We start from the raw sequence: 42,877 nt of genomic DNA on the forward strand, positions 1-42,877 counted from the left end.
CCGAAGCATTAGTGGCACTGGCCCGCAAGCTTGCCCGAGTAGTATTCGCCCTGCTGAAGAACCAGAGCGAATACTTACCGAAGGGCATTTAAGGGGTAGCCCTGCACCATAGAATCTCCCACAGTGGATCTGGGGTGTCGGCGATGTTTGGGTGTGCCAATGAACCCTGTGGGAGCTGAGCTTGCTCGCGATGATGGCTGTACAGCCAACATCACCGGTACTGACCTGCCGCTTTCGCGAGCAGGCTCGCTCCCACAGTGGATCTGGGGTGTCGGCAATGTTTGGGTGTGCCAATGAACCCTGTGGGAGCTGAGCTTGCTCGCGATGATGGCTGTACAGCCAACATCACCGGTGCTGACCCACCGCTTTCGCGAGCAAGCTCACTCCCACAGCGGATCTGGGGTGTCGGCAATATTTGGGTGAGCCAACGGACCCTGTGGGAGCTGAGTTTGCTTGCGATAATGGCTGTACAGCCAACATCGCCGGTACTGACCCACCGCTTTCGCGAGCAGGCTCGCTCCGACGTTGCAAAAGCGCTTTTTTTATTGCACCTTCGCCAAATCCCCTTTCAACGCAACACCCGCCATGATCGCGCCGGCGTGGCATTCGTAGGTGGTGGAGTCCTTGCGTTCGTTGCGCTTGTAGAAGCTGACGATGTTGGTGACGGCATTGGCGCCGGCGTTCTTGGCCGCTTGGTGCAGGCTGATCAGGGCCGATTGCAGGACCCATTCGCAGGCGACTTCATCGGATTTGTTGAAGGCGTTGGTTTTCTTGTTGGTCACCGCGCCAGGGCTGATCACGGTGACGTTGCCGGCCGGTTTGTTGCCGGCCAGGTAGAATTTCACGCTGCCGTCGATCTTGCCGGTGCGGATGGCTTCGGCCACGACTTTGTCGAAGGGCAGGAACAGCGCGGTATCACGGGCCTGGCTGAGGCTTGGCAGGGTGCTGAGCAACAGGGCGGCGGTCACGGTGATTTTCTTCAACGACATCATGGTCTCCTTGACGAGGGGCAACAGGGTTTTGAATCCGATTCAGTGCCAGCGGCGGAAAATCAGCGAGGTGTTGACCCCACCAAAGGCGAAGTTGTTGTTCATCACGTATTCGTGGCTCATCGACCTGAACTCGTTGCGCAGGTAATCGAGCTTGCCACATTGGGGATCAACCTCATCGAGGTTGAAGGTGTGTACGTAGAGGTCGCGGTTCATCATTTCGATGCTGAACCAGGACTCCAGCGCCCCACAGGCACCCAGAGTGTGGCCGAGGAAGCTCTTCTGCGAGCTGATGGGCATGCGCTCGCCAAACAGGCTGCTGGTGGCCAGGGTTTCGGCAATGTCGCCCTGTTCGGTGGCGGTGCCGTGGCCGTTGACGTAGCCGATGGCCGAGGGCTCGAGGCCGGCATCTTCCAGGGCCAGTTCCATGGCCCGGCGCATCGTGCTCAGTTCGGGACGGGTGGCGTGCTGGCCGTCGGCGTTGCTGCCAAAGCCGACGACCTCGGCATGAATCCGTGCGCCACGGGCCAGGGCGTGTTCCAGTTCTTCAAGCACGAGCATGCCGGCGCCTTCACCGATCACCAAACCGTCGCGGTCCTTGTCGTAGGGGCGCGGGCTGGTTTGCGGCGCATCGTTTTTCAGGCTGGTGGCGTAGAGCGCATCGAAGACCATCGCTTCGGTCGGGCACAGTTCTTCAGCGCCACCGGCGAGCATCAACGGCAGGCGTCCGAACTTGATCGCCTCGTAGGCATAGCCGATGCCATGGCTGCCGCTGGTGCAGGCGCTGGAGGTGGGAATCAGGCGTCCGGTCAGGCCGAAGAAGATGCTGATGTTGGCCGCCGTGGTGTGGGGCATCATCCGCACATAGGAGTTGGCGTTCAGCCCTTCGGCCACGCTGTTGAGCAGCATGTTGCCAAAGGCCTTGATCTCGTCGGTGCTGCCGGTGGACGAACCGCAGGACACGCCCATGCGCCCGTCCTTGATCGACGCGTCGCCCAGCAGGCCAGCGTCGGCCAGGGCCTGTTCCGCCGCGCCCACCGCCAGGCGCGAAACGCGGCCCATGCTGCGCAGTTGCTTGCGGGTCCAGTGGGCCGGGACCTGGAAGTCGTCGATGGGGCCGGCCAGGCGGGTGTTCAGTTCGGTGAAACGGTCCCACTCATCCATGCGTCGGATGCCGCTGCGGTTGGCGGCGAAGTTGGCGGCGATGGTCTCCCAGTCGCTGCCTATGGAGGTGATACCGGCCATGCCGGTGACGACAACGCGCTTCATCAGCACAAGCCTCCGTTGACGGCCAGGACCTGCCGGGTGATGTAGCCGGCTTCGGCGGACATCAGGAAATTCACCGCACCTGCCACTTCTTCCGCAGTGCCCATGCGCTGGGCGGGGATCATTTTCATCAGTTCTTCCACGGGGACGTTTTCATCGAGCATAGCGGTGTCGATCAGGCCGGGCGCGACGCAATTGACGGTGATCTTGCGCTTGCCCAGCTCGATTGCCAACGCCTTGGCCGCACCGATCAACCCGGCCTTCGAGGCGCTGTAGTTGACCTGGCCGCGATTGCCGATCAGCCCGGAAACCGAGGTGATGCAGACGATCCGCCCGGCGGCGCGCCGACGGATCATCGGCATCATCACCGGGTGCAGCACGTTGTAGAAACCGTCGAGGTTGGTGCGCATCACCACATCCCAGTCGTCCTCGCTCAGGGCCGGGAAGGCACCATCGCGGGTCAGGCCGGCATTGAGCACGACGCCGTAGTAGGCGCCGTGGGTTTCGACGTCGGCTTCGAGAATGGCCTTGCACGCGGCACGGTCGGCCACGTCGAATTGCAGCACCCGGGCGTTGCGGCCCAGGGCCTGGATTTGGGCCTGGACCGTCTCGGCCTCGGCGCGGCCGCTGCGGCAGTGCAGCACGATGTCGTGCCCGGCCTGGGCCAGGCGCAGGGCGATGGCGCGGCCGATGCCACGGCTGGAGCCGGTGACCAGTACGGATTCAGTCATGACGGGTTTCCTGTTGCGGACGGTTCATGAAGGTAATGGGCGGCCTGGGGCGGACGGAATACGTTGAGCCGGGCCGTGGCGTGGATGCCTGGGGCGTGGATGTGGCATTCGAACACGCCCATGCCGTTGTCGTCTTCCAGGGAGCGCACGCCGTGGATGGTCAGCTCGACGCCTGCGGGAAAACACTCGACGTTGCATTCGAACTTGCGGGTGCCGAGCAAAAAGCCCAGCGCCACGGCTTCACCCCGTTGGCGTGCATGGCAACCGGCAAACGCCGCGACACTCTGGGCCATCAGCTCGATGCCGACCCAGGCCGGCAGCGCACCGTCGTCGCGGTTGAACAAACCGCCAGGCTTGACGGTGGTGTGGGTATGGATCTGTTCGTCATCGAACGACAGGATCCGGTCGATGAGGATCATGTCGCCGGCATGGGGCAGCAGTTCGGCGAGCGGCCAGTCAATCATGGGGCGTCTCCGATAATCAGGCTGACGTTGTTGCCGCCGAACGCAAATGAATTGCTCATCAGGCGGCGCGGGGTGGCCGGGGTCAGGTGGGTGCCGGCGGTGACCCAGTCCAGCGCCGGCAGGGCCGGATCGGCCTGGCCGTCCCAGATATGCGGCGGCAGGGCCAGGGCGGTGTTCTCTGTGCTCAGGGCCAGCCAGCAGAACGCCGCTTCCAGTGCCCCGGCCGCGCCGAGGGTATGGCCGGTCATGGGCTTGGTGGACGAGCAGGGCACGCCCGCCGGAAACAGCCCGGCCACCGCCTGGCTTTCCATGGCGTCGTTGTGTTGCGTGGCGGTGCCGTGCAGGTTCAGGTAGTCGATCTGGCTGGCCTCGAGGCCGGCGCAACGCAGGGCTTTTTCCATGGCCTGGCGGGCGCCGCGACCGCTGGGTTCAGGTGCGGAAATATGGTGGGCATCGGAACTGGCGCCGTCGCCGAGCAAGGCAATCGGTGTCCCGTCGCCTGGCGTCTTGCTCATGAGGAACAGCACGGCTGCTTCGCCAATGTTGATGCCGCTGCGGTTCACCGAAAACGGATTGCAGCGTTCATTCGACATCGCTTCCAGCGCGGAAAAACCGTTGAGGGTCAGTTTGCACAGACTGTCCACGCCACCGCACAGCACGACATCGCACAGGCCCAGGTCGAGCAGGCGCCGGGCGCTCATCAAGGCGCGGGCACTGGAAGTGCAGGCCGTGGAAATCACGTAAGACGGGCCGCTCAGGCCGAGCCAGTCGGAAAGAAAGTTGGCCGGCGCGCTGAGCTCCTGTTGCTGGTAGTCGTAGCCGTCGGGGAAGTGTTGCTCGCGCAGGTAATGGGCAATGCCCTGGCTGGCCTCATCGATCCCCGAAGTGCTGGTGCCCAACACGATGCCGATGCGGGTGCGACCGTAGGCCTGGATGGCCTGGTCGATCTCGGCGCGAATCTGCAATCCGGCTTCCAGCAGCAGTTGATTATTGCGAGTGCGGTGCGCCAGCAGGGTTGGGGGAATGGGGGCGAGTTCACCCGGCACCGCGGCGACTGGCAACGCACGTTCGGCCACCCAGTCGTCCTCGATACACACGCCCGAGCAGTCGCCAGCAAACAGGTTGCGCGCAACGGTGTGCTTGTCGCGGCCCAGGGCGCAGATCACCCCGAGGGCATTCAAATAGGCGGTCATGGGGCGTTCTCGGGCAACGGTGTGATGCGGTAGCGGGGGCCTTGGGGCAGGCTCATTTCAAAATCCAGCGGCTGCGTGTAGCGCACCTGCCAGCGACTATCGAGGGTCCGTTGCGACGCCTGTTGCCGGGCGGCCGGGTAGTTGTCGGGCAGTTCGGCTTCGGGGGTCAGGGCGAACAATAGCGCGGCGAACAACTCCCGGGCCTCGGCATTGGGCGGCAGCAGACCGTCGGCTTGCCACTGGCCAGCGACCAGGCGCTGGCGGGCCACGGGAATGCCCAGTGGGTCCATCATCGACCAACGGATGCCGGCGTCTTCGCGCTGGATCACCAGCAGCCAGTCCTGGCGTTGGCCGGCCATTGTCCTCTCGATGTGCAGTTGCATCGGCAAGGCCAGGGTCGGCGTGCGAGCGGGCAGCGGCGCCTGGCTGGCGCAGGCGCTGAGCAGCAGACAGGCGATCAGCAGGCCACGGATCATCCGGCGGCCCCTTCGAGAGGTTTGCGGGCGACCACGTTGACCAGGGTTTCCTCACGCTCGCCAAAGGGTCTTGGGCGACGCAGGCCGAAGCGCTCCAGCAGGCCGAAATCCTTGGCACGGCTCCACCACAGGTACGGGTACGACACGTTGCGGGCTTCGAACTGGAAACCCTGTTCGCGGATCATCTCCAGGTACTGTGCGGCACTTTTCTGCACGTGCATGGGATGGCGGAACAGCCAGCGAATCACCCAGGTATCGATGTAGGCTTCGGTGGATTCGGCGAACATCAAATAGCCGCCGGGCTTGAGCACGCGGTAGAACTCGGCGAGGGCGTTTTCCTGTTCCACCAGGTGATGGAACGTCTGGTGGCAGAACAACAGGTCGACGCTGGCATCGGGTACCGCCAATGTCGCGCAGTCGCTGCCGATCAGTTCTACGCTCATGCCCTGGCGCGCGGCTTCCTCCCGGCTCAGGTCCAGACTGTGGGGGTCGGCATCCACGCCGATCAGGCGGTGTGGCGCGAACACCTGACGCAGGTACTGGAATGATTTGCCCTGGCCGCAACCGGCGTCCAGCAGCACCGGGTTGGCCGGCAACGGGGTGCTGAACAGGCTGCGCAGGTCGTTGATCGCCACGCGCAATACATGGTGCTGCCAGGTGTGGCTGCGCAGGAACCAGAAACCGAAGCGGGTTTCTTCGACGTAGTTGTCGCTCAGGTAGCTCATGGTTGCAGACTCGGCGCCGGGCTCGCGCAGATTTCCGAAAGCATGCGCAGGCGCCGCTTGGGTTCGCTGACAAACGGATTGCGTTGATCCCAGGCGTAGCCGGCCAGGATCGAGCTGATCATGCGACGGATATCGGCCGAACCTTCGGTGTAGAAAATCACGTCCTGGAAGGTGCCGGCGTACCAGCCCTCGACGTAGCAGCGGAAGGTGTCGACGCCGCGCTTGAGTGGCTCGGCAAACTCGCTTTGCCAATCCACGGGTTCACCTTGCAACTGACGATGCAGCACCTCGGCGGCCATGCTCGCCGAACGCATGGCAATGGTCACGCCGGAGGAGAACACCGGGTCGAGGAATTCTGCTGCGTTGCCCAGCAGGGCGAAGCCAGGGCCGTGCAGCGTCTTGACGTTGGCCGAGTAGCCGCCGATGGTCCGCGCCGGGGTGTCCCACACGGCGTTCTGCAGCACGCCGGCCAGGCTTGGGGTTTCATCGATGAAACCGCGCAGGCAGGCATCGAGGTCGTCGGTGCGGCCGGCGAAATGTTCCGCCGCTGCAACCACACCCACCGAGCAGCGCCCGTCGCTGAACGGAATGGTCCAGAACCACACGTCGCGTTTGCTCGGGTGGGTGGTGATGAGGATCTTGTCCCGATCAAAAGCCGGGGTGTCGATGCGATCTTCGATATGCGTGAACACGGCCTGGCGCACGGGGAAATTCGACGGGGCCTCAAGGTCCAGCAGGCGCGGCAAGACTCGGCCATAGCCGCTGGCATCGAGCACGAAGTCGGCCTCGACACAGTACTCGCTGCCATCTTCGCGCTGCACGCCCAGTTGTGGCTTGGCGTGGCTGAAGTCGGCGCGGCTGATCGCTTGGCCGTAGCGGATCTCCACGCCTTGCAGGGCGGCCTGGTCGGCCAGCAACTTGTCGAAGTCGGCGCGTTGCACCTGGAAGGTCGTGGGCTTGCCGTTGCTGAAGGTATCGCCGAAATCGAAGGCGCTGTAGCGCTCGCCCCAGGCAAACGCGGCGCCGTTCTTGCGCTGGAAGCCGGCGGCATTGACCGCGTCGAGCATGCCGGCCTCTTCGACGAAATCCAGGCAATGGGACAACAGGCTCTCACCGATGGAGAACCGGGGGAAATGCTGGCGCTCGATGACCAGCACATCGTGGCCCTTGCGCTTGAGCAGCGCGGCGGCGATGGCGCCGGAAGGGCCTGCGCCGATGATGACGACCTGGCGATATTCCGTTTCAGTAACAGGCATTGGAATTTCTCGAATATCCATAGTTATCGTGGGTCTTGTCCTTGAGCGGGTGTGGGGTGTTCCCGACGCCCGGCCCACGGCGCCAGCATGAAACTGAAGGCCAGCCCGAGGCTCACTGCCAGGCCGAAATGACTCACCGCCGGTGTGCTGGACAACGCCAGCAGGCCGAACGACAGCCAGGTGGTGATCGCCGCCAGCAACGTGCCCAGCAGGCTCACGGCCGCGCCGCCGATCTGCTCGCGCATCAGGATCGCGTAGTCGACGCCGATGGCCGTCACCAGCAACAGGCCGAACAGGCTGAACAAGGTCAGTGGCTGCCCCAGCCAGCCGAGGCTCGCCAGGCTGCACAGCGCAGCCAGCAGCGGCAATGCGACGATGCACAAGGCGCCGCCGACACCAAACGGCCAGATCAGCACCAGCACAATCAACACGCAGGAGGCCAGTTTCAACTCGGCGGCGCTGACCTGCGTGGCGGCAAAGACTCGGTTGAGGTCGCCCAGGCGATCCACCAGTAGGACGCCCGGCAGATCCACCGCTTGTACCCGCAGCAGCGCCGCATCGTTCAAACCTTGCAAACTGACCACCGCGGCAACGCCTTGTGCTGTTGGTCCGAGCCAGAGTGTGCGATACGGCTCGGCCAACGGTCCTGCCAGTGCGGCGTCAATGTCGGTTACCGGCAGGGCCTGTAGTTGCGCCAGCTCCGCTTGCAGCGCGGCGACCGGGACGCCCAGGTCCAGCAGCGGTTGCCAGAAGGCTGGCAAGCGGGCGAGGGCCTCACGCACCTTCTGCTGTTCGGCGGGCGGGCTGACCAGTTGGTTCAGCGACAGGTAGCCCTGGAGCTTTTCCAGGCCGATCAACTGATCCAGCCGCTCGTTGAGGGCGGTCTGGCGCTCCAGCAGTTGGGATTGATCGTCGGCGCGGATCAGGAAGAACTGACTGGTGGGCTGGAAGCCGGTGATGCGCGCGACGTCGTGGGCTTCGTCGGTGAGGTGCTGAGGCGTGCCGATCCACTGGCGGATGTCGTTTTTCGTGGTCAGGTGCCAGAGCCCGCCCGCGCAGAACGACAACAACAACATCAGCAGGACCGGCGTGCGCACCCGCTTCAGCAGGGCCTCGCGGGCCTTGAGCAGGTATTGGCAGACCTGGAGCGGCCATTGGGCTGGACGCAACTCTGCACCCTTGAGCAGCGCCGGCAGCAGGCAGACGGCGGCCAGGTAGGCGCCAACCAGCCCGGCGGTGGAAAATATCGCGATCTGGGTCAGGGCCGGGAAGGGGGTCCAGGCCAGGGCCAGGTAGCCGATGCAGGTGGTCACAAGGCTCAGGCTCAGCCCCGGCAGGGTCAGGCGCAAGGCCGGCCAGCTGCGCCATGGCTTGAGGCTCCAGCTCTTGGACAGGTAGTGCAGTGGGTAGTCCACCGCGACGCCGATCAGGCTGGAGCCCAAGACCAGGGTCATGACATGCATGTGGCCAAACAAGGCCACGCAGGCCACCGCGCCGAACAGCACGCCCACCAGCACCGGTACGAACGCCAACCACACGCGCAGGCGTCGGAAGGCCAGCAACAGCAGCAGCAAGATGCCGATGGTCGCGCCACCGCCGACCCAGGTGATTTCTCGCGACGCCTGTTGTTGGCCGCTGGCGGCGTACAGCAGGCCGCTGGCCGCCAGCAGTTGCCCTTGGGCCTGGCTTGCCTGGTCGCGGCTGCGTTGCAGCAGCTCGGCCACTTGCAGCGGCAGGTTCATGTCGAAGGCGTTGCCTTGGGCGCGGGCCCGCAGCATCACCCAGCTTTTACCGTCGGCATCGGCGACCAACGCACCGCTGCCGATGTCGAATTTTATCGCGCCGCGTTGTGGCTGGCTGTTCTGGATGCGCCCGGTCAGACCCAGCCAGTCGTCCTGGTTCGGCACCAGGCTGAAGCCGCTGAACGGGTCGAACAGGGCCTGCACCCGTTGTTGGATGAACGCCTGGGGCTGCTTGATCAATTGCTGCCGGTCCGCCGCCGAGAGCATTGCCAGCCGCCCGTTGAGCAACTGCGCGCGCAGCGCCGGCAAGTCGGCCTGCAACGTCCACTGGACCTTGTCGAACAGACCGCTGGCCTGCCATTGCTGGCCCAGGGTTTGCGCCAGGGCGATGGCTTGCTGGCGATCGGTGTGACCGACCAGCACCAGCATCTCGCGATTGAGTGGTTCCTGCATGCGTTGTTCGGCGATGAGTTCCAGCGCATCGGGCGACGTGCCTGGCACCAGTTCCATGAGATTGGCCGACAGCGGTGCGCCGTTGCGCCATTGCCAACCGGCGAGCGCGAGCACTGCCAGCAGCAGCATCACGAACAGCCAGGGCAGCCCCCGTTCACTCGGCAAAATCATGTTGCTCCGCTTCGCTCAAGGGGTGTGCGCTGGTCGTGTCCTGCATGCGCAGCACGGTACTGTCGCCTTGGGTTTCCAGCAATTCGATGCGCTGCACCAGTTCGCCGCCGTCGATGTTGATCTGGTTGAAAACCTGTTTGAGCAGCACCGAGCGCGGGGTCAGGGTGAGCTTCCATTGTTGCGGCTCGCCCGACAGGCTCAGTTCGAAATCCCGCTGCAGGCCTGTGCTGTCACCCTGCAATACGGCCAGGAACAAGCGGTTCTGCTCGGCGCCGGCGCTCTTGTTCGGCAACATCTGCCAGGTGCTGCCGTCTCGTCGGGCGATGCCCTGGGTGGTGATGCGGTAGTCCTGTTGCAGCGGGGTTTGCAGCAGCCACAGCAGGCCGTGGTTTTTCGCCAGCACGAAGCGCCCCTTGCTGGTGAGGGGCTGGGGCAGGGCGCGCAGGTGTTTTTCCTGGATGAACTGCCCGTGGATCACCTCCGGGCGGGCCAGTTGCTCGCTGAGTTGTTGCAAGTCGAACGCTTGGGCAGCGGGCGCCAGGCAGCACAGCAACAGCCAGATAACCAGGCGCTTCATGGCAGTTTCCTTTCCACGGCTTGAACAAAGACCCGGGGCGAGGCCAGCAGCATTTCGCGACTGGCGAGGTCCACGGCCACTTGCACCGAACTGGCACGGGTCAAGCGTTCGCCGGTGGCTGCGTCGCTGATCAGGTAATTGATCTTCAGCCGGTTTTCCCACTCCACCAGGCTGGCGCGCACGGTCAGGGCCTGGCCGAACACGGCGCTGCGCACGTAGCGCAGTTGCAGGTCGATGATCGGCCATGCGTGGCCGGATTCGAGCATGTCGTTGTAGTTGTGGCCGATCAGGTCGAGCAAGGCGCAGCGGGCCACTTCCAGGTATTTGACGTAGTGGCCGTGCCAGACCACGTTCATCGAATCGACATCGAAGAACGGCACCACGATGTGTGTGTCAACGTGCAAAACGCCTTGGTTACGCATGCAGCCTCCAGTGTTGCTCGGCGATGCGTTGCAGGCACAGGCGCAGTTCGCCTTCCAGGGCGCGGTCTTCGATCACCGGCGGGAAATCCTCAGCCAGTTGCTGGTGCATGGCGGCCAGGGCCGGCGGCAGCGCTCGTGCGTCTTCGGCACGGCTGCGTAGCCACACGCCCTGGTTGGCGGCCAGCAAGGTAGCCGCGGCAACTTGTTCGGCCAGCTCCAGCACGCGGATCGCATCCCGGGCGGCGATGGTGCCCATGCTCACCTTGTCCTGGTTGTGGCACTCGGTGGAGCGCGAGAACACGCTGGCCGGCATGGTGTTTTTCAGGGCTTCGGCGGTCCAGGCACTGGTGCCGATCTGCACGGCCTTGAAGCCATGGTTGAGCATCGCCCGTTCGGCGCTGGCGCCGGACAGGTTGCTTGGCAGGCCATGGTTGTAGCGCTCGTCCACCAGCAGTGCGAGCTGGCGGTCCAGCAAGTCGGCGACGTTGGCCACCAGGTTTTTCAAGCTGTCCATGGCGAAGGCGATGTGCCCGCCGTAGAAATGCCCGCCGTGCAGGACGCGCTCGGCTTCGGCGTCGATGATCGGGTTGTCGTTGGCGCTATTGAGTTCGGTCTCGATAAACGCGCGCAGCCAGCCCAGGCTGTCGGCCAATACCCCAAGCACATGGGGCGCGCAGCGCAGGGAATAGCGATCCTGCAGGCGATGCAGCGGCGCGGTTGGGGCGTCGATTGCCAGGTCTTTGCGCAGCCACGCGGCGACTTGCATCTGCCCCGGGTGTGGCTTGGCAGCGAACAGGCGTTCGTCGAAGTGTTCCGGGTTGCCTTGCAGGGCGACGACGTTCAGCGCGGTGATGCGGGTCGCCAGTTGCAGCAGGTAGTCGGCGCGGGCGAAGGCCAGGCAAGCCAGGCCGGTCATCACGGCGGTGCCGTTCATCAGCGCCAGGGCTTCCTTGGGTCGCAGCACCAGCGGTGTCCAGCCCAGTTCACGATGCACGTCAGCGGCCAACCGCCGTTCGCCGCGGAACATCACTTCCCGTTCGCCGGACAGCGTGGCGGCGACGTAGGACAGCGGCGTCAGGTCGCCACTGGCGCCCACCGAGCCTTCTTCCGGAATCAGCGGCAGGATGTCGTGTTCGAGAAAGGCCTGGAGGCGTTCCAGCAGTTCCACCCGCACCCCCGACACGCCGTGGCACAGCGACTGCAAACGCGCCGCCAGCACCGCACGGGTGGCCTGGGCGTCGAGCAGTTTGCCCAGGCCGCAACCGTGGAACGTGTACAGGTGGCGCGGCAGGGCCTCGACGTGGTGCAACGGCACGGCCACCACGCAAGAGTCGCCGTAACCGGTGGTCACGCCGTAGATCACCCCTTCCTTGTCCAGCAAGGAATCGAGGAATTGCGCTCCCTTGGCAATGCGCTGGCGGAACACCGGGTCATCTTGCAATTGCGTCGGTGTCTGACGGTTGGCCAGGGCCAGCACATCTTCGATGCGCAAGGGGCGTTCGCCGAAGGTTACCGGCTCAGGAGTGGGCATCGTCATCGGTCTTCCAGAAAGGGTAAAAGTTGAACCACTGTTGGGGGCCCTGGAGGCAGTACTGCGCCAGGCGTTCGGCGTAGCGGCCGGCCCAGTGGGCGATCACTTGCTCGCGGTCATTGCGTTTCCATGCCACGGCATCGGCGAAGGGTTCGAGGATGACGCGATAGCGTCCCTCGTGCTTGAGGCACATCAGCAGATTGACCGGGCATTTCAGCAGGCCGGCCAGTAGCCAAGGGCCCTGGGGAAAGGCGGCCGGGTGGCCCATGAAGTCCACGGTCACGCTGCGCCCGCCGTGCAGCGGTACGCGGTCGCCGGCGATGGCCAGCCACTCGCCGCGCTCCAGGCGTTCGCTCAACTGCAACATGATCACCGGGTCCAGCTCGCTGACCTGGATCAGCCGCAGGTGCGTGGCACCGGCTTCGCCCAGCAAGCGGTTGAACTGCTCGGCGTGCTTGGTGTGCACCAGCACGTTCATGGTCACTTTCTCGCCCAGCTCGGCCAGGGCCCGGCACATTTCCAGGTTGCCCAGGTGCGCGCCCACCAGCATTTGCCCGCGGGTGTCTCGCAAGTGATTGCGCAGCAGCGCCTTATCGACGATTTCGATCTGGTCGATGCTCAGCTTGCCGTTCCAGACGTCGAGCTTGTCTAGCAGGGAGTCGGCAAAGGCCATGAACTGCCCGAACACCCGCCAGCGGGTCGGGCGCAGTTCAGGACGTGTGCTCCAGTCGGCCAGGCGCTGCTGATATTGCCAGGCCGCCTGGCGGGCGCTGCGGCCGAAAATGAAGAAGTACAGGACGATGCCGTACAGCACCGGGGTCAGCAAGCGCCGGCCGAGCACCTTGGCGGCGACAGCGGTGAGCTTCATCAGCCAGAAACTGCCACGCTCCTGGCGGTCGGCCCAATGTTGCTTGTCTTCCTGAAGGCTCATGCCCGCCACCGTCGCCAGAGAATCAGGGGAAAGCGCACGAGCATGCCGAAGAACAATCGGGTGTGCATGCTGGAAATCAGCACGTTGTCGTGGAGCAGGCGAAAGTGCGAGACCCCGTCCTGGGGGTAATGGACCCGCGTGTGCAGCCAGTGCATCGGCTGATTGCGCCACGCCAGGCGCACGAGGATGTCCGAGTCGAAATCCATGCGCTTGCCGATATTGGCCGAGTCGATCAGCGCCAGGGTCGGTGCCAAGGGATAAACCCGAAAGCCGCACATGGAGTCGCGGATTTGCAAGGACAGGCTGTTGATCCAGACCATCACGTGGGTCAGGTAGCGCGCATACAGACGACCTTTCGGCACGCTGGCATCGTAGCGCGGATAACCACAGATCACCGCGTCGGGGTGGGCACGGGATTGCTCGATGAACGTCTTCACGTCGCCAAGATCGTGCTGCCCGTCGGCGTCCACCTGCAAGGCGTGGCTGAAACCCAGGCGCGAAGCCTCGCGCAGGCCGGTCATCACCGCACCGCCCTTGCCCTGGTTGACGGCCAGCCTGACCAGATGAACCCGCTCGCCCTCGGCCAGCCGCTCGAGCACGGCGGCACACGCCGGGCTGCTGGCGTCGTCCACCAGCACACAGGGCAGGCCGTTGGCGAGCAACGCCTGGACCACCGCCGAGATGGCGGTTTCGTGGTTGTAGACCGGGATGACGGCGCAGGGGTTATGCATGCGGCATGTCTCGATGGCCAAGGAGCATTTTGTGGCGAGAGCGCTTGCTCCCGCCGTAGGAGCTGCCGAAGGCTCGGTGCCGCGTTCGGACGATCTTTTGATCTTTCGCTTTGGACTCAATTGCTAGGGACAAGATCGCCACCTCGTTGCACTCGACAGCTCCTACGCCACCCTGCGGGAGCAAGCGCCCTTGCCACAATGATCTGTGCGGATGCTTAGGCATTGTTTTCCCCCAACACAATCCGCCCACTGGAGCAGGCCGCCGTGTCATTGCGGTAGGCGAAGTACAGCTTGCCGCGCTCGCGGTCGAAGCGCAGGTGCAGTTGGACTTCATCGCCGGGGCGCACCAGTTGCTGGAATTTCAGCACTTCCATGCCGACGAACCGGGGCGGCAGGTCCAGCAATTGTCGGCCCAGGCTCAAGGCCCAATCGACCTGCACCACGCCCGGCAGTACCGGCGCGGTGGGGAAGTGACCGCTGAAGTACACCAGGTCTGGCGGTACGACCAGTTGCAGGCTCCACTCGCCGTCGGTGTCGACCTGCTCCAGGACTTCAGGGGCCTTGGGGCGTGGCGCCATCAGCAGCGCCTCGACCTCGGTCTGGGGCAGCTTGCCCTGGGCGTTGAGCGGCAACTGCCGCAACCAGCGCCAACGCCGTGGCAGGGCGAGGGTTTCGCAATGCTCGCTCAGGTGCCGGCGCAGGCCTTCGGTAACGGCGCGTCGACCCTGGTTGCGTAAGGCACGCAGGCCAGCGTCGCTCAGCACCAGCAGCGCACCGAGGGAGGCGCGATTCTCCTGTACCACCCCCAGCCGCGCTTCGCTGACCCAGTCGTGGGTCACCAGCGCTTGTTCGAGCATCGGCAGGGAGATGCGTTTTTCTTCGAGCTTGACGATGCGGTCCAGTCGCCCGAGCAGTTCGAAGCGCCCATCTTCGGCGATTCGCGCCGCGTCGGCGGTGTGTTCCACATGCCCGGTCGGTAGGTAGGGCGAGGCGATCAACAAGGCGCCGTCGCTGTCCTGGCTCAGCTCGACGTCGGCAAAGGGTTGCCACAATCCGCCACCCTGGCGCCAGGCGATGCCGCCGGTTTCCGAACTGCCGAAAATTTCTGTCGGCCATTGCCCCAGGCGCTGCTGCAAGCTTTGCGCAGCCTCGGCCGGCAAGGCACCGCCAGAGGAGAACACCCGGCGCACGCAGCTCAAGGCCGGCCAATCGAGGTTGTCGCCCATGCGTTTGAGCAGCGCCGGGCTAGCGACCCAGGCGAACGCCGGTTGTTCGCGACTGGCGCGTTGCAGGTCTTCGGGGAACGCCAATTGCCGCCGCACGAATACACGTCCGGCGCACAGGGGCCAAAGCACCCGGAACAGCAACCCGTAGATGTGCTGGGTTGCAACACTGCCGATCATGCAGGCCGGGCCCAGGTCGGCGCCCCACAGGTGTTCCAGGGCCTGGACCTCGTTGCTCAACTGGCGCAGGGTTTTCTCGATGCGCTTGGGTTCACCGCTGGAGCCAGAAGTGCACAGGCTCAGCCAGCACTGATCGAGGTCCAGTTCGGCGGCGTCCATCGGCGCTTGTTGCAAGGCGTCGGGATGTGTATCGCCGGGCTGGTCGGTCAGCCACAGGTCCACGTCCGCCGCCCAACGCTGGCGTGTCTGCGCTTGGAGGTCGGTGGGAAGCAGGACTCGGGCTCCGGCGCGCCAGGCGCCGAGCAGGGCGACGGCCAGGTCGGCGGCATCTTCCAGGTGCACCGCCACATGTCGCACGCCCCGGGCATGCAGGCCGGCCGCCAGGCGCAACGCCGCGTCCCGCAGTTGCGAGTGATTCAGTGCCGGATCGACCGCAACGGCACGTTCCGGCTGAGCCTTGAGCAGCATCTGCTCAAGCGTTATCCAATTCATGGGTGGCCTCTTACCCGTTGTCGTATGAGCCATTCAATGGCAAACAGCAGCCCCATCAATCCGTAGGAAATCAGGCCGGTGTACAACATCCACCAGCTCAGCGGCGCCCAGAGGGTCAGGGCGGCGGCGAGCAAACCGTTACATAGGAAAAACACACTCCAGGCCACCGTGACCTGGCGGGTATACACCACCGCCTTGGCTGGCAACTGCGGTTCGCGCAGGCGGGCCAGGCGTTCGATCATCGGCGGGCCGTATTTCAGGCTCAGCACGAACAGCCCGAGCATGAATGCGCTGATCAGCACCGGGTACCAGCGCAGCAGGAGCGGGCTGTCGAACAGCGCGAGCAATACACAAAACACGATCGCCGTGGCCGCCATCCAGCGGCTGCCGGCCCCGTCGTTGCCAAGCAACGCCCGGGCCAGCCACAGGCTACCCAGCAGCAACCCGAACTGCCACGGGGCAAAGTGCTCCATGCCGAAATACACCGCAAAGGGGTAGAGCAGGCCCGCCAGCAGCAGGCCGAGGCCAATCAGCCGTGTCATGCGGCCGGTTGGACCAGTCGATAAACCGCCTCGACCACGTCATTGACGGTGCGCACCGACTTGAATTCTTCGGCGGCGATTTTCTTGCCGGTCTGACGCTTGATATGGTCGATCAGGTCGACCGCATCGATGCTGTCGATTTCCAGGTCCTGGTACAGGTTCGATTCCAGCGTCACACGCTCAGGGTCCAGCTCGAAAAGCTCGACCAGAGCATCGCGCAGGGTGTGGAAAATATCGTCACGAGTTTGCATGATCCGGTCTCAGGGGCGTTTTGCAGTGACGAAGGCCGCAAGGCTTGCCACATTGCTGAAATGGTTGCGGGTGTCCTTGGCGTCGGCGTCTATCTTGATGCCGTACTGCTTCTGGATCGCCAGGCCAAGCTCCAGGGCATCCACCGAATCCAGGCCCAGGCCTTCACCGAACAGGGTCTGGTGGTCGCCGATGTCGTCGATGCCAATATCCTCCAGGCCGAGGGCGTCGATGATCAGCTGTTTGATGTCACGGTGCAGATCGCTCATCTTCGGCGAGCTCCTTGATGTAATAGTGATGCAAAAAATCGTTAAGCCTGCGCGAAGCCTGAGGTGGCGGGCCGAGCGCGGCGAACGCCTGTGGGTCTATATCGGCCCCGACGCGAAAACTGAAGTGCACGCGGCACCGGGGAATGCGATACCAGGGTTCGGCCTTGGTCAGGGTCGTGGGGCAGACCTTGATCGTGACGGGTGTGAGGATTTTCGCACCCCGCAGGGCGATGGCCGCCGCCCCCCGATGAAAGGCCGGTACCTGACCTGGTTGGGTGCGCGTTCCTTCGGGGAAGACGATCAGCGTCTGGCCCTCTTGCAGGGCGTCGCTGGCGGCATCGAGCATGTCCATGCTGCCGTCGTTGCTGATGTATTGGGTCGAATGCAGTGGGCCACGGGTAAAGGGGTTCTCCCAGAGGCTTTGCTTGACCACGCAGTTGGCGTCGCGCACGAGCCCGATCAGGAACACCACGTCGATCAGCGACGGGTGATTGGCAATGATCATCTGCCCAGGGCGCCCGAGCCGTTCGGCGCCATCGATCTGGTAGGTGAGCACGCCGGTGCGGGCCATGAACCGGATAAAGAACCAGAACAACCGCCCGACCGTGCGGCGCGCCCTTTGGCGGTGAGCCAGGGCATCGCCGGGCCACCAGGCCAGCAACGGGAACACCAGCAAACGCAGGCACAGTCCGCCCAGCCCGAACAGGGCGAAGCTTAGGGCGGTCGCGATCAGGCGCCAGTAATAGGCGTCTCGGTGTTTACCCGTCACCGGTTGCGTTGCCAGGTCCATACACGATTCTTCCAGGCATGTTGGCAGGTGGTTTTGTCATCCAGCAGCGTACGCAATAAATCCAGGGCATGGGGCCAGTCGCTGCCCGGCATTTGACCGGTGCGGGCGCACAGGTCCAATTGCCAGTCGTCACCCGGGGTCAATAGCAGGCCCATGGCATAGGGAAACGGCACGTCATTGACCCACGGTGCATAGACTTGTGGAGGTTGTTCTTCGGTGATCACCAGCAGCACCGCAGGCGATCCTTCGTTCAACAGCGCGACGGCCTCCAGCACGCCGTGTTCCAACCCGTCGCCAGTAGCGGCCAGGGCCGTCATTTCACTGGTTTCGCCGCGCATGATCGACCACAGGCCAATCACCGCGTTGTGCACCGAGAGGCTGAATTGGGTCGGCGATAAAGGCTGGTCGGCGGCCAGGTCCTTGAGAATCTCGAAAGTGCGCGGGGTTTCGCCGTGGCGGGAAATAAAGACCAACGGTAGGTCCGCCCGCCCCTCGGCCAGCGGCCAGCCGACACTGAAGGCCATTCGCGCCAGGCGGCTGAGGCGCCGGCGCTGCATGGCCGGCAGGAACGAAACGTCAGGGGCGGCATCGCTAGTCGGCAATACGACCGGCTGTCGGCTCCATGCCTGCCAATCGTCCACGCTTTCGAGCCCAGGGGCCCATGCGCGCCATTGGGCGATATTGAAATTGATCACAAACGTCATCCCACCCCTGCGGGCTTTTATTGTCACGGTCCAGTGGTTTGACCCGCGTCCAACCCTGCATGGCCTAGCGACCCAAGTGGCGCGCATTATCCCGGTGCGATTGGCTTGTAGCAAATACTGGTTACATTTTGCTCAGCGAAATGTACGCGTTGCGCTGCTCAAGGCCTGGCTTGGACCATTGTTGCGATCATCACAAGTCTGTCTGTCGGTTGTTTCTGTCGCGGTCTGGGCGAATTGACGCCTGAATCGTTGGAAAAGCCACTGTTGCTGTAGTCCTTCTACGCAGAAGGTAGCTAAGCGGTGTCGCTGCCTACTACACTCGGGCATCTTTGGTACACGGAGGTTTTGACATGCGGCGTGTGGTGTTCAATCAGAAAGGTGGCGTGGGCAAATCCAGTATCGCCTGCAATCTGGCGGCAGTCAGCGCCAGCGAAGGCTATCGCACGCTATTGGTGGACCTGGATGCCCAGGCCAACTCCACTCAGTACCTGACTGGCTTGACCGGCGATGACATTCCCATGGGCATTGCCGACTTCTTCAAGCAGACCTTGTCGTCCGGGCCGTTCTCGAAAAAGAACAAGGTGGATATCTACGAAACGCCGTTCGACAACCTGCACGTGGTCACCGCCACGGCGGAACTGACGGACCTGCAGCCCAAGCTTGAGGCCAAGCACAAGATCAACAAGCTGCGCAAACTGCTTGAAGAGCTGGAGGAGGATTACGACCGGATTTACCTCGATACCCCGCCTTCACTGAATTTTTATGCGGTTTCAGCATTGATCGCCGCCGATCGGGTGCTGATTCCCTTCGACTGCGACAGCTTCTCCCGACAGGCGCTGTATGGGCTGCTGGCGGAAATCGAAGAGCTCAAGGAAGACCATAACGAAGGCCTGGAAGTCGAAGGCATCGTGGTCAACCAGTTCCAGGCCCGGGCCAGCCTGCCACAGCAGATTCTCGACGAGTTGATCGCCGAAGGGCTGCCGGTATTGCCGGTGTACCTGAGCAGTTCGGTGCGCATGCGCGAATCCCACCAGGCCAGCCTGCCACTGATCCACCTTGACCCGCGGCACAAGCTGACCCTGCAGTTCGTGGAGTTGCATGGGTTGCTGGAGCAGGCTTGAAGCAAAAGATCGCAGCCTTCGGCAGCGCCTACAGGATGAGCGCTAACCCTGTAGGCGCTGCCGAAGGCTGCGATCTTTCCAGGCTGTGCTTCAAATCCCCTGGCTGCGCAACCAAGCCATCAACTGCGGCAACGGCAGCGCCCCACTCTGGCGCGCCACTTCCCGACCGTCCTTGAACAGGATCAGGCTGGGAATCGAACGGATCCCCAACTGCGCGGATAGCGGCTGGTTGGCCTCGCTGTCGAGCTTGGCCAGCCGACATTTGCCCACCAGTTGCGCGGCGGCTTGTTCGAACACGGGCGCGAAGGACTTGCACGGCCCACACCAATCGGCCCATACATCCACCAGCAATGGCAACTCACCCTTGATCTGGCTCGCGTAGTCGCCTTGCTTGAGTTCGAACGGCTTGCTCAACAGCACCTGGGCCTTGCAGCGCCCGCACTTGGGTTGGTCGCCCAGGCGTTCGGTGGGTATGCGATTGAGCCCGTTGCAATGGGGGCAGGGGATCAGCATCAGGTCAGTCTCCAGAAAATCATCGGCACAGATTGAACACTATATAGAAACCAACACAAAAACCCTGTGGGAGCGAGCTTGCTCCCACAGGGGGGGTCAGCGTCGCGGGTTATTTGGCGTGGGTCAGCGTGTTGTAGCTGGTCATCAGGTTGCGGTAGTCGGGGATGTGGTTGGAGAACAAGGTCGCCAGCCCTTCCACGTCGTTGCGCCAGTCGCGGTGCAGTTCACAAGCCAGGCCGAACCAGGTCATCAGTTGCGCACCCGAGGATGACATGCGGTCCCAGGCCGATTGACGGGTCAGTTCGTTGAACGTGCCGGACGCATCGGTGACCACGAACACTTCGAAGCCTTCGGCCAGGGCCGACAGTGCCGGGAAGGCCACGCAGACCTCAGTAACCACGCCAGCGATGATCAGTTGCTTCTTGCCGGTGGCCTTGATCGCCTTGACGAAATCTTCGTTGTCCCAGGCATTGATCTGGCCAGGGCGAGCGATGTACGGCGCGTCCGGGAACAGGCTCTTGAGCTCGGGCATCAACGGGCCGTTGGGGCCGGTTTCGAAGCTGGTGGTGAGGATGGTCGGCAGTTGGAAGTACTTCGCCAGGTCCGCCAGGGCCAGCACGTTGTTCTTGAAGCGGTCCGGGTCGATGTCGCGCACCAGGGACAGCAGGCCGGCTTGGTGATCGACCAGCAGAACGGCGGCGTTATCTTTGTCGAGACGGTTGTAGGAAGTGGTCATGGCGTAGCCCTCATTGAGTTTTGGTTGCCGAAGGTGTCGGCGTGGTTAAGGTTTTCAATGTTGCTGCAGCGATTGATCGGTGATTCATCCGGTCGAAGCGCCCCGGTTTCAATCCGTGTCGCGATTCGATGGGTGTAGATTAAAACTGGCACCTTTGATGCGCTAGACTGCGAAAAATGGACTTAGCGTTCTATTTGGAGAACGATCATCGAAGACCTCAACACGCTTTACTATTTCACCCAGGTGGTCGAACACCGTGGCTTCGCCGCCGCTGGTCGGGCGCTGGACATGCCAAAGTCCAAACTCAGCCGGCGTATTGCCCAGCTGGAGGAGCGGCTCGGGGTGCGGTTGCTCCATCGCACCAGCCGCCACTGCACCTTGACGGAGATCGGCCAGGCCTATTACCAGCGCTGCCTGGCGATGCGGGTCGAAGCCGAGAGCGCGGCGCAAGTGATCGAGCGCAACCGCTCCGAACCCCAGGGACGGGTGCGCATCAGTTGCCCGACGGCGCTACTCAACAGTTGGGTCGGGCCGATGCTGACCCGCTATATGCTCAAGTACCCGCGGGTGGAACTGTTCATCGAGAGCACCAACCGCCGGGTGGACTTGATCCATGAAGGGTTCGATATCGCCTTGCGGGTGCGCTTTCCGCCGCTGGAAAATACCGACATGGTCATGAAAGTGTTGAGCAACAGCACCCAGTGCCTGGTGGGTAGCCCGGCGTTCCTGGAGCGCTTGTCTTCACCGGCCTCCCCGGCGGACCTCAACGGCTTGTCTAGCGTGCACTGGGGGGCGCCGCAGCGTGAATACCAGTGGGAATTGTTCGGTCCGGACGGCACCCGTGCACTGATCCGCCATGAGCCGCGCATGGTGACCGACGACTTGCTGGCCCTGCGTCACGCCGTGTTGGCCGGCATCGGCATCGCCCACCTGCCTGCCGTGGTGGTGCGCGAAGACATAGCGGCCGGCCGGTTGGTGGAGCTGGTGCCGGGCTGGACGCCCAAGTGCGGGATCGTCCATGCGATCTTTGCCTCGCGACGCGGGTTGCTGCCGTCGGTGCGTACGCTGCTTGATTTTCTGGCCGAGGAATTCAGCCAGAGTGATATGGCGTAGCGTGGAGGCCACTATGCCAGCGTATTTCCCTTGTGTGTGGGCTTGCTTGCGATGCTGGCCTGATAGTTGGTCGGGGGTTTTTGACTGGGTACATATCCATTTCTGCGGTAACGGCCACTTGGGGTTCCGCTTTTACAGCGGGTCACTTTTGGAAGAGCGCCAAAAGTAACCAAAAGCGCTTTGCCCCACCACTCGGCACCTCGCCTAGGCTCGGTGTGCCCTCACTCCGGCATTGCTCCGTGGGCCCGCCGCGAAGGGCCATCCATGGCCCAGCGCGGCTATCCCGGCATCCATGCCGGGATGCCCACTCCACAATGCCTGCGTTCGGCCAGCGTGGTTAACGGGGCGCCCGAAATCAACGTCCACCGCGAGGCGGCCTAGTAGCCGACCTGGCTCTCACGGTCGTACACCCATCAGACTTGTTTGGGCAGGTCCTGTGGGAGCAAAGCTTGCTCGCGAGGCGGCCTGATAGCCGGCTGGCTCTCCCTCTCGTACTCCAATCCCATTGTGGGGCTTGCACTCAAGGCTGCCATTCATCAGGTGCGCCGCACTGAAAAGGTGTCACGGCCTCAAAAAGACACTACGTATCTGTTTGCAGACTCAGGAGGTCCCATGAGCCATCCTCAAGACCCAGCCACTCCCCAAACAGTGGACAACCCCAACGATGACGGCTTCGTACTCGGCACCGCCGGCCGCGACGAAGACCCCAACGCCGCCCCGTCCTACGCCACCGACCGCCGCCACGACCGGGATGAACTGACCCCTGAAGACGCCCGCGGCATGCCCGGTTACCCGGAGAAAAAAACGCCGGCCAAACCGGTTGGCGAAGAGGGTGCCGAGACGGAACCGGGCATCGAGACGCCTGAGCAGGGGAACGATAAGGTTGGGTGAGCAGGACTCATATCTGCTCACATTTCTTACCGAGACCTAAAGCTTTTGGCGACTAGGCTGGAAACCAGCAAGAACTAACCATTTGTCTAACTGGCGCTATCGCAATTTGCGATGCGCCAGATTTGTGTTTAACTTCCCCATAGCAAAATGCGATAAGGACGTTGCATGCATGTGATCACTGAGAAACGCATTTGGGAGGCCAAGGAGAAATGGCCACATTCAGCGAATGCGTTGGATCAATGGTATCGGCTGATCAAGCGCAATAGCCCGGCTGATTTCGCAGCGATGAAATCCATATTTCCGGCAACCGACAAGGTCGGTCCGCTGCATGTGTTTGACATCGGTGGAAACAAGTTGCGGCTGATTGCGGTGATTCGATACCGAGCGCAGCGTCTGTATATCAAATGCGTGCTTGACCATCGGGAATACGACAGAGGCAGGTGGAAGGAGGAAAAGGGATGAGTGCACTGATCGAACAAGTCGCCGCCCATTGGGAGTTTGTGTCGCCCCTGCTGCGCAAACCCAGGAGCGAAGAGGATTACGACCGGTTGGTCGCAGCGCTCGATGAATTGTTGGAATTGATTGGCGAAGAAGAAGCCCATCCTCTGATGAGCCTGGTGGACATCATCGGTGAATGGATTGAGGCCTGGGATCACCAACATCGGCCAATGCCCAAGGCCAGTGGCGTCGAGACACTTCGCTATCTGATGCGCGAGCATGGGATGAGCCAGAGCGACTTGCCGGGTGTCGGCACCCAGTCGGTGGTGTCGGAGATATTGAGCGGCAAGCGCCAGCTCAATTTAAGGCAGATCCGCTGGCTGGCGGAGCGCTTCGGCGTATCGGTTGAGACCTTTATTTGATGGTTTGGCGCGGCGCACTAACTGTGGCGAGGGAGCAAGCTCCCTCGCCACAGGGGGATGCGCTATGTCGACTGGCGTGGGTCGACGTTGTCCAGTGCCCGGTTCGCCAATAAGCTGCTCAGTTCGATCAACTGCTGAATGCCCAGGGCAATGTGCCGCTTGGGGCCTTCCAAATCGAACGCCAGGTCACTGACCATGGCGTTGGCCGAGGCCAGGTTTTCGCTGAGGTTGGCGAGCAGGGTTTCGGTGTCGACGCCATTGACGACGGTGAACAGTTGGCCTGGATCGGCCTCGGGTTTGTTGGGTTTTGGGTTGAGGTAGTAGTCGAGGACGCGGTCAGCAGTTTCGTCGAATTCTTTTGAGTTTTTAGTGGCTGGATCGGTATCGGGCGGATTGGGGGTTGCTTTGAACATGGTGAATCTCCGTGATTGGTTGAGCCACCACGACCTATCGCTAAACAAGTAAAGGTGGCGGCTGTACGCAGGTTAGCGATCCGGGTCACAGAAACCCCGGGTAGACCAGAAGGTCTCCCACGCACAGCCACCATTAAGCGAGTTGCAGACGTAAAAGACTGCAATCGAGACTGGGCATTGTTGCGTCTGTGTTGAGTCGGATCGCTAAACCCGATCGCTGATTTTCAGCGACGGGGAAAACGATAAAGCCCGACCCCAAGGCGCACAAGCCGGCGGATTCTGGCGTAGTTGTAGGCAATGGCGCAAGGCGGCGTAGCCTGCTCCTGAATGGTCCTACATCGAAATAAACGCGGTGATCGTCAAGGGGAGTGGATTGGCTTCATGTGGTGAATTGAAGATCGCCATCGCGAGCAAGCTCGCTCCCACAAGGGTGGCTGTGTGATCGCGATATTTGCGGCAACACCCAACCCCTGTGGGAGCGAGCTTGCTCGCGATGACTTTCTCCCAGGCAACCCCGAACCTGCGGCGAGGAAGGGTTACGACGAGCAACTGATCTCCAGATGCTTGCCCCACTCCGGCGGGCGTTGTGCGTAGCTGTCCATGCTTGGTTGTTCTTCGAACGGCTTGCTCAACACGGTGTGCAGGCGGCGGACTTCTTCGTAGTCACCGGATTCGGCAGCGTCGATGGCTTTCTGCGCCAGGTAGTTGCGCAGCACGTACAGCGGGTTGACGGCGTGCATGCGGGCGCGACGCTGGTCTTGATCGACGGCGCCTTCGCGGTTGACGCGGGCGACATACAGCTCGCCCCAGGCATCGAAACCCTTGAGATCGACGAAGTCATCGCGCAGGGTGGCGACGGCTTGCGCGGGGGCTTGATCGCCCAGTCGGCGGAAGAACAGGCTGTAGTCGACGCCGCTGTTCTGCATCAGTTGCAGCAGGCGCTCCAGCAGTTTCTGGTCATCCTCCTCGGCGCTGGTCAGGCCGAGGCGGCGGCGCATCAGGTCCAGGTAGTGGGCCTGGTACAGCGGCAAGTACAAGCCGAGGGTTTCGCGCAGGGCTTCGACGCTGATGAACGGCGTCAGGGCCTGGGCCAGGGCGCTGAGGTTCCACTGGCCGATGGGCACCTGGTTGCTGAAGGAGTAGCGGCCCTGGTCATCGGAGTGGTTGCAGATGAAGTTGGCGTCGAAGTCGTCGAGGAAGGCGAACGGCCCGAAGTCGAAGGTGATGCCCAGAATCGACATGTTGTCGGTGTTCATCACGCCGTGACAGAAACCGTAGGCCTGCCATTTGGCAATCAGCTCGGTGTTGCGCTCGACGATTTCGCGGAACATCGCCAGGTATGGTTCCGGTTGCTCACGGCACTCGGCGAAATGCAGGTTCAACACGTGCTCGGCAAGGGCTGCATGCAGTTCGGGTTTCTTGGTGTAGTAGAAATATTCGAAATGCCCGAAGCGCACGTGGCTAGGCGCCAGGCGCAGCACCATGGCGGCGCGCTCCTGCTTTTCGCGCCACACTGGGGTGTCCGAGCCGATCACGCACAAGGCGCGGGTGGTGGGGATGCCCAGGGCATGCAGGGCTTCGGAAGCGAGGAACTCGCGGATCGATGAACGCAGCACCGCGCGCCCGTCACCCATCCGTGAGAACGGCGTCTGGCCGGCGCCCTTGAGATGCAGGTCCCAGTGCTCGCCGGCCTCGTTGTACACCTCGCCCAGCAGCAACCCGCGGCCGTCGCCCAATTGCGGGTTGTAGTGACCGAACTGATGCCCTGAATACACCATCGCCCGGGGCTCGGTTTCAGCCCACAGCTTGTGGCCGCCAAAGATCTCGGCAAACAGCGGTGTTTCGGCTTCGGCCGGGTCCAGGTCCAGCAGCGCCATGGCGGCTGGGCTGGCGACCACCAGCCGCGGATTGTCGATGGGCTCGGGCAGCACGTGGGTCGATAAGCCGTCGCCCAGGCGGGCGAAGCGGTTATCGAAGGTCAAGGTTTCCAGCGTTTTCATGGCCGTCTCCGGCGCGATGCGTTCAGGCATGGCGCGATCAGTCGAGGGTGGCTGCCGGCGGCTCTGGCAAGGACTTGGGCCCTGGCGTGAGGGGAGGCTCGGGCGTCGTCGTGTCTTGCGGCAAGACTGGCACCAGTTTGTATTCCAGGCCCTGAGCGTTTTTCAAGGAGACCTCCAACTGCCGGAATGCGATGCTGATGTTGTGCTTTTTGAATTCGCGGCTGATGAACCGGTTGACCTCGTCCAGTACAGGGTTGCGGTCGCCCAGGTCACGCACATGCATGCGCAGCTCGTGGTCCAAGGTGCTTTCCCCGAAATTCAGGAAGTACACCAGTGGTTCCGGCTCCTTCAACACCCGTGGATTTCCCCGGGCGCCCTTGAGCAGCAACTCCTTGACCAGGTCAAGGTCCGACCCATAGTCGACACCTACCTTAAGGGTTACCCGTGTCACGGTATCGGTCAGCGACCAGTTGATCAATTGCCCGGTGATGAAGGTCTTGTTCGGGACGATGATGTCCTTGCGGTCGAAGTCGGTGATGGTGGTGGCGCGGATACGGATCTTGCTGACCGTGCCCGACAGGTTGCCGATGGTGATGGTGTCGCCGATCCGCACCGGTCGCTCGAACAGGATCATGATCCCGGAGATGAAGTTGGCGAAGATTTCCTGCATGCCGAAGCCCAGGCCCACCGACAGGGCGGCCACCAGCCATTGCAGCTTGTCCCAGCTCACGCCCAGGGTGGACAGGGTGGTGACGAAGCCGACGCCGGCGATGACGTAGGACAGCAGCGTGGTGGTGGCATAGGCACTGCCCTGGGCCAGGTTCAGTTTCGCCAGCACGAGCACTTCCAACAGGCCCGGCAGGTTGCGTGCCAGGGCGAAGGTGATGCCGATGATGATCAGCGCCCCGAGCATGTCGCCGATGCTGATCGGTACCATGCTCATGGCGGCGCCGGTGCCGCTGGTGTACTCATAGAGGGTGATGTTGTCCAGGTAGGAGAACACGCTGATCAGGTCCGACCAGACCCAGTACAGCGCCGCGATGAAACCGCCGAGCAACGCCAGGCGAATCAGGCGCAGGGATTGTTCGTTGACCTTTTCGATGTCCAGCGTTGGCTCTTCGATCACCGCTTCGCCGTCGCCGGCCTCTTTGGCCGCCTGACGCTTGGCCAGGGCGCGCTGGTAGGCCAGGCGCCGCGCCGCGACGGACAGGCCGCGCACGAAGGTGGCCTCGATCACCAGCCAGAACATCAGCAGGTACAGGGTGTTGATCAGCCGATCGCTGAGTTTCAGCGCGGTGTAGTAGTAGCCAAAGCAGACCGCCACGAACAACGCGATCGGCAGGGCGGTGAACATCACCCCGACCGCCTTGCGAAACAGCGAGGTGTTCTTGTGTGTCGGGCTGCTGAGCAACAGGCGGCTGAGCAACCACGCCATCAGCGCGTAGCAGGTCAGTACCACCGGCATGCCGAGCACGTCATCGGCCAGGCTCGAAGGTTGCAACTCGGCCACGGCTACCACGGCCACCAACGCCAACACCACCAGCCCCAGTCGGCGGATCCAGCCTTGGAGGAACTCGACCTGGGGTTTCTCCCAACGGAAATGCAACTCGGCCACGCCGCCCGGCGCCAGCACCCGATAGGCGGTGTAGAACACCAGCCAGGCCTGGCCGATCTGTAGCAGCGCCGCACCGAGGTTGGCGTTCTGGCCGCGGGCGTCGATCTGCAGGGCATAGCCGCATAGGGTCAGCGCCAGTGCCACTGGCATCGCCAACAGGATATTGATCAGGATCGCCTGGGGCGTGTGCCACTGGCTGTCGCGCTTGAAGTGACCGACGTCCTGGTGAACCTTGTTCAAGCGGGCATAAAGGCTCTTGCGCCGCCACAGTAGCGCACCGATCAGCAGCGCCAGGGGCAAGAACAGCAGTGGCCGTTGAGTCAGGCCATCGGCCAGCTCACTGAGACTCGATGCCCAGGGCAGTGAGTCGATCTGTTTCTCCAGGCGAATCGGTGCGCCGCGCATCCAGTCGAAATCCAGCGGCTTGTTGCTGGGAATCCAGAACATCTGCTCTTCGAGGGTCGCTCGCAGGTTCTGGGCGGTGCTGAGCAGTTGTTTCTGGTTGAGCTGCAAGGTGATGGATTCGTTGAGCACCGCGCTCAATTCGCGGTTCAGGCGTTCCAGCAGGTCGACGCGGGTCAGGGCGAGGTCCAGCAGGGTCTTGCGCAGTTGCGGTGTGACCTGCTCCGACGGTTGGGAGGCCAGCAGGCTGTCGACATAGGCGCTTGGATTGTTCAGCAGCTCGCGCTGTTGGCTGACTTCGAACTGGTACAGGCGAATGTCGGCGATCTGGTCGGCGAGGTTCTGGTCCAGCTTCAGGCGCGGCAGGGTCTGGCGTTGCTTGTAGAGGATCTTGGAGAGCAGCAGGCTGCCCTTGAGTACGTTGATCTGCTCGTCCAGGGCAGCGTCGGTCTGGGTGACGCTGTCCAACAATTGCTTGGTTTGCAGGTTCTGCTGGGTGACTTCGTTAAGGCGGTCGGTGCTCTTGAGCAGGTAGTCGGAGAGCTTCAGGTTGGCCGTGCTTTCGGTTGCCAGCAGGCTGCTGCCACCGGCCTTCTGGGCTTCGATGGACTGCTGGGTCACCGTCTCCTGGGACTGGGCCAGGCGTTTCTGGTTGATCAGGTTTTGCAGGTCTTGGATTTCCTGCTCCGTGCGCGCAATTTTTTCCACCAGAAAATCGTGCTGACCGTTGCCCAGGTCCTGCAGTTGGCTGTTGCCGGCCAGCTCCTGGCGGCGCAGCGGAATCAACGCATTGAGCGCTGCCAGCTCGGCGTTGAGCAGGTCGCGTTGTTCGCCGCTCAGGGTCTTGCCGGCGTCCTTACCGGTCTTCAGGGTGGCGTTGATCTGCTGGATGCGGCTCTGGCTGTTGGAGATCTCTGCCTGGGCCCGCTCGGGGCGGGTTTGGGCAGTGATGATCAGGCTGTTGGCGTCGGCCAGGGCTTTTTGCAGGTCGCCCTGCTGGGTGGAGCGGTCCGTGAGCATTTGCTCGAGCTGGGGAATCGGCAGGTTGGCGTAGCGTTGTGCCACTGGTACCACCGCGGTGCCCTTGAGTCGCGCCAGTTCGCGCTGGTTCTCGATGTTTTGCTTGGGGGCCGTGGCCAGCTGCTGTTTGAGCGCCTGCAGCTTCTGCTCGTAGTCGGCCTTGTTACTGAGCTGAGTCAGCGTGTTCTGCAAGACAGCCTGCAGGGCTTTCTGCTCGGCTTCCGGCAGTTTGCGGTCGGCGATTTTGTCCAGGCTGGCCTGCACTGAAGCGCTGGCGGGAAGGTCAGCGGCGTGCAGTGTGCAGACAGAGAGACTCAGGCCCAGCAGGGCGATGGCGAAAAAGGAGCGCAGGGTAGGCATAAAGACCGGTCGAGCAAGTGAGAGTGGGAGCAGTTTAGAGGAACAAGCCGGGACCCGGGCGACTTCCTTCGGGGAATCTGACGCCCACTTTGGCGATCTTGTTCCCGTCCATGACCGCGACGGTCCACAGGGTGTTGTTCCAATCCACTTGGTCGCCGACCACTGGCGCACCGCCGACTTTTTGGGCAATGAAGCGGCCCAGGGACATGTCCGGATCAATGCCGTCCAGTTTCAGTCCGTACAGCGCCGCAACCGCGGCCAGCTGGGCGTCTCCTTCGAGTACGAAGTCGCCGAAGAAGCGCAAATCCAGGCCCCGTTGTGGCGCCTGGCTGAACAGTTTTCCAAGGGCCGGCAAATTGTGTTCGTGGCCGATAACACACAGCAAATCATCGACTTCCAGCACGGTACTACCCGACGGATGGAGCAGTTGCTGGCCCCGAAACAGGGCGGCGATGCGTGTGCCTTCGGGCATTTTCAGGTCCCGCAGGGGCGAGCCGATGCACCATTTTTCCGCGCCCAGGCGATAGATGAACAACTCCCACTCGCTGGTGACGTGGACTTCCAGGGCCGCCCGGGAAATGGGCAACGGCTCGGGCGGGACGGTCACGTGCAGCAACTTGGCAACCCACGGCAGGCTGGTGCCCTGCACCAGCAGCGAGACCAGCACGATAAAGAACGCCAGGTTGAAATAGAGCTGGGCGTGGGGCAGCCCGGCCATCAACGGGAACACTGCGAGGATGATCGGCACCGCGCCGCGCAGGCCGACCCAGGAGATAAACACTTTTTCGCGACCGTGGAACGCCTTGAACGGCAGCAGGCCGACCACGACCGACAACGGGCGCGCAAACAGGATCATCCACAATGCCAGGCCCAGGGCGGGCAGGGCGATGGGCAGCAGGTCGTGGGGCGTGACCAGCAACCCCAGTACCAGGAACATGCCGATCTGTGCCAGCCAGGCCATGCCATCGAGCATATGCAGGATACCGTGGCGGCTGCGCACTGGACGGTTGCCGATCACCAGGCCGCACAGGTACACCGCGAGGAAGCCACTGCCGTGCAGGGCGTTGGTCAAGGCAAATACCGCCAAGCCGCCGCTGATGACCAGGATCGGGTACAGGCCGTTGGCCAGGTTGATGCGATTGACCAGTTGCAGCATCAGCCAGCCGCCGCCCAGGCCGACCACCGCGCCGATGCCAAACTCGCGCACCAGATGCCCCACCAGGCTCCAATGCAGGCCGGTTTCGCCACTGGCGAGCATGCCGATCAGGGTGACGGTCAGGAATACCGCCATGGGGTCGTTGCTGCCGGACTCGATCTCGAGGGTGGCGCTGACCCGCTCATTCAGGCCCTTGCCACCCAGCAGCGAAAACACTGCCGCGGCATCGGTGGAGCCGACGATGGCGCCGATCAGCAGACCCTGCATCAGGTTCAGGTTGAACAGCCACGCCGCCGCCAGGCCGGTCAGCCCGGTGGTGATCAATACACCGACTGTGGCCAGCGACAACGCTGGCCACAGCGCAACGCGAAAACTCGACACCCGGGTGCGTAAGCCGCCGTCGAGCAGGATGACCGCCAATGCGAGGTTGCCGACCAGGTAGGCCGTGGCGTAGTTATCGAAAAGAATACCGGCGCCGTCGACACCGGCCGCCATGCCCACGGCCAGGATGATCACCAGGATCGGGATGCCCAGGCGCGACGAAAGAGAACTCACCAGGATGCTCGCACCTACCAGCAACGCGCCGATCAAGAACAGGCTGTTGATGGTCGTCGCAGTCAAAGGCGTTACTCCGGTAAAACTGAAGGGCGGGCACAGATTGACCATGCAGTCTGCGTGCCAGCGATTCTAACCTGTTGAAATGTGATGCTGTCAAAAAAGGTTTTGGATTGGGGGACAAGCGCGGCAGCAATACCGTTGTTCCCGCTCGCCCTTGTAGGCGCTGTCGAGTGCAACGAGGCTGCGATCGTTCCACAGCCAATTGAGTCCAGAGCGAAAGATCAAGATCAAAAGATCGCAGGCTTCGCCAGCTCCTACAGAGCCCCGCGGGAGCAATCTCTGGCCATAAACGCTGGAGGGTTAAAGGCTGAACCGCCCAACCATGCTACTCAGGTCCACGGCCAGGCGCGACAGTTCGGCACTGGCGGCGGTGGTCTGGTTGGCGCCGGTGGCCGATTGCACCGACAGGTCGCGGATGTTCACCAGGTTGCGGTCCACTTCACGGGCCACCTGGGCCTGCTCTTCGGCGGCGCTGGCGATCACCAGGTTGCGTTCGTTGATCTCGACGATGGCGGTGTTGATCGTGTCCAGGGACATGCCGGCACCGCGGGCGATGTTCAGCGTCGACTCCGCACGCTCGGTGCTGTTGCGCATCGAATCCACGGCGTGTTCGGTGCCGCTCTGGATGCTGCCGATCATGCGCTCGATCTCGCTGGTCGACTGCTGGGTACGGTGGGCCAGGGCGCGCACTTCGTCGGCGACCACGGCAAAGCCGCGACCGGCCTCACCGGCACGGGCGGCTTCGATGGCGGCGTTGAGCGCCAGCAGGTTGGTCTGGTCGGCCAAGCCGCGGATCACGTCCAGCACCTTGCCGATGTCACGGGACTCATTGGCCAGGTTGCCGATCAATGTGGCGGTGCCCTGCACATCGGCGCTCATGCGTTCGATGGCACTGACGGTTTCCTGCACCAGTTCGCGGCCATCGCCAGCGGACGCGGTGGCGTCTTTCGACGCTTCGGAGGTGCTGACTGCATTGCGCGCGACTTCTTCCACGGCGCTGGTCATCTCGTTGACCGCGGTGGCGGCCTGCTCGATTTCGTTGTTCTGCTGGGTCAGGCCACGGGCGCTTTCGTCGGTGACACTGTTGAGTTCTTCGGCGGCAGAGGCCAGTTGCGTGGCTGAGCCTGAGATCCGTTGCAAGGTGTCGCGCAGTTTTTCCTGCATGGTCGACATCGCCCGCAGCAGACGACCGGCTTCGTCGTCGCCATCGGCCGCAATCGGGCGGGTCAGGTTGCCCTTGGCGATTTCTTCGGCGGCGTCCAGGGCGTTGGCAATCGGCTTGGTGATGCTGTTGGTCAGCAGCCAGGCGAACAGCAAGGTCAGGCCGGTGGCGACAACCAGGAGTGTGACAACCAAATTGAAGGCTCTTGAATAGTGTTGCTCTGCACCCTGATTGAAAGCGTCGGCTTGCTGGTTATTGATCTCCAGCAGGCGCCCGAGTACCCCGTTGATGGCTTCGGAGTTGCTCAACAGTTCGGTGTTGAGCAGAGCCCGCAGATCTTCAATCTGATTGTTGCGCGACAGGTTTTTCATCCGCTCTTCGAGCTGACGGTATTGCCCCAGCAGTTGCACGTATTGATCGTAGGTGGCCCGTTCTTCCGGGGTGCTGATCAGTTTTTCATAGGCCGCCTGGGCCGCGCGGATTTGCTGGTTGCGTTGCTCGAACAGATCGTAGGTTTTCTGCTGGACGTCCGGTTCGCGGTTGGTCAGCAAGCGATAGGAGAGCACCCGCAGGCGCAGGGTGAGCTGGGTGAACTCATCCAGGGCCTTGATGCTGGGCACGGTGTTCTCGGCGATGCTCTTGCCGGATGCACGAATGGTGCTCATCTGGGTCAGGGCAAACACCCCCAGGGCCAGCATCAGGGCACCGATCAGGGCAAACCCCAGGAACGCCCGCGGCGCGATGTTCATATTACGTAGGGACATGGAAAATTCCGGAAGGAGGCGCATCCGTGCGGGGCTATGACAGCTGTTCCCTGACTTATCGGTCATACGACTAAAGTCTTGAGTGACAGGCGTGGTTTTGTCGCAGAGCAAAGGCTGCGGTGCGACGAAGGGGCGGAACCAGATTCCCCATTCGCAGTCTCTAAAACTCGCCGGAAAGCCCTGCTACCCCGTAAAACGTGGTATTGGCAGTGACTTTTCTTTATCGTACGCGCCCCTTGAAAACGGCTGGAAATCAATATGTTGGAAACATCCCTCAGTCAACTGGAGCAACTGGTCAATGACCTGGTGCAACAGAACCGTCACCTCACCGGCCTGAACGAAACCCTGGGCGCAGAACTTGCCAGGGTCAAGGATGAAAACGAGAGCCTGCAGCTGAGCTTGATGGAGCAGGAAGAACTGCACGGCACCACCGCCGCCCGCATCCAGGCCTTGATCGAGCGCGCCAGCGCCGGTCCTGTCAGCGCATGAAGCACGGCGCCGATGGGGTGACAGTCATCTCGATCCTGGGAGAGGACTATTCAATCAAAGCGCCGGCCGGCCAGGAACAGGCCCTGTTGGACGCCGCTGTCATGCTCAAGGCCGCACTGGCCGACACGAAAAGGAAATACCCGACGCTGATCGGTGATCGCCTGTTGGTGCTGGCGGCCATGAACCTGTGTTCGCAGCAGATGGAAATGCAGAAAGACCATCAAGCGGAACTCGACCGTTACCAAGAGCAAGTCAGCGCCACGGTCGATGTGATTGCCAAGACCATTCAGCAGGCCTGAAACCTAAGGACCAAAGGTTGATGGTGATCTCATTGTGGGAGCGGCGGTGCGGCGATCCGACTTGCTCGCGAAGGCGGTGGATCAGGCAAATCAATTGCAACTGACATACCGCTTTCGCGAGCAAACCCGCTCCTACAGTGGATGGTGGTGAACGCAGATGTCGTGTTCACTTGGAACCCTGTGGGAGCGAGCCTGCTCGCGATGGGATTTGAGGCCCACCACAAGCGCTGGCTCAGAACCACTCATCCCGCATCCCCTGGCACGTATCATCCCGCGCCTCGAGAATCGCCAGCTCATGATGGCAACCCGGTACTTCCCAAGTCAGGAAGTAGCGCGCTGCTTGCAGCTTGCCATTATAGAAGTCGCTATCCGCCGCATTCCCCTTGGCCAGGCCTTCCTCGGCACGAATCGCCTGTTCCAGCCAGCGCCAGCCGATCACCATGTGCCCAAACACCTTCAGGTACAGCGCCGAGTTGGCGAGGCTGCTGTTGACTTTGCCCTGGGCCAGGTCGGTCAGTAGGCCGAGGGTGACGGTTTGCAGGCGTGCCACCAGCGCTTCCAGCGGTTGGCGCAACGGCGTCAGTGATGCGTGCGCCTGGGCGCGTTCAGTGGTGTCGGCCACCAGGCGGATCAATTGCTTGAGCCCGGCACCGCTGTTCTGCGCCAGTTTTCGCCCCAGCAGGTCCAGAGACTGGATGCCGTGGGTGCCTTCATGGATCGGGTTCAGACGGTTGTCGCGGTAATACTGCTCCACCGGGTATTCACGGGTGTAGCCGTGCCCCCCCAGAATCTGGATCGCCAGCTCGTTGGCTTTCAGGCAGAACTCCGAGGGCCAGGATTTGACGATGGGCGTCAGCAGGTCCAGCAGTTCGTGGGCGCGCCTGCGCTCGACTTCGCTTTCCAGGGTGGTGGTGTCGTCGAATAGCCGCGCAGCGTAGAGCCCCAGGTCAAACGAACCTTCAACGTAGGCCTTCTGGGTCAGCAGCATGCGGCGCACATCGGCGTGCTGGATGATCGCCACGGGGGCGGTGCTCGGGTCTTTGCTGTCGGGAACCCGGCCCTGTGGGCGTTCGCGGGCGTATTCCAGGGAATACAGGTAGCCGGCGTAACCCAGCATCACCGCGCCCATGCCGACGCCGATTCGCGCCTCGTTCATCATTTGGAACATGTAGCTCAGGCCGTGGTGCGGTTTGCCTACGAGGTAACCGACACAATCGCCGTTGTCGCCGAAGTTCAGTGCGGTGGAGGTGGTGCCACGCCAGCCCATCTTGTGGAACAGCCCGGCCAACAGCACGTCGTTACGCGGGCCGAGGCTGCCGTCGTCGTTGACCAGGAACTTGGGCACGATAAACAGCGAAATACCCTTCACGCCCGGTGGCGCGTCCGGCAGTTTCGCCAGGACCATGTGCACGATGTTTTCCGACAATGGATGATCGCCGCCAGAAATGAAGATCTTGTTGCCTTTGAGTCGATAGGTGCCGTCGGATGCAGGCTCCGCGCGCGTACGAATATCCGACAGCGAAGAGCCTGCATGGGGCTCGGTCAGGGCCATGGTGCCGTAGAACCGGCCATCGATCATCGGTTGCAGGAAGCGTTGCTTTTGCTCCTCGCTGCCGAAGCTCTCGATCAGGTTCGCCGCGCCCATGGTCAGGAACGGATAAGAGGTCGAAGCGGCGTTGGCCGACTGGAAGTGCGCGAAGCAGGCTTGGGACAGCAACGTCGGCAGTTGCATGCCGCCGGCCTCGAAGCTGCGTGCAGCGTTGAGAAAGCCTGCCTCGAGGAAGGCATCCACCGCCGGTTTTACCTCGGGAATCAGAATCGCCTCGCCGTTCTCGTAGCGCGGTTCGTTTTCATCATTCTTGCGGTTGTGGGGCGCGAAAAATTTCTCGGCGATGCTGCGGGCCGTACCGATGGCGGCGTCGAAGGTCTCGCGATTGTGTTCGGCAAACCGCGCACGCTGGGTCAGGCCCTCGGCATCAAGGACTTCATACAGCTCGAAAGCCAGATTGCGGGAACTGAGCAGCGTCTCGGACATGGCGGCTTACCTTTTTTTGGGATGGACCGAGTCTAAGCGTGGGAATGGAGGCTGAACAGGATGATTGATTTGGGTGATGGAGGAGCGGGGGTGACGCTAATCCCAATGTGGGGACAGGCTCTGTGGGGACAAGCCTTGTGGGAGCAAGCCTTGCTCCCACAGGGATTTCGATTACCAGGCACCCATTGCAGGTGCCTGGTTTGCAGCGGTTTAGCCGATAGTCATCAAGCTGGCGTTACCGCCCGCCGCGGCGGTGTTGACGCTCAAGGCCCGCTCGATCACCAGGCGCTCCAGCGCCACGCTGGTTTCGCCCTGGGACAGGCCATGGACCCCGACGATGGCGCCGGTGCGCTTGGCCACCTGCTGGCAGACTCCGCGCAGTTGATCCGAATCGCCGTGGTGCAGGACCGCGTCGAACAACACCTCGTCCTTGGTCCAGTCGGCCACCCGCTGGATGCGTGCCTGCAGGTCTTTCGGCAGGCGTGTGAACAACGCCTTACTGGTGTCGGTTTCCGGCCACACGGCCGAGCCGCCCACGGCCAGTACGGCCGCCAGTTGCGTCAGCAGGTCGCCTTCCACGTCGGCCAGGCACAACACGTGTTCGCGCGGCAGGATGGCGTAGCTGTTGCGTTCGCCGGTCGGGCCGGTCAGCTGGCGGGTAATACCGCTTTGCGACTGGGCTGCGAACTGCACGCACAGGGCGCTCAGTTCAGCGAGCTTCTGGCTGTCGGCCCAGGCTTGCAGGGTGGCCAGCGGTTTACCCATGGCCTCGCGCAAACGCACGTCAGGTGCCGTCAGGGCATCGCCACGGACGAAGGACTGTTGGATCGCATCGGTAGGACGTGTCGACAACAGGCGGAACAGGTACAACGGACCACCGGCCTTGGGGCCTGTGCCCGACAGGCCTTCGCCGCCAAACGGCTGCACGCCGACCACGGCACCGACGATGTTGCGGTTCACGTAGACGTTGCCAGCATGCACATTGTCGATGACCTTGGCGATGGTCTCGTCGATGCGCGTGTGCACGCCCAGGGTCAGGCCGTAGCCGGAGGCGTTGATCTGGTTGATCAACTGATCCAGTTCCTTGCGCTTGTAGCGCACCACGTGCAGCACCGGGCCGAAGATCTCGCGCTGCAGTTCGTCGAAGCTTTCCAGCTCGATCAGGGTTGGCATGACAAAGGTGCCGCGCTTGCATTCGTCGCTGTCGGCGATCGCCATCTGGTACACGGTGCGACCTTTGTCGCGCATGGCCTGGATGTGTTTCTCGATACCGGCCTTGGCTTCGGCGTCGATCACCGGGCCGATGTCCACGGACAGACGCTCAGGGTTGCCGAGGCGCGATTCGGCCATGGCGCCCTTGAGCATTTCGATGACGCGGTCGGCGGAATCTTCCTGCAGGCACAGGACCCGCAGGGCCGAGCAACGCTGCCCGGCACTGTCGAAGGCCGAGGACACCACGTCGATGACCACTTGTTCGGTCAGCGCCGAAGAGTCGACGATCATGGCGTTCTGGCCGCCGGTTTCGGCGATCAGGGGGATCGGACGGCCCTGGTTGTCCAGGCGACCGGCGATGTTGCGTTGCAGCAGGCGAGCGACTTCGGTGGAGCCAGTGAACATCACGCCTTTGACTCGCTCGTCACCCACCAAGCGGGCACCGACGGTTTCGCCGCGCCCCGGCAGCAATTGCAGCACGCCTTCCGGAATGCCGGCTTCGAGCATCAGGCGCACGGCCTGGGCCGCCACCAATGGCGTCTGCTCGGCGGGCTTGGCCAATACCGGGTTGCCGGCCGCCAGGGCAGCAGCAACCTGGCCGCTGAAGATCGCCAGCGGGAAGTTCCACGGGCTAATGCAGACCACCGGACCCAGTGGGCGATGGGCATCGTTGGTGAAATCGTTACGGGCCTGCACCGCGTAGTAGCGCAGGAAATCCACGGCTTCACGCACTTCAGCAATGGCGTTGGCGAAGGTCTTGCCGGCTTCGCGAGCCAGCAGGCCCATCAGCGGCTGGATCTCGCCTTCCATCAGGTCGGCGGCACGCTCGAGGATCGCGGCGCGTTCGGCCGGTGGCGTGGCTTGCCAGATCGGTGCGGCGTTGAGGGCGCACTGGATGGCGTTGTCGACGTCGGCGACTGTGGCTTCCTGCACATAGCCAACCACGTCGCGGTGATCGGACGGGTTCAGTACGGGGGCCGGGGTTTCTTCGCTGGCGGCACAGCCGAGCATCGGCACGGCTTTCCAATCGTTATGGGCAGTGGCAAGCAGGGCGCAGGACAACGAAGCCAACCGATGTTCGTTGGCCAGATCGATGCCGCTGGAGTTGGCGCGGTCGCTGCCATACAAATCGCGCGGCAATGGGATGCGCGGGTGTGGCAGGCCGAAACCACCTTCCAGCGTCGCCATTTGTTCAATGCTGGCCACTGGATCGGCCACCAGCTCCTGGATCGAGATGGAGTGGTCGGCGATACGGTTGACGAACGAAGTGTTCGCGCCGTTTTCCAGCAGGCGACGTACCAGGTACGCCAGCAGTGTTTCGTGGGTGCCGACCGGAGCGTACACGCGGCACGGACGGTTCAGCTTGCCTTCGGAAACCTGGCCTACGACCTGTTCGTACAGTGGTTCACCCATGCCGTGCAGGCACTGGAATTCGTACTGACCGGGGTAATAGTTCTGACCGGCGATGTGGTAGATGGCGGCCAGGGTATGGGCGTTATGCGTGGCGAATTGCGGGTAGATGACTTCCGGCACCGACAGCAACTTGCGGGCGCAAGCGATGTAGGACACGTCGGTGTACACCTTGCGGGTATAGACCGGATAGCCTTCCAGGCCTTCGACCTGGGCGCGCTTGATTTCGCTGTCCCAGTACGCGCCTTTTACCAGGCGAATCATCAACCGGTGGCGGCTGCGGCGGGCCAGGTCGATGACGTAGTCGATCACGTACGGGCAACGCTTCTGGTAGGCCTGGATCACGAAACCGATACCGTTCCAGCCGGTCAGTTGCGGCTCGAAGCACAGGCGCTCCAGCAGATCCAGCGACAGTTCGAGGCGGTCGGCCTCTTCGGCGTCGATGTTCAGGCCGATGTCGTATTGCTTGGCCAGCAGGGTCAACGATAGCAAGCGCGGGTACAGCTCTTCCATGACGCGCTCGTACTGGGCGCGGCTGTAACGCGGGTGCAGGGCGGACAATTTGATGGAAATGCCTGGGCCTTCATAAATCCCACGGCCATGGGACGCTTTACCGATCGACTGGATGGCTTGTTCGTACGAGGCCAGGTACTTCTGGGCGTCATGTTCGGTGAGCGCGGCTTCACCCAACATGTCGTAGGAATAGCGGAAGCCCTTGGATTCGAACTTGCTGGCGTTGGCCAGGGCCTCGGCGATGGTTTCGCCAGTGACGAACTGCTCGCCCATCAGGCGCATGGCCATGTCGACGCCCTTGCGGATCATCGGCTCGCCGCTTTTGCCAATGATGCGGCTCAGGGAAGAAGTCAGGCCCGCTTCGTTATGGGTGGAGACCAGTTTGCCGGTCAGCAGCAGGCCCCAGGTAGCGGCGTTGACGAACAGCGACGGACTGTTGCCCAGGTGCGGCTGCCAGTTGCCGGTGCTGATCTTGTCGCGGATCAGGGCGTCACGGGTGCCTTTGTCCGGGATGCGCAGCAGCGCCTCGGCCAGGCACATCAGCGCTACGCCTTCCTGGGACGACAGGGAAAATTCCTGCAGCAAACCCTGAACGATACCGGCACGGCCGCCAGCACTTTTCTGGTTACGCAGTTTTTCCGCAATCGAGGCGGCCAGCTTGTTGGTGGCTTCGGCCATTTGCGCCGGCAGGCGGGCCTGCTCGATCAGCATCGGCACCACTTCAGATTCCGGGCGACGGTAAGCAGCGGTGATGGAGGCGCGCAGGACTGATTGCGGCAGGATGCTCTCGGCAAATTCGAGGAAGCATTGGTGAGCATGGTCGACCTGCACATCGTCGGCATCGTCGCCGTCGGTGCGAGGTGAACCGTTCAGCTCGGTCAGGGTTGCACCACCCTCGAGTTTTTCCAGGTAATTGAAAATTGCCTGCTTGATCAGCCAGTGCGGCGTACGATCAATCGAGGTTGCGGCGGCCTTGAGGCGTTCGCGGGTCGGGTCGTCGAGTTTGACCCCAAGGGTGGTGGTAGCCATATTTTTATCCTCATGTTTACCACGTATTGCGTGGCATCAGCTGGCGGCAAGATTAGCTGCGCGATGATGGAGGTGCAACCGGGTGCAACCCTTTTTTTCTCGAAATGACAGGCAGTTCATCCGGAAGCAAATACCGCACTATTAATCCTGCACCGGCTTGGTGCGCCGGCTTCTATCTGAGTGCTATAAAGTGCACTAAAAAGGAGCGAAAACACGGATTTTGCGATAAAACCGATCAGGTGCAACTTATTCGAGCGAAACTGGTTGCACCTTATTTGATTTGTTGAATAGCATTCGTGGCCAAGGTGCAACCGGTTCAAACCGAGGGGCATCGGCTGATGGCTTTCCTGGGGAAACATCAGTCATAAATTCGCGGGGCTGTAAGTCGTCGCTACAATGTCTGCGTTGACGACGCTTTCAACGGCCACCGCTACATAAAAACAAAGCCAGGGCGTAACTCATGAGTGTTAGTAATCCCACTTTGATCACTTTCGTGATCTACATCGCAGCCATGGTCCTGATCGGTCTGATGGCTTACCGTTCCACCAACAACCTTTCCGATTACATCCTGGGCGGTCGCAGCCTGGGCAGCGTGGTAACGGCATTGTCCGCCGGTGCTTCCGACATGAGCGGCTGGTTGTTGATGGGTTTGCCGGGGGCCATCTACATGTCCGGCCTGTCGGAAAGCTGGATCGCCGTCGGCCTGATCGTTGGTGCCTACCTGAACTGGCTGTTCGTGGCCGGTCGCCTGCGGGTGCAGACCGAGCACAACGGTGACGCACTGACTCTGCCGGACTACTTCTCCAGTCGTTTCGAAGACAAGAGCGGTATGCTGCGGATCATCTCGGCGGTGGTAATCCTGGTGTTCTTCACCATCTACTGCGCTTCCGGCATCGTGGCCGGCGCCCGTTTGTTCGAAAGCACCTTCGGCCTGTCCTACGAGACGGCGCTGTGGGCCGGCGCTGCGGCGACCATCGCCTACACCTTCATCGGTGGTTTCCTGGCCGTGAGCTGGACCGACACCGTACAAGCCACCCTGATGATCTTCGCGCTGATCCTCACGCCGATCATCGTGCTGCTGGCTACCGGTGGTGTGGACACTACGTTCCTGGCCATCGAAGCAAAAGATCCTACTTCGTTCGATATGCTGAAAAACACCACCTTCATCGGCGTGATCTCGCTGATGGGTTGGGGCCTGGGCTACTTCGGCCAACCGCACATCCTGGCGCGCTTCATGGCGGCTGATTCGGTCAAGTCGATCGCCAAGGCACGTCGCATCTCCATGGCGTGGATGATCCTCTGCCTGGGCGGCACCGTGGCCGTGGGCTTCTTCGGTATCGCTTACTTCTCGGCACACCCTGACGTGGCCGGTCCGGTGACCGAGAACCCTGAGCGGGTGTTCATCGAGCTGGCGAAGATCCTGTTCAACCCATGGGTTGCCGGTGTGTTGCTGTCGGCCATCCTGGCGGCGGTCATGAGTACCCTGAGCTGCCAGTTGCTGGTGTGCTCCAGCTCCCTGACCGAAGACTTCTACAAGACCTTCCTGCGTAAGAGCGCTTCCCAGCTGGAACTGGTCTGGGTCGGTCGCGCCATGGTGCTGCTGGTGGCCTTGGTCGCTATCGCCCTGGCCGCTAACCCGGAAAACCGTGTGCTGGGTCTGGTGAGCTACGCCTGGGCCGGTTTTGGCGCCGCCTTCGGTCCGGTTGTTCTGATCTCCGTGATCTGGAAGAACATGACCCGCAATGGCGCGCTTGCCGGCATTCTGGTGGGTGCGATCACCGTGATCGTCTGGAAGCACTTCGCGTTGCTGGGTCTGTACGAAATCATCCCGGGCTTTATCTTCGCCAGTCTGGCCATCTACATCGTCAGCAAGATGGGCTCGCCTACCGCGGGTATGCTGCAGCGCTTCGACGCGGCGGAAAAAGATTTTCGTCTGAACCAGTAAGGCCTTCAGCGAGCCCCCGATGGCTCGCAGGAGGGTTTGCATGAAAAACGGCCCGTCTCCAATGGAGGCGGGCCGTTTTTTCATGGGTGGCATGGGCTCAATACGAACTCTGATCCTCGTAGCGCGTGTCAGTTACATACCTGTTGCACATCGTTGTAGGTGGTGCCTATCTTCAGACCTGAAATATAGTTTTCTACATCCTCCATGACACCCGGCTGATGTTTGTTGTAGACACCCCATTTAGGCTCGTTCGCACCTATGCTCGCGCCGTCCCAGGTTCTCCCGAAAAAGCGCTCCTGACCGTTGTTGAAGGTCTGTGCTTGAGCGTCGAACCATAGCTCTGCCCAGCCGTTGCTTGATTGGTTGGAAGTATGGATGGCCAGGACAAGGCAATACCATTTGAATGGCTCAATGGGTTTGCTCCAGATAATGCCGGATGTCTCGGTTGGCGTGCCGTAATAGAAGAGATTCAAGTTGCCGTCCCTGGCATTCATCAGGAATGGATAGTTTTGTTGATGTCCCGTTTCATAGGACTTCCATTGGAATGGGTGATGATTGCTCTGGGTGTCATTCAGCTTGAATGACCAGCCTATGAAGTAGGTTTTGTCTTTTTCGAATCGATAGATCGTGTGATTGGAACCGGTCCTGACATTGCGCGCTTCGCAGCGGGGTTCGCCGGCGCCTTTATGGAATAACCAGGATTTGCCTCGGGCCGTGTCGTCTATCACGGTGATGCTGGAGGGCGCCGGGCATTCAGTCACGGCATTGGCAAATATTTTTTCTTTGCCAATAGGATTGGCGGCATCTCCATCCCAAATCAACTGAGCCTCGGCGGACGAGGAAATATCAAAAAGAACCACTAGCAGTGCAGTGGTAATCAAAGAAGGTCGCATGGCGAATGCCCTGAAAGTTGTGGTGATACAAAAAGTTGCTGAACACCGGCTGCCTCTGGCGCCAAAGTGTCGTGTAGGGATGGTCTGAAATAGCCGGATGTTTTCCGGCTATCGAGCCGTCAGTACTTTTCAAAAAACGACCCGCGTCGAAATTTGATCCATTTTCTTCATTTTTCAGCCCTTCCGGGCGCAGCAAGGCGC

39 protein-coding genes and 1 pseudogene are annotated in these 42,877 nt (G+C 62.1%); 8 read left to right on the plus strand and 32 right to left on the minus strand.

Annotated elements, in window-relative coordinates:
- Positions 1 to 542: 542 nt before the first annotated feature.
- The 20 genes from AACY42_RS25400 to AACY42_RS25495 all read right to left on the minus strand — a co-directional run bounded on the left by AACY42_RS25400 (position 543) and on the right by AACY42_RS25495 (position 18,107).
- Entirely contained in the window at positions 543 to 989 is a 447-nt protein-coding gene (locus tag AACY42_RS25400; RefSeq protein WP_339483102.1) for an excinuclease, read from the minus strand.
- 42 nt (positions 990 to 1,031) lie between these two features.
- The gene (locus AACY42_RS25405) at positions 1,032 to 2,258 is read right to left on the minus strand and encodes a beta-ketoacyl-ACP synthase (RefSeq protein WP_339483103.1); all 1,227 of its coding nucleotides are present in this window, start codon (positions 2,256 to 2,258) and stop codon (positions 1,032 to 1,034) included.
- Positions 2,258 to 2,986 carry a 3-oxoacyl-ACP reductase FabG gene (gene fabG / locus AACY42_RS25410; RefSeq protein WP_014336201.1) on the minus strand — a complete coding sequence of 243 codons (729 nt, stop codon included), beginning with the start codon at positions 2,984 to 2,986 and terminating at the stop codon, positions 2,258 to 2,260. The genes AACY42_RS25405 and fabG overlap by 1 nt, the downstream gene beginning before the upstream one ends.
- On the minus strand, positions 2,983 to 3,450 hold the full coding sequence (locus AACY42_RS25415) for a hotdog family protein (RefSeq protein WP_339483105.1): 468 nt from the start codon (positions 3,448 to 3,450) through the stop codon (positions 2,983 to 2,985). Before AACY42_RS25415 ends, fabG begins: the two co-directional genes overlap by 4 nt.
- On the minus strand, positions 3,447 to 4,643 hold the full coding sequence (locus AACY42_RS25420; protein ID WP_339483107.1) for a beta-ketoacyl-[acyl-carrier-protein] synthase family protein: 1,197 nt from the start codon (positions 4,641 to 4,643) through the stop codon (positions 3,447 to 3,449). The genes AACY42_RS25415 and AACY42_RS25420 overlap by 4 nt, the downstream gene beginning before the upstream one ends.
- Positions 4,640 to 5,119 (minus strand): DUF3261 domain-containing protein, encoded by a 480-nt coding sequence (locus AACY42_RS25425; protein WP_339483108.1) that lies wholly within the window; start codon positions 5,117 to 5,119, stop codon positions 4,640 to 4,642. Before AACY42_RS25425 ends, AACY42_RS25420 begins: the two co-directional genes overlap by 4 nt.
- On the minus strand, positions 5,116 to 5,844 hold the full coding sequence (locus tag AACY42_RS25430) for a class I SAM-dependent methyltransferase (protein WP_339483109.1): 729 nt from the start codon (positions 5,842 to 5,844) through the stop codon (positions 5,116 to 5,118). The genes AACY42_RS25425 and AACY42_RS25430 overlap by 4 nt, the downstream gene beginning before the upstream one ends.
- Positions 5,841 to 7,100, minus strand: coding sequence for an NAD(P)/FAD-dependent oxidoreductase (locus tag AACY42_RS25435; protein WP_339483110.1), 1,260 nt, complete (start codon positions 7,098 to 7,100; stop codon positions 5,841 to 5,843). The genes AACY42_RS25430 and AACY42_RS25435 overlap by 4 nt, the downstream gene beginning before the upstream one ends.
- A 23-nt stretch (positions 7,101 to 7,123) precedes the next feature.
- Entirely contained in the window at positions 7,124 to 9,466 is a 2,343-nt protein-coding gene (locus AACY42_RS25440; protein ID WP_339483112.1) for an MMPL family transporter, read from the minus strand.
- Entirely contained in the window at positions 9,450 to 10,043 is a 594-nt protein-coding gene (locus AACY42_RS25445) for a LolA family protein (protein ID WP_339483113.1), read from the minus strand. Before AACY42_RS25445 ends, AACY42_RS25440 begins: the two co-directional genes overlap by 17 nt.
- Positions 10,040 to 10,465: an acyl-CoA thioesterase gene (locus AACY42_RS25450; protein WP_053185279.1), complete on the minus strand. Its 426-nt coding sequence runs from the start codon at positions 10,463 to 10,465 to the stop codon at positions 10,040 to 10,042. Before AACY42_RS25450 ends, AACY42_RS25445 begins: the two co-directional genes overlap by 4 nt.
- A complete protein-coding gene (locus AACY42_RS25455; protein WP_339483116.1) occupies positions 10,458 to 12,002 on the minus strand; it encodes an HAL/PAL/TAL family ammonia-lyase in 1,545 nt (514 codons plus the stop codon). The genes AACY42_RS25450 and AACY42_RS25455 overlap by 8 nt, the downstream gene beginning before the upstream one ends.
- Positions 11,983 to 12,927: an LpxL/LpxP family acyltransferase gene (locus AACY42_RS25460; RefSeq protein WP_339483117.1), complete on the minus strand. Its 945-nt coding sequence runs from the start codon at positions 12,925 to 12,927 to the stop codon at positions 11,983 to 11,985. Before AACY42_RS25460 ends, AACY42_RS25455 begins: the two co-directional genes overlap by 20 nt.
- Positions 12,924 to 13,658 carry a glycosyltransferase family 2 protein gene (locus AACY42_RS25465; protein WP_339483118.1) on the minus strand — a complete coding sequence of 245 codons (735 nt, stop codon included), beginning with the start codon at positions 13,656 to 13,658 and terminating at the stop codon, positions 12,924 to 12,926. The genes AACY42_RS25460 and AACY42_RS25465 overlap by 4 nt, the downstream gene beginning before the upstream one ends.
- Before the next feature lie 215 nt (positions 13,659 to 13,873).
- Positions 13,874 to 15,553, minus strand: a complete 1,680-nt coding sequence (locus AACY42_RS25470; protein WP_339483120.1) for an AMP-binding protein — start codon at positions 15,551 to 15,553, stop codon at positions 13,874 to 13,876.
- The gene (locus AACY42_RS25475) at positions 15,550 to 16,095 is read right to left on the minus strand and encodes a hypothetical protein (protein WP_339483121.1); all 546 of its coding nucleotides are present in this window, start codon (positions 16,093 to 16,095) and stop codon (positions 15,550 to 15,552) included. The genes AACY42_RS25470 and AACY42_RS25475 overlap by 4 nt, the downstream gene beginning before the upstream one ends.
- Positions 16,092 to 16,346, minus strand: coding sequence for an acyl carrier protein (locus tag AACY42_RS25480; protein WP_003197040.1), 255 nt, complete (start codon positions 16,344 to 16,346; stop codon positions 16,092 to 16,094). The genes AACY42_RS25475 and AACY42_RS25480 overlap by 4 nt, the downstream gene beginning before the upstream one ends.
- A gap of 9 nt (positions 16,347 to 16,355) precedes the next feature.
- Positions 16,356 to 16,613, minus strand: coding sequence for a phosphopantetheine-binding protein (locus AACY42_RS25485; RefSeq protein WP_042727925.1), 258 nt, complete (start codon positions 16,611 to 16,613; stop codon positions 16,356 to 16,358).
- A complete protein-coding gene (locus tag AACY42_RS25490; protein ID WP_339483125.1) occupies positions 16,594 to 17,403 on the minus strand; it encodes a lysophospholipid acyltransferase family protein in 810 nt (269 codons plus the stop codon). Before AACY42_RS25490 ends, AACY42_RS25485 begins: the two co-directional genes overlap by 20 nt.
- Positions 17,379 to 18,107 (minus strand): beta-ketoacyl synthase chain length factor, encoded by a 729-nt coding sequence (locus AACY42_RS25495; protein ID WP_339483127.1) that lies wholly within the window; start codon positions 18,105 to 18,107, stop codon positions 17,379 to 17,381. The genes AACY42_RS25490 and AACY42_RS25495 overlap by 25 nt, the downstream gene beginning before the upstream one ends.
- Before the next feature lie 350 nt (positions 18,108 to 18,457).
- Between AACY42_RS25495 and AACY42_RS25500 the strand changes: the two genes are divergently transcribed.
- Positions 18,458 to 19,228 (plus strand): ParA family protein, encoded by a 771-nt coding sequence (locus AACY42_RS25500; RefSeq protein WP_339483129.1) that lies wholly within the window; start codon positions 18,458 to 18,460, stop codon positions 19,226 to 19,228.
- Between the two features lie 90 nt (positions 19,229 to 19,318).
- Here AACY42_RS25500 and trxC read toward each other — a convergent pair whose 3' ends face one another.
- Positions 19,319 to 19,741 (minus strand): thioredoxin TrxC, encoded by a 423-nt coding sequence (gene trxC / locus AACY42_RS25505; protein WP_339483131.1) that lies wholly within the window; start codon positions 19,739 to 19,741, stop codon positions 19,319 to 19,321.
- Positions 19,742 to 19,850: 109 nt separating this feature from the next.
- Positions 19,851 to 20,477: an isochorismate family cysteine hydrolase YcaC gene (gene ycaC, locus AACY42_RS25510; RefSeq protein ID WP_339483132.1), complete on the minus strand. Its 627-nt coding sequence runs from the start codon at positions 20,475 to 20,477 to the stop codon at positions 19,851 to 19,853.
- A gap of 207 nt (positions 20,478 to 20,684) precedes the next feature.
- On the opposite strand from ycaC, the gene AACY42_RS25515 reads away from it, so the two are divergent.
- The 4 genes from AACY42_RS25515 to AACY42_RS25530 all read left to right on the plus strand — a co-directional run bounded on the left by AACY42_RS25515 (position 20,685) and on the right by AACY42_RS25530 (position 23,341).
- Positions 20,685 to 21,590, plus strand: a complete 906-nt coding sequence (locus AACY42_RS25515; protein ID WP_339483153.1) for a LysR substrate-binding domain-containing protein — start codon at positions 20,685 to 20,687, stop codon at positions 21,588 to 21,590.
- Between the two features lie 612 nt (positions 21,591 to 22,202).
- Positions 22,203 to 22,481 (plus strand): hypothetical protein, encoded by a 279-nt coding sequence (locus tag AACY42_RS25520; protein ID WP_018601315.1) that lies wholly within the window; start codon positions 22,203 to 22,205, stop codon positions 22,479 to 22,481.
- A gap of 165 nt (positions 22,482 to 22,646) precedes the next feature.
- Entirely contained in the window at positions 22,647 to 22,943 is a 297-nt protein-coding gene (locus tag AACY42_RS25525; RefSeq protein ID WP_024617966.1) for a type II toxin-antitoxin system HigB family toxin, read from the plus strand.
- Complete coding sequence (locus AACY42_RS25530) at positions 22,940 to 23,341, plus strand: helix-turn-helix domain-containing protein (RefSeq protein ID WP_018601310.1); 402 nt, start codon at positions 22,940 to 22,942, stop codon at positions 23,339 to 23,341. Before AACY42_RS25525 ends, AACY42_RS25530 begins: the two co-directional genes overlap by 4 nt.
- A 62-nt stretch (positions 23,342 to 23,403) precedes the next feature.
- On the opposite strand, the gene AACY42_RS25535 is transcribed toward AACY42_RS25530, so the two are convergent.
- From AACY42_RS25535 to AACY42_RS28855, 6 genes and pseudogenes are all read right to left on the minus strand, one after another.
- Positions 23,404 to 23,754: a DUF6124 family protein gene (locus AACY42_RS25535; protein ID WP_339483136.1), complete on the minus strand. Its 351-nt coding sequence runs from the start codon at positions 23,752 to 23,754 to the stop codon at positions 23,404 to 23,406.
- A gap of 536 nt (positions 23,755 to 24,290) precedes the next feature.
- Complete coding sequence (gene selO / locus AACY42_RS25540) at positions 24,291 to 25,754, minus strand: protein adenylyltransferase SelO (protein ID WP_339483155.1); 1,464 nt, start codon at positions 25,752 to 25,754, stop codon at positions 24,291 to 24,293.
- A gap of 37 nt (positions 25,755 to 25,791) precedes the next feature.
- Positions 25,792 to 29,151: a mechanosensitive channel MscK gene (gene mscK, locus AACY42_RS25545; RefSeq protein WP_339483137.1), complete on the minus strand. Its 3,360-nt coding sequence runs from the start codon at positions 29,149 to 29,151 to the stop codon at positions 25,792 to 25,794.
- Positions 29,152 to 29,185: 34 nt separating this feature from the next.
- Complete coding sequence (locus tag AACY42_RS25550) at positions 29,186 to 30,928, minus strand: potassium/proton antiporter (protein ID WP_339483139.1); 1,743 nt, start codon at positions 30,926 to 30,928, stop codon at positions 29,186 to 29,188.
- 297 nt (positions 30,929 to 31,225) lie between these two features.
- On the minus strand, positions 31,226 to 32,098 hold the full coding sequence (locus AACY42_RS28850) for a methyl-accepting chemotaxis protein (RefSeq protein ID WP_445261761.1): 873 nt from the start codon (positions 32,096 to 32,098) through the stop codon (positions 31,226 to 31,228).
- A 30-nt stretch (positions 32,099 to 32,128) separates the two neighbouring features.
- Positions 32,129 to 32,917: pseudogene (locus AACY42_RS28855) on the minus strand (MCP four helix bundle domain-containing protein); the annotation flags it as partial.
- Positions 32,918 to 33,109: 192 nt separating this feature from the next.
- Between AACY42_RS28855 and AACY42_RS25560 the strand changes: the two are divergent.
- Complete coding sequence (locus AACY42_RS25560) at positions 33,110 to 33,340, plus strand: hypothetical protein (protein WP_339483142.1); 231 nt, start codon at positions 33,110 to 33,112, stop codon at positions 33,338 to 33,340.
- Positions 33,337 to 33,639, plus strand: coding sequence for a cell division protein ZapA (locus AACY42_RS25565; RefSeq protein WP_339483143.1), 303 nt, complete (start codon positions 33,337 to 33,339; stop codon positions 33,637 to 33,639). Before AACY42_RS25560 ends, AACY42_RS25565 begins: the two co-directional genes overlap by 4 nt.
- A gap of 232 nt (positions 33,640 to 33,871) precedes the next feature.
- Here AACY42_RS25565 and AACY42_RS25570 read toward each other — a convergent pair whose 3' ends face one another.
- Both AACY42_RS25570 and putA read right to left on the minus strand, forming a co-directional pair.
- Complete coding sequence (locus AACY42_RS25570) at positions 33,872 to 35,674, minus strand: acyl-CoA dehydrogenase (protein ID WP_339483145.1); 1,803 nt, start codon at positions 35,672 to 35,674, stop codon at positions 33,872 to 33,874.
- A 210-nt stretch (positions 35,675 to 35,884) separates the two neighbouring features.
- Positions 35,885 to 39,838, minus strand: a complete 3,954-nt coding sequence (putA, locus tag AACY42_RS25575; RefSeq protein ID WP_339483147.1) for a trifunctional transcriptional regulator/proline dehydrogenase/L-glutamate gamma-semialdehyde dehydrogenase — start codon at positions 39,836 to 39,838, stop codon at positions 35,885 to 35,887.
- 460 nt (positions 39,839 to 40,298) lie between these two features.
- Between putA and putP the strand changes: the two genes are divergently transcribed.
- Positions 40,299 to 41,783, plus strand: coding sequence for a sodium/proline symporter PutP (gene putP / locus AACY42_RS25580; RefSeq protein WP_339483149.1), 1,485 nt, complete (start codon positions 40,299 to 40,301; stop codon positions 41,781 to 41,783).
- Between the two features lie 128 nt (positions 41,784 to 41,911).
- Here putP and AACY42_RS25585 read toward each other — a convergent pair whose 3' ends face one another.
- A complete protein-coding gene (locus AACY42_RS25585) occupies positions 41,912 to 42,676 on the minus strand; it encodes a heparin lyase I family protein (RefSeq protein WP_339483150.1) in 765 nt (254 codons plus the stop codon).
- A partial coding sequence (locus AACY42_RS25590) for a hypothetical protein (RefSeq protein WP_339483151.1) occupies positions 42,630 to 42,877 on the minus strand: 248 nt, incomplete at its 5' end. The genes AACY42_RS25585 and AACY42_RS25590, both read right to left, overlap by 47 nt.

Source organism: Pseudomonas sp. RL_5y_Pfl2_73, assembly GCF_963970515.1.
Taxonomy (GTDB): domain Bacteria; phylum Pseudomonadota; class Gammaproteobacteria; order Pseudomonadales; family Pseudomonadaceae; genus Aquipseudomonas.

Excerpts from the sequence above, each read along its gene's own strand:
- AACY42_RS25440 (WP_339483112.1), bottom strand. The coding sequence starts at position 9,466 with ATGATTTTGCCGAGTGAACGGGGGCTGCCCTGGCTGTTCGTGATGCTG.
- AACY42_RS25570 (WP_339483145.1), bottom strand. The coding sequence starts at position 35,674 with ATGTCCGAGACGCTGCTCAGTTCCCGCAATCTGGCTTTCGAGCTGTAT.
- AACY42_RS25465 (WP_339483118.1), bottom strand. The coding sequence starts at position 13,658 with ATGCATAACCCCTGCGCCGTCATCCCGGTCTACAACCACGAAACCGCC.
- AACY42_RS25490 (WP_339483125.1), bottom strand. The coding sequence starts at position 17,403 with ATGGACCTGGCAACGCAACCGGTGACGGGTAAACACCGAGACGCCTAT.
- mscK (WP_339483137.1), bottom strand. The coding sequence starts at position 29,151 with ATGCCTACCCTGCGCTCCTTTTTCGCCATCGCCCTGCTGGGCCTGAGT.
- AACY42_RS25405 (WP_339483103.1), bottom strand. The coding sequence starts at position 2,258 with ATGAAGCGCGTTGTCGTCACCGGCATGGCCGGTATCACCTCCATAGGC.
- AACY42_RS25415 (WP_339483105.1), bottom strand. The coding sequence starts at position 3,450 with ATGATTGACTGGCCGCTCGCCGAACTGCTGCCCCATGCCGGCGACATG.
- AACY42_RS25495 (WP_339483127.1), bottom strand. The coding sequence starts at position 18,107 with ATGACGTTTGTGATCAATTTCAATATCGCCCAATGGCGCGCATGGGCC.
- AACY42_RS25400 (WP_339483102.1), bottom strand. The coding sequence starts at position 989 with ATGTCGTTGAAGAAAATCACCGTGACCGCCGCCCTGTTGCTCAGCACC.
- AACY42_RS25530 (WP_018601310.1), top strand. The coding sequence starts at position 22,940 with ATGAGTGCACTGATCGAACAAGTCGCCGCCCATTGGGAGTTTGTGTCG.
- AACY42_RS25425 (WP_339483108.1), bottom strand. The coding sequence starts at position 5,119 with ATGATCCGTGGCCTGCTGATCGCCTGTCTGCTGCTCAGCGCCTGCGCC.
- AACY42_RS25450 (WP_053185279.1), bottom strand. The coding sequence starts at position 10,465 with ATGCGTAACCAAGGCGTTTTGCACGTTGACACACACATCGTGGTGCCG.
- AACY42_RS25560 (WP_339483142.1), top strand. The coding sequence starts at position 33,110 with ATGTTGGAAACATCCCTCAGTCAACTGGAGCAACTGGTCAATGACCTG.
- AACY42_RS25420 (WP_339483107.1), bottom strand. The coding sequence starts at position 4,643 with ATGACCGCCTATTTGAATGCCCTCGGGGTGATCTGCGCCCTGGGCCGC.
- AACY42_RS25585 (WP_339483150.1), bottom strand. The coding sequence starts at position 42,676 with ATGCGACCTTCTTTGATTACCACTGCACTGCTAGTGGTTCTTTTTGAT.
- AACY42_RS25500 (WP_339483129.1), top strand. The coding sequence starts at position 18,458 with ATGCGGCGTGTGGTGTTCAATCAGAAAGGTGGCGTGGGCAAATCCAGT.
- AACY42_RS25435 (WP_339483110.1), bottom strand. The coding sequence starts at position 7,100 with ATGCCTGTTACTGAAACGGAATATCGCCAGGTCGTCATCATCGGCGCA.
- AACY42_RS25525 (WP_024617966.1), top strand. The coding sequence starts at position 22,647 with ATGCATGTGATCACTGAGAAACGCATTTGGGAGGCCAAGGAGAAATGG.
- AACY42_RS25535 (WP_339483136.1), bottom strand. The coding sequence starts at position 23,754 with ATGTTCAAAGCAACCCCCAATCCGCCCGATACCGATCCAGCCACTAAA.
- AACY42_RS25480 (WP_003197040.1), bottom strand. The coding sequence starts at position 16,346 with ATGCAAACTCGTGACGATATTTTCCACACCCTGCGCGATGCTCTGGTC.
- trxC (WP_339483131.1), bottom strand. The coding sequence starts at position 19,741 with ATGCTGATCCCCTGCCCCCATTGCAACGGGCTCAATCGCATACCCACC.
- AACY42_RS25520 (WP_018601315.1), top strand. The coding sequence starts at position 22,203 with ATGAGCCATCCTCAAGACCCAGCCACTCCCCAAACAGTGGACAACCCC.
- AACY42_RS25470 (WP_339483120.1), bottom strand. The coding sequence starts at position 15,553 with ATGAATTGGATAACGCTTGAGCAGATGCTGCTCAAGGCTCAGCCGGAA.
- AACY42_RS25485 (WP_042727925.1), bottom strand. The coding sequence starts at position 16,613 with ATGAGCGATCTGCACCGTGACATCAAACAGCTGATCATCGACGCCCTC.
- AACY42_RS25430 (WP_339483109.1), bottom strand. The coding sequence starts at position 5,844 with ATGAGCTACCTGAGCGACAACTACGTCGAAGAAACCCGCTTCGGTTTC.
- putP (WP_339483149.1), top strand. The coding sequence starts at position 40,299 with ATGAGTGTTAGTAATCCCACTTTGATCACTTTCGTGATCTACATCGCA.
- AACY42_RS25445 (WP_339483113.1), bottom strand. The coding sequence starts at position 10,043 with ATGAAGCGCCTGGTTATCTGGCTGTTGCTGTGCTGCCTGGCGCCCGCT.
- putA (WP_339483147.1), bottom strand. The coding sequence starts at position 39,838 with ATGGCTACCACCACCCTTGGGGTCAAACTCGACGACCCGACCCGCGAA.
- AACY42_RS28850 (WP_445261761.1), bottom strand. The coding sequence starts at position 32,098 with ATGTCGACCATGCAGGAAAAACTGCGCGACACCTTGCAACGGATCTCA.
- AACY42_RS25460 (WP_339483117.1), bottom strand. The coding sequence starts at position 12,927 with ATGAGCCTTCAGGAAGACAAGCAACATTGGGCCGACCGCCAGGAGCGT.
- selO (WP_339483155.1), bottom strand. The coding sequence starts at position 25,754 with ATGAAAACGCTGGAAACCTTGACCTTCGATAACCGCTTCGCCCGCCTG.
- AACY42_RS25565 (WP_339483143.1), top strand. The coding sequence starts at position 33,337 with ATGAAGCACGGCGCCGATGGGGTGACAGTCATCTCGATCCTGGGAGAG.
- ycaC (WP_339483132.1), bottom strand. The coding sequence starts at position 20,477 with ATGACCACTTCCTACAACCGTCTCGACAAAGATAACGCCGCCGTTCTG.
- AACY42_RS25475 (WP_339483121.1), bottom strand. The coding sequence starts at position 16,095 with ATGACACGGCTGATTGGCCTCGGCCTGCTGCTGGCGGGCCTGCTCTAC.
- fabG (WP_014336201.1), bottom strand. The coding sequence starts at position 2,986 with ATGACTGAATCCGTACTGGTCACCGGCTCCAGCCGTGGCATCGGCCGC.
- AACY42_RS25455 (WP_339483116.1), bottom strand. The coding sequence starts at position 12,002 with ATGACGATGCCCACTCCTGAGCCGGTAACCTTCGGCGAACGCCCCTTG.